The following is a 56,775-nucleotide window of genomic DNA, read 5'->3' as shown; positions in this document are numbered from 1 at the left end:
ACCGCGATGACGTCGGTGACGGCCAACCGCTGGACGAACGTGGACTGCCAATTCTCGCGTTGCGTACGGCGCATCGCCTGGACACCGTTGGCGACCTCTACGTCGCCGATACCGGTGAGCTCGTAGCTCATGAACCCACACCTCCCCTTCGGGAGACGAATCGTTTCCCGATCCCCGTCGACCGGGACGCGGCCACAGCGGCCGTGCCTGTTTCCCGTCGATTCGATCCCCGCTCGATGATTGTTACAGACCCTGGCGCGGCATTCATGCCGAAGTGTCACTGTCGCAATCGATTCCGATAGTTAGCCAGATCACACGGCAACCCGATGGCTATCACGAATATCGCTATCGCCTTTCGATATGAGTGCAGGACAGCCGCTTTCGGCAGTGAGTGGCGTCACAGAAACGTGAGAATCGGTCGGCCTCGCCGACAGTTAGCCGGTGCCGGATCGACCTGGTCGAACTCCGAAACATACCACGAATCTGTTTCTGCCCCGGCACCTTTCGGCGCCGGATGCCGCGCGCCGCTGTAACGTCTGACTCCGTCGGGCCGACGTCCGGCATGACCGGCATCAGCCGTGACATTTTTGGTGAACGGGTATGAAGGTGGGGGCTCCACGTGCAATGTCGACTCTGTGATTCCGAGAGGCTGCGCAGCGTTCTCGATTTGGGCGCGACGCCGCCGTGCGAGAGTTTCCTGGCCACGGCCGAACTCGATCTGCCGGAATCGACGTATCCGCTGCATCTGCGGCTGTGCGAGGACTGCCTGCTGTTGCAGATCCCGGCGCTGATCACTCCCGAGGACACCTTCACCGAGTACGCGTACTTCTCGTCGTTCTCCGACAGCTGGGTGCGCCACGCCGAACAGTTCGTCACCGACGCGGCGCAACGCCTGGACCTGGGTCCTGATTCGTTCGTCGTGGAGGTGGCCAGCAACGACGGCTACCTGTTGCGGCACGCGGTCGCGCGCGACATCCGGTGCCTTGGCATCGAGCCCTCGGTGAACGTGGGTCTGGCCGCGCGCCAAGCGGGCGTTCCGACGGAAACCGCGTTCCTGGACCAGGTTTCGGCCGCGCGGGTGCGCGCCGAGCACGGTCCGGCCGACCTGGTGGTGGCCAACAACGTCTACGCGCACGTGCCCGATCTGCGCGGGTTCACCCACGCGCTGCGCACCCTGCTCAGCGACGACGGCTGGCTCAGCATCGAAGTGCACCACGCGCTGAACCTGGTCGAACTTGGCCAGTTCGACACCATCTACCACGAGCACTTCCAGTACTACACCGTGCATTCCGCGCAGCGCGCGCTGGCGATCGCCGGTCTGACCGTCGTCGACGTCGAGCTGCTCGGTACCCACGGCGGTTCGATTCGACTGTGGGCCCGTCCCGACGCGGTCGCACAGCCGACGGCCCGGGTCGAGGAGGTCCTGGACCTCGAGCGGGCCGCGGGCCTGCACGAACCCGCCGGGTACGACACGCTGCGCGCCCGTGCGGAATCGGTGCGGCAGGAGCTGCTGCGATTCCTGCTGGACTGCCGCGCGGCGGGCAAGCGGGTGGTCGGCTACGGCGCACCGGGCAAGGGCAACACCCTGCTCAACTACTGCGGCATCCGCCCCGACCTGCTCGAGTACACCGTGGACCGCAACCCGTACAAGCACGGCCGCTTCACCCCCGGCACCCGCATCCCGATCCACGCGCCCGAACGCATCGACGCCGACCGGCCCGATGTGGTGCTGGTGCTGCCGTGGAATCTGGAAACCGAGATCACCGCCCAGCTGCGCCACGTCGCGCAGTGGGGTGGCGAACTGATCTATCCGCTGCCGGTGCTGCATCGCGGCACCATCGACGTCGGTACGCCGGTGACGGCCGGCGCACACTCCGAAGGAAAGTGAACCAACCGATGAAGGTCGTCCTGTTCTGCGGCGGATACGGCATGCGCATGCGCGGCGGTTCCGGCGATGTCGTGCCCAAGCCCATGCAGCTGGTGGGCCCGCGCCCGCTGCTGTGGCACGTGATGCGCTACTACGCGCACTACGGCCACAAGGAGTTCGTGCTGTGTCTTGGCTACGGCGCCGAGCACATCAAGAACTTCTTCCTGACCTATCAGGAGTCCGCGTCCAACGACTTCGTGATCCGCAACGGCCAGCTCGAGCTGCTGGGCACCGATATCAGCGACTGGTCGATCACCTTCGTGGACACCGGTGTGGAGTCCGCGATCGGGGAGCGGCTGCGCCGCGTGCGTGACCACCTCGACGGCGACGAGTACTTCCTGGCCAACTACGCCGACGTGCTCACCGACGCACCCCTGGACACCATGATCGAACGTTTCCACGCCTCGGGCGCTGCCGCGTCGATGATGGTGGTGCCCCCGCAGTCCTCGTTCCACTGTGTCGATATCGCGCCCTCGGGCGAGGTGAAGGACATCATCCCGGTGGCGCAGATGCCGCTGTGGGAGAACGGCGGCTACTTCGTGCTCAGCCAGGAGATCTTCGATCTGCTGCCGCCCGGCGGTGACCTGGTCGCCGACGCGTGCGGCACGCTGGCCGGGCAGGGCAGGCTGTTCGGGTATCAGCACATGGGCTTCTGGAAGCCCGCCGACACCTTCAAGGAACGCGCCGAACTCGACGACGCCTACCGCAACGGCACCCGCCCGTGGATGGTGTGGGACCAGCCGTGATCGGGTTGTTCACCCAACCACCTCGCCGCATCGCGGTGCTGGGCGCGCACTGCGACGACATCGCGATCGGTATGGGCGCAACGCTTCTCGCGCTCACCGCGGCAGATCCGCAGGTGCGGGTGCGGGCGCTGGTGCTGTCGGGTGGCGGCACCGCACGCGAGGACGAGGAGCGCGCGGCACTGACCGCGTTCTGCTCCGGCACCGAACCCGACCTGCGGGTCCTCGACGTCCCTGACGGTCGAGCACCCGCGCACTGGGACCGGATCAAGGACGCCCTCGCGGAGTTTCGTCGCGGCGGCGAACCCGAAGTGGTGTTCGCCCCGCATCGCGGCGACGCCCACCAGGACCACCGCCTGCTGGCCGAACTGGTGCCCACCGAGTTCCGCGACCACCTCACCCTGGGTTACGAAATCCTCAAGTGGGAGACCGACACCCCGACGCCGACGCTGTACCACCCGTTGAGTCATGCACTGGCCCAACAGAAGTCGGAACTGCTGCACAAGCACTACCCGTCGCAGACCGGCCGCGACTGGTTCGACGACCAGGCTTTCCTCGGGCTGGCCCGGCTGCGTGGCGTGCAGTGCCACGCACCGTATGCCGAGGCGTTCGTGCTCGACAAAGCGATCATCAGATGGGAACAGACGTGAACATGCGGGTACTTGTCACCGGACATCAGGGCTACCTCGGCACCGTGATGGTGCCGGTATTGCAGGCGGCGGGCCACCAGGTCACCGGCCTGGACATCGGCTACTTCGCCGACTGCGTGCTCGGTGAATTCGCCGGTGACCCAACGGGTTTGGCGGTGGACCTGCGCGAGGTCACCGTCGAACACCTGCGCGGTTTCGACGCGGTGATCCACCTGGCCGCGCTGTCCAACGATCCACTGGGTGCCCTGGCACCAGAGATCACCTACGACATCAACCATCACGCGTCGGTGCGCCTGGCCCGCCTGGCCAAGGAGGCCGGGGTCGCGCGGTTCCTGTACGCGTCCACCTGTTCGGTCTACGGTGCCGCCGGTGCCGACCTGGTCACCGAGGACGCTCCCCTGCGTCCGATCACGCCGTACGCCGAGAGCAAGGTGCGCGTCGAAGACGACGTGGCCGCCATGGCCGACGACAGCTTCGTGCCGGTATTCCTGCGCAACGCAACAGCTTTCGGGTTCTCACCGCGTCTGCGCGCCGACATCGTGCTCAACAACCTGGTCGGTTACGCCGTGCTCACCGGCGAGGTGAAGGTGCTGTCCGACGGCACTCCATGGCGTCCGCTGGTACACGCGCAAGACATCGCGACTGCGTTCGCGACCTGTCTGACCGCGCCCGCCGCGGACGTGTCGTGCAAGGCGTTCAATATCGGCACCGAGGTCAACAACCTCACCGTGGCCGAGATCGCCGCCTCGGTCGTGGAGGCCGTACCGGGTTCGCGACTGCTGATCACCGGCGAAAGCGGTGCCGACCCACGTTCCTACCGGGTCGACTTCTCTTACGCACGTGAGGTTCTCGGCTTCGAAGCGCAGTGGACGGTACCCGCGGGCGCGGCCGAGCTGTTCACCGAGTACACCGCGCGCGGACTCACTTCCGACGCGTTCTTCCGCCGCTTCACCCGGCTGCCGCACCTGCAGGGCCTGTGCGATTCCGGCGTGCTGGACGCGCAGCTGCGTCGGATCAGTGCGTCGGCGTCAGCCTAGCCAGCAACGCGGCCCAGCTGTCGGCCTGCGCGTCGCGCGCGGAGACCGGGCCGATGGGCAGCGGCCAGTCGATGGCCAACTCGGGGTCGTCATAGGCGACCCCGAGGTCCTCGGCGGGATCGTGCGGACGGTCGATGCGGTAGCAGACATCGGCGACTTCGGTCAGCGCCTGGAAACCGTGCAGGAAACCCGGCGGTACATACAGGTGGTGGAAGTGCTCATCGTCGAGCCGAAATGCTTGGCGCGCACCGAAAGTCGGCGATTCGGGACGAATGTCGACCAGCACGTCGTACACCGCACCGTGCGCGCACCGCACCAGCTTCGCCTCCCCACGCCCACCACGCCCGTGCATCCCGCGGATCGTGCCCAGCACCGACCTCGACTGCGAATCCTGCACGAAACTCGCCGCCGCCCCTGGTACGCCCAGGTGAGCGTCGAATTCGCCCGCGTCGAAGGTTCGGGTGAACAGTCCACGCTCGTCCCGGAACGGTTCGGGAACCAGCACCACCACGTCGGCCAATTCGGTCTGCTCGATACGCACGAGGACATCCTGCCATGACCCGCCGATGCCGCGGCTGCGGAAATTCCACGCTCACACCCGTTCTCGACCTGGGGGCTGTGCCCGCGGCCGATCACTTTCCGCCACGTGACACTGCGATCGCGACCTACGACGCGGGCCACCCGCTGCGCATGGACCAGTGTGCCGACTGCGGACTGGCCCAACTCGCCGACGACGACACCGTCACCGCCGAACCCCGCGGCATCGAACCGCAGGCACTGCGCGACCAGGCCGCCGCAGCAGTACGCCTGGTGCACGATGCCGGGCTGCTGCACGGCCACACAGTCACCGAGTTCGGCAGTCCGCACGGGGGCACCTGGCTGCCACTGTTGACCGAACACGGCTTCACCGAAACCGCTGGTGGCCCAGCCGATGTGGTTCTCGACTGTTTCGGCATCATGCACGAACCCGACCAGCGGGCCGCCTTCGCAGCCCGTGCCGCGGCCACGGCCGCTGATGGCGTGCTGCTCGTGCAGTACCACTCGCTGGCCACCATCGTCGCCCAAGGCCAGTGGAATGCGTTGCGGCACGGGCACTTCGCCTACTACAGCCTGCGAACACTGCGTAGCCTGCTGCAGGCCGCGGGCATGAGCGTGGTCACCGCGTGGGAGTTCGACCTCTACGGCGGCACCGTACTGCTCGCGGTCCGCCACGGCGACCACGCACCCGACGCCGCGGTCGAGAAGATCCTCGCGGCAGAGGCCGAAGCGCTGGCAGCCACCGCACAGCTTCAGGACACCGTCGACCGGCACGTCCACGCCCTGCGCGACTGGCTGGAAGCCGGTGCGGCACAAGGACACCGGGTGTACGCCTACGGCGCCGCCTCCCGCGCCGTAGCCCTGCTGGCCATGGCGGGTGCCCACCGCGGCCTGCTCGCCGCGGTCGCCGACGCCTCACCCGCCAAACAGGGCTGCCGCATGCCGGGCACCGATGTGCCGATCATCTCCCCCGCCGAGTTGGTCGCCGCGAACCCTGACGTCGTGCTGTTGACGCTGCCCGACCTGCTCGCCGAGGTCCGCACCGCCCTGCCCGAACTCGACGGTCGCTGGACTATCGACGATCCGGGTGGCCCACGCCGGTAATAGTGTCGTGCGAAGACTGTGGCATAGACGATCTTATGTTGATCAGCGCATGATCGAATCCCGTGGGATACTCGGAACGCCCAGCGCCGCACCATGATCGAACTTCGGTCACCGCTGGACCACCGCAGCGTCGCGGTGGCCGGCGCCCAGATCCTCCGGGGGCCAGCGGCGTCGAACGCAGCGTTCGACGGGCGAGTATCCAGGGGACATCTGATGAGGGGAAACACTGTGTTTCGTCCGCGCGCGCTGCGCATTGCCGCGATGACTTCGGCCATCGCCGTCGGTCTGGCGATGGGGGCCGGCTCCGCCGGTGCCGGAATCGACAGCAGCAGTACCGTTCTCGACGGCAAGAACCGCACCGTCGAGGCCATCCAATCCGACACCCGTATCGACTTCGTCGCCCCGCTGGACGGAAACCCGCTCACCCGTGAGTGGTTCCACAGTGGCGCGGCCTCCTACCTGGTCACCGGCCCCGACGCCGCGGACTGGTCGGGCCACATCACCATCGGCTACCAGGTCGGTTACCCGGCCACCCTGGACGGCAAGCTCAAGTTCGAGTGGTCCACGCCCAGCCTCGGCATCGAGATCGGCAGCGACCCCAGCGCCTCCATCGACGGCCTGATCCCGCAGGCGGGCATCGAACTGGCCGTGGGCTTCGGACCGGGCATCCAAGAGGTCGAGGTCGCGGGCGGCGACATCTCCGGAGCCGAAGGCGTGCTTCGCCTTTCGGGCTTCCACGGCACCGTCACCGGCGTGCTCGGACAGACCAACGTCCGCCCGTTCGTGAAGATCGTGGGCGCGGGCGGCGACACCGTGGTCACCTACGGCAAGACCTTCTCCATCTGATCCGAAACGCCCCGGCGGGAATCGACCCGCCGGGGCGTTGGAACATCGTGCGCTGAACTATTTTCCGCCGGGCGAACAGCTATCCGCCGGGACGAACCGCACCGACCGCACCCAGCGTGCGCACCCGCACGCGTTCCATGATCTGACCCACCAACCGCAGGTCCCCGGTGAAAACATCACCGCGCGTGACCAATTCGGGGTAATCGGTGGCGATCCGATGGTGGAAGCGGTACATATCGGTGAGCTTGGACCTGGTGGTGGTGCGGCTGCACAGGTTGAACGAGGAATTGCGCCAGGCCGCCACGATGCGGTCCATCCCGACGAAGTGCCCACCGGTGGCCACCCGCGCGAACAGGTCGACATCCATCGGGAACACCAGGTCGGGCCGCAACCCACCCACGCGCTGGTAGTCGGCCAGCCGGAACATCGCCGCGGCCGTGGGCCCGAACTCCGCCGGTCCCCGGCGCACAATGACTTTGGCCAGTTCCCGTGGCGTGCGACGCCCGAGCAGTCCCGGCAGTCCGAGGTCGCTTTCCAGCAGTTCGCCCTGCTCGTCGATCACATCGAAGCGTCCCGCGCAGATCGCCACCGACGGGTCCGCCATCAGCGCCCACTGTTCGGTCAACGCACCGGGGCGCAGAATGTCGTCCGCGCACACGACTTTCACCAGGTCACCCGACGCGGACCGGATCACTCGGTCCCAGTTGGCCCCGATCGGCAGCACCGATTCGTTGCGCAGCACCCGCACGCGCGGATCGCCGGTGGAGTGGGCGATCTCGCCGGTGCGGTCGACGCTGGCATTGTCGAGCACGAGCACTTCGAAGTCGGCGTCTTCGGCGAGCACCGACTCGAGTGTGACCGCGAGCGTGCGCTCGGCGTCGTAGGCAGGTATACACACCGTCAACGCGGAAACCATGTAGGCACTCCCTGTTATCGGGGCGCGCCTTGTTGCACCCCCTCATCCCCTGTGACGAATCTACACCGCGACCGCACTGGCCGCCGCCCGGTAGGCTCGCAGGTGATTACTCCCCTAGACTATGGGTATAGAGCGATTTCGCCGGTCGGGATGCACTTCGCGGGACACATGATGAAGGGTGCGGGGGTTGACGACTGCGACCGCAATGCTCGGTGTGCACATGACCGGTTCCGAATGGTTCGGTGCCACACCGGGCGGACTGAACCGGTATTTCACCGATCTGTACCGCGCTGTGGCGCGCCGCCCGGAGCTGGCGGTGACCGCGTCCGCGTTCGGCCCCGCCGACGACGCGAGCGCCCGATCATGGGGGCCGACGGGCGGTTCCACCCTGCACCGCGCCCGCACCGCGCTGCTCGCCCGCCACGAACTGTCCCCCGGCACCGTCGTGGACCGGCACTTCTGCCTGTACGGCCCGGTCGCGCGCACCGCGACGTCGAAGCTGCCGCTGGTGGTCCACTTCCACGGCCCGTGGGCGCAGGAGAGCGCGATGGCGGGCGAGTCCGCGCGGGCGGTGCGCGCCAAGTACCTGTTCGAACGACTGCGCTACCGCGGCGCCGACCGGTTCATCGTGCTGTCGCAGCACTTCGGTGACGTCCTCGAACGCGACTATCACGTTCCCGCCGAACGGATTTCGATCATCGCTCCCGGCGTAGACCTGCACCGGTTCCGCGCCGCACCCCTGGATACCACCGCCGCGACCCGGACCGTGCTGTGCGTGCGCAGGCTCGAGCGGCGCATGGGCATCGACATGCTGTTGCGCGCGTGGCCGCAGGTGCTGGCCGCGCACCCCGACGCCCGCCTGGTCGTGGTCGGCACCGGCACCGCCGAAGCGGAGTTGCGCGCCGCGGCGGCAACCCTGCGCGACACCGTCGATTTCATCGGCCGGGTCAGCGACGACCAGCTCACCCAGCTCTACGCCGAAGCCACGGTCTCGGTGGTTCCCACGCTCGCGCTGGAAGGGTTCGGCCTGATCGCCCTGGAGTCGCTGGCCGCGGGCCGACCGCCGATCGTCACCGACTGCGGCGGACTGCCCGACGCGGTGCGCGGTCTGGACCCCACGCTCGTGGTCCCCGCCGGCGAGCCCGATGCCCTGGCCGCCCGCTTGGTCACCGCGCTGAACGGCACCGTCCCGGATCCCGACGCCTGCCGAGCGCACGCGGAAACCTTCACCTGGGATGTCGCCGCGGCCCGGCACGCGGACCTGTATCGGACGCTGCGATGACCACGGCCGTGTTCCTCGCGCACACCGCCGCACCGTCGGGCGCCGAACTGGCCACGCTGCGCCTGCTGGACGCCCTGCGCGCGACCGGCCGCTACCGGGTCACCATGATCTACACCGAAGACGGCCCGATGGTGGCCCGCATGCGGGCACGCGACATCGAAACCCTGGTCGTGCGAGGGCAATTCGACTCACGCGCGATGCGCATCGGCACCGGCGTGCTCGGCCTGCTCACCGGCTTCCTCGCCCTGCTGCGACTGGGCTGGAATGTCGGCGCGGCGGTGAAATCCGCCGGTGCCGATGTCGTGGTCGCCGAGAGCACCAAGGCCCTGGTTCTGGGCGCGGTGGCCGCCCGCCGCGCCCGCGTCCCCCTGGTGTGGCAGGTCCACGACCGCGTCTCCCCCGACTACTTCGGTCGAATTCCCGCGATGGCCATCCGCGCGCTGGCCCGACTCGCGTGCCGCGGCCAGCTGGCCAACAGCCACGCCACCGCCACCACCCTGCCCGACCTACCCACCGCGATCGCCTACCCCGGCGTGGAACTGCCTGTCACACAAACAGATCCGCGCACCCGGCCGGCAGCCGAAGCGGTGGTTGTCGTCGTCGGCAGGCTCAGCCCGTGGAAAGGCCAGGACGTGTTCCTGCACGCCGTCGCGGCACTGACCGTGCGCCCCGCGCGGGTGATGCTGGTGGGCGGCACCTTCTTCGGCGAGGAACCGTACCGCGCACAGCTGGAGAAACTCGCGGCCGAACTGGGCGTACCGGTCGAGTTCACCGGCCACGTCGACGATCCCTCCGAATACCTCACTACCGCGGACATTCTCGTGCACTGCTCGGTGCTGCCCGAACCGTTCGGGCAGGTCGTGGTCGAAGGCATGGCGGCGGGTTGCGCGGTGATCGCCGCGACACCGGGTGGCCCGGCCGAGATCATCGACACCGGCGTCCACGGCCTGCTCGTGCCCGGCGGCGACGTCGGCGCCCTCACCGCCGCCTTGGAAACCCTGCTCGACGACCCGGCCGCCCGCGCACGCCTGGCCCGCGCGGGCCGGGACCGCGCTCGCGACTTCGACATCCACGCCAGCGCCCGCACCGTCGCCGACTTCCTCGACACCATGGTGACCCGCGGTGACTGAGCACGACCGCTACCTGGCCACTGTCACCACCGACGTCTTCCCGCACGTGCAAGCCGTGCCACGCCAGTCCGGCGCGCACCGTCGCCCCGACGACGAGCGCGGCTCCGGCGGCGGCGGCAAGCACGTCAAGTCCAGTCCGCTGGCGGTGTTGCGCGATATCGGCTTCGTCAGCTTCGGCAAGTACGGGCAGTACCTGGTCACGTTCATCACCGTGCCGCTGATCGCCCGCGTGCTCGGCGCGCACGGCCTCGGACTGCTCGCGATGGCGATGTCGGCCTACTTCATCGGCTCGCTGATCGTGGACCTGGGCATCACGTCGTTCATGGCGGCACGCGTGCCCGACGCCGAGGAAAGTCACGGTGCGGGTGCGCGTTTCGCCGCGATCAACCAGTTGCGCGGCGACTACCTCGCCGTGCGCGTCACGCTGCTGCTGGTACTCGGCCTGGCGCTGGGGGCAGGGCTGGCTTTCGGTGTCCCCGAGCCGGTGCAGATGATCCTGCTGGGCCTGTTCGCGGGCGGTTTCTGGTCGATGTCGGAGGACTGGCTGCTGATCGGCCAGGGCCGTTTCGGCGCGTCGACCGCCTACCAGGGCATCGGCCGACTCGGCTACCTCGCCCTGCTGGTCGGTGTGCTGCCACGGATGCCGAGCGCCCAGGTCGCGGTGCTGTGCCTGCTGGTCTCGTCGATCCCCACGGTCGTGGCGACCTGGATCGACACCTCCCGACGCTACGGCGCACCGTCGCGACCCAGCGATGTGCGCGAGCTGTTGCGCACGGGCGCACCGGTTTTCGCCTCCCGCCTGCTGATCACCACCTACGGCCAGGGCGCCGCCGCGATCTACTCGGTGGTCCTGAACGCGGCAGCGCTTGGCCTGTACTCCGCGGGCGACCGCCTCGTGCGCGCGCTGCAATCACTGCTGGACCCCATCGGTTTCGCGCTGCTGCCCCGCATGGCCCGGCGCAGCGGCGACGCCAACTTCTGGCGCGACAGCATGCGTGTGCTGGCGGCCTGTGTGGCGCTGGCGTCGCTGGTCAGCGCGCTGGTGTGGGTGACAGCGCCCTGGCTGATCGAAGTGATCTTCGGCACCGAATTTCTCAGTGCCACCGCACTGTTGCGGATCGAGATCCTGATCCTGCCCGCCACCACGGTCACCTCGTTCGTCACCACCGCCATCCTGCCGGTGCGCCAGGACACCTTCGGGGTACTGACCGGCGCGGTGATCGGCACCGTGATCGCGGCCTGCGCGCTGGGCCTCACGTTCCACACCCGCTCGGTACATACTCTGGTCTACGGCAGCGTGCTGGTCGAATACACCGTGGCTGCTTGGTATCTCGCGCGGGTCAGGATGCTGGTCCTGCGCGACCGGCGTAACAAGGATCCGCACGCATGAGAATTCTGTTCATCGGCGACGACTGGCTCGGCAGCAACGCCCGCTCGCTGGCCGACGGTTTCCGCCAGGCCGGCCACGAAGTGCTCGTGATCGACTCCACCGCGATCACCCTGCCGACCCGGTTGTCGCCACCGTGGATCTACGCCAAAGCGCGCGGCGACCGGGCCCCGTGGCAGGTGCGCGCATTACACGAGCGAATCGAACGTAGCGCCGCGGCCTTCGATCCCGATATGGTGTTCGTGTTCAAGGGAATCCATCTCGACCAGCGCAGACTGCTCGATCTGCCCGGCGCGCTGCACGTGCACTACAGCGCCGACGATGTGGCGAACCCGGAAAACCTCACCCCCGCCTACCTCGCGCACGAAGCCCAGTGGGATCTGGTGGTCACCACCAAACGCCACAATGTGCCCGAGCTGACCGCCCGTGGTGCGCGCGCCGTCGGTTTCGTGCGCAGTGCCTACGACCCCGCGTGGCACCACCCCACCGCGCGCCGCGAGGGCCGCGACTTTCTCGTCGGCTTCATCGGCGTGTGCCGACCCGACCGACGCACCGCCATGGTCGACCTGGCGAAACGGTACGGCGATCGGATGCTCGTGCGCGGCCCCGGCTGGCGCCGAGTTCCCGAGCTGCGGGCCACCGGCGCGCACGTGGGCGGTGCCGTCTACGGCGCCCAGTACTCGGCCGCGGTGGCCCAGGTCCGCGCGAACCTGGTGCTGTTGAACTCCGACAACCGCGACACCCACACCTGCCGCACCTTCGAAGTGCCCGCTGCCGGTGGCCTTTTCGTCGGCGAACGCACCGACGAGCACGCCGAACTGCTCGACGACACCACCGAATGCTTCCTGTTCTCCGACACCGACGAACTGCACGACATCCTCGATCGGTGTGCGGCCGAACCCGACAAGGTCGCCGCGGTGGCCGACGCCGGACACCGCCGCGTGCTGGCCGACGGGCACCGCTACGTGGATCGGGCGCGCGAGATCGTGGCGCTGGCACAGGAGGTGCGGCCCTGACCGGTTACGCCACCGTCTCCGCCGTCGCCGCCGCGCTGCTGGTCATCGCGGTGGCCGCGCTGTGGGTTCCCGGCGTGGCCCGGGTGTTCCTGGTCGCGCAGGCCCTGTTCTGGTCGCTGTCGTATGTCGCGCGACCGCTGGTGCTGATGACCGTGCAGCCCGTTCCGCACTTCGGCGACAACGTGCCCGACCCGCGCCTGGCCGACCTGGGCTACGACCGCGGGATCGCGTTGGCATTGCAGCATGTTGTGTTCGGGCTGTGGGTGTACGCGGGACTTGTTGTCGCCTATGCGATCTGGTCGCACCGCCGACCGCTGCGTCGGCCCGCGGCCCTGGACGACGCGGATTTCGTACCGGCTCTGCTGGCGCTGTACATCATCGGCATGCTCGGCCGGATCGCGAGCAAGGCCACGGGCACCGCGGGCACCGCCGGTGAAGTCGGCAGCGCCAACCCGCTGCTGGCGTTCCTCGCGGTCCCGGCCTCGATCGCCGCGATCGGCCTGATCATCTTCTTGCGCCCGCCCGACCCGCGCCGCACCGCGATCATGCTCGCGGCACTGCTGGTCGGCGAACTGTGGTGGTCCTCGGCGGTGCAGTCCAAGACCCCGATCCTGGGCGCCGCGCTGGCACTGGCCATCCGGTTCTCGATGATCGGCTGGAACCGGCGCACCGCGCTGGGCGTGGCGGGCATCGGTGTGCTCGGCGTGATCGGCTTCGGCTGGTTGCAGTCGTTCAAGTCCACCGGCACCGCCGCCCGCGACGCCGCGTCGGTGGATTCGATCTACCCCGACAACGTGCAACCGTTCCTGAGCATCCTGCGCCGATTCGACCTACTCGAAGCCGCGACCGACGCCCTGTTCTACGGTCCCGGCGGCTGGCTGGCCCCGTCGGAGGTGGTCCAGCACTCGACGCTGAGCCTGATCCCGGCACCGCTGCTGGGCCTCGAGAAATTCCAATCAGGCACGGCCTGGGCCAACCAGGTACGCGGCGCCTCGGTGGATATGAGCACGGTGACGGTCTCGCTGGCCGAGGGCAATTTCAACGAAGGCTACGTGCTGGGCGGCTACGCCGGGGTGGTGATCTGCGCGCTGTTCACCTTCGCGCTGTTGCTGGCCTGGTCGTATTCGCTGTATTCGCGGTGGTTTCCGGTGGTCGTGCTCGGTTTGGCGATCACCGGCGCCTCGACGCTGTTCGAGCGCGGAATTCTGGGCAGTATGGAAAATATCGGCAAATTCATGCAGACCGCCGTGCTGGCGTGGCTGGTGTATCTGGTCGTCGAAGAGTTCCGGCGCACCGAATCATGTGTAGTACCAGGGGAAATGGAGTCCCAGCGATGGGTTTGATCGATATCTGGCGCATTGTTCGACAGCGATGGCTGTTGATCGTGGCCGTGGTGCTGGTATGCACGGGGGCCGCGTGGGCCTATGCGACCACGGTGCCGAGCACGTACTCCGCGTCGAGTTCGATGTATGTGTCGATGGCGACCGGCACCTCGGTCAACGACTCGTATCAGGGCGGTCTGGCCGCTCAACAGCGCGTGCGGTCCTACCTCGACCTGGCGGCCTCGACCACGGTCGCGGCCAGGGTGGTCGACGAGAAGGGTTTGCAGATCACGCCGGAGCAGATGCGCGCGAAGATCACCGCCAGCTCACCGCCCGCGACCTCGGTGATCATGATCGCGGTGGAGGACTCCTCCCCCACCGGTGCCCGCGATCTCACCGATTCCGCGGTGTCGCAGTTCCGCAAACTCGTCGACGAGCTCGAGTCGATCCAGCGCGACGCCGCGCCCGCGGCCCGGGTCGCCGTGGTCGATCGCGCGCAGGTGCCCAGCACACCGCTGGGTCCGCAACCGGGCAGGTTCGTGCTGCTCGGGCTGATCGCGGGCCTGATGCTGGGTGCGGGTGCGGCGTTGCTGCGCGAACGCACCGACCGGTCGCTGCGCACACCCGACGCGGTCGCGCGCGCGCTGCCGGTTCCGGTGTTGGGCGTGATCGATGCGGGCAGGCCCGCGGCCGCGGGTGAGACGCGCCGGTTGCGCAGCCGCTTGCTGCAGCACGACCCGGCCAAGTCCGTGCAGTTGACGAGCCTGTCGCCGCGCTCGGAGCCCGATGTCGCGATGGCACTTGCCCGTTCGCTGGCCGACAGCGAACATCACGTGGTGCTCGTGGACGCCGATACCAGCGGCGGCGGCAGCTCCAAGTTCATCACCAGCGACAGCCCCGGGCTGGCCGCGGTATTGCGCGGCACCCTGCCGGTGGCCAAGGCGCTGACGCCGTGGTCGGAGACCGGGATCGCGTTCCTGCCGGTGGGTGCGTCGGATCAGCAGACCCCCGACCTGCTGGCCTCGGGTCGGTTCGCCGAACTGCTCACCGATCTGGCGTCGCGTTTCGACCATGTCATCGTGGAGACCGCGCCGGTCACCGTCGCCGCGGACGCGCTCGGCGTGGCACCCCTGTGCGACGCGACCGTGGGCGTGGTCGAACTGGGTGCGCTGTCGGGGCCCGGATTGCGTGGTGCGCTGGCGACGTTGGGCACCGCGAAACTCACCGGTGTGGTCGTGTACAGCAAGCCGTCGGCGGGGCTGACCCGATTCCTGGAGCGGCTGCCGGTATGAGCGAGGAGTCGGTAGGTCGTCGGCGGCTGCTGGCCGCCACTTTCGGTGCCGCGGCGGTGCTGCCGCTGGCCGCGGCGTGCGCCGCCGAGCCCGAACCCGGGGCGGAATTCCGCTCACCGCACGTCAGCGATACCCCCGCGGCCCGCAATGTGCGGGATTTCGGTGCCGTGGGCGACGGCAAGGCCGACGACACCGCGGCCATCGCCGCGGCCGCGGGCGCCAGAGATCGACCGGTGGTCCTGTACTTCCCCGCGGGCACCTATCGGGTCCGCTCCTGGCCCGAGATGCCCGACTACGCCACCGTTCTCGGCGACGGCGGCGATGCCAGCGTGATCTTCTGCGAAGACGACATCACGCTGATCCACCTGGACAAGCGCAGCCGGGTTCGGTTCTCCCGCATAGGTTTCTACCTCACCGGACCGCGCGCCACCTGTTTCGTGCTGTCGGAGTGCTTCCGCTGCTCGTTCGACGGGGTGGTGATCCGCGGTAATCACCTCAGCGACAACCACCCTCGGTACCTGGCCCAGCGCGGCGTGGTGCTGGACCGCAATACCGGCGGCACCGCGTTCATCAACTGCGATATCAACAATTTCGGCGTCGGCCTGGAAACGCAGTGCATCCAGAACTACGTCACCTCGTCGAAATTCACCAGCAATTACGTGGGCGTGCTCGGCACCGGCAACGACCACAATGCCGGTCTGGCACTGACCAATACCGAATTCGTGTCCGATCGTGATCCGCGCACCACCGACCGGCACATCCTGATCGACGGCGCGGCCAACGACTGGTGGCTGACCAATATCTGGTTCGAGGGCGCCGACATCGCGGTCTCGGTGGGCACCAAGGGCAAGGGCGGACCCGCCCAGTTCGGCATGGTCAACTGCAAGGTGGCGGCCCGCTCGGTCGGCATCGACCTGGTGTACTGCAGGCAGCCGTACCTGGCCAATGTGGTCTTCGACCAGGAATCCGACCGTCCCGCAACGGAATTGCGCATCGACCCCGCCGACTGCGCCGAGGGCACCGCGATCAACCTCATCTCCGGCACCGCCGACGATCTGCGGGCCGGCGTGTTCCCCGACGGGTGGCAGGTGATCGGGCGCAGCGGAATGCGCACCTCACGATTCACCGGCACGGTGATCACCAGGGCAGGCCAGGGCGACGCCGACCTGTTCCAGGCCCAGGGCAACGACGGCGCGGTGCGCTCGGCCGTATTGTCCAGTGGCGCTTGGTTATCCGATCACGCCGAAGCGGGTGTGGTGCTCAAGGATCCCGCGGGCGGGTTCTGGCGCCTGGTGGTCGGCACCGACGGGGCGTTGCGCACCGTGTCCATGGGCAAGCAACGGCCGCGACGATGAGCACGTCCTACGCTTCGGCGCGGATCGGACCGGTCCGCTTACACGGCGCGACCGTGCTGCTTCGCCCACCGAGGTTCGACGATTACGCGCAGTGGCGGCGGATTCGGCTGCGTGATCGCGCGATGCTGGAACCGTACTGGTTCAGCTCGCCGCTGTCGTGGGAGCAACGGCATACGCCCGCGAGCTGGGTGCACGAATGCCTCAGTGCGGCAGCCGAATCCGCGGCGGGTCGCCGGGTGGGCATGGTGCTCGAGATCGACGGACGGTTCGCCGGGCAGATCGAACTGGTCGGCATCGACCAGCACGCGCGGTCCGCGGAAATGAGCGTGTGGGTCGATACCGAGATCGGCCGCCGCGGGGTCACCGGCTACGCGGGGTCGATGCTGCTGGACTACGGGTTCGACACGGTCGGCCTGGAACGGATCACGGCTCCGATCGCGGTGACCAATGCCGATGCGCGCCGCGCGGTGCGCAAGCACTGGCAGTGCGAGGCGGTGATGACGCGGTACTTCGACGCGGGTGGTGCCAGGGTCGACCACGAATTGTGGGCGGTGACGCGGGATCGGATACCGCCGGGTGGGTTCGCGGCCGATTGGTTGGCGGGGTATCTGGCCGCGCATCCGGCATCGACGGCGACGGCGACGGCGACGGCGCACGATCTCGCGGCAGCGAGCGACCCGGGCAACTCGGGCAACTCGGGCAACTCGGTCGACAGGCACGACGCGACGTCCTCCGACGGGCACAACGCGCTGTCCTCCAACATGCGGGGCGCGCCGTCCTCCGACGCGAACGGCCCAGCGACCGACGACGGCAGCCGCACGATCGCCCGGTCGGTGATCCTGCGCGCCTTGGCCAGGCGTCTGATCGGCAGGTTGCGCCATGTCGCCGACCCGATCCACCGCTCGCAAACGGTCGCCTTACATGACGAAGAACGCGCGGTGACCGTACGCACCTGGCGCCGAACGGATTTCGCCGGCGACGTGGGCGCACCGCTACCACCCTCGACCCGCCGCCCCGCGATGCGATTGCGCACGATCCGGACGTGGTGGCAGTCCTTCACCGCATCCCGCGCGGGAATCCGCAGCGCGCACGGCCTGCTGTTCGCCGTCGAACACCGCGGCCGCTACGTCGGCTACTGCCGCCTGTTCGACCAGGACATGTTCGACCACAATGTCCGTGCGGCGGTAGAGGTTTCGCCGTCCAGCGACCCCGGCGTCGCGACCACCGCACTGCGCATGCTGATCACGTACGCCATCGAGCAACGCGGTATCTGGCGGGTCGCGTGCGCGATCCCCGCCACCGACGCGACCGCGGCGGCGGTAGCGCTGGCGGCCGGGTTGCGCCACGAGGGCACCCTGCACCGATTCCGTGGCAGCGACGGCACTTTCACCGATCACGACCTGTGGGCGTTGTGCACCGCACCAGATTCTGTCGACGCCGGAGGGGCACCCGCATGACCGAGCATCACGGTTTCGGCCGCAGCAACGACCTGCAGGACCGCCTGCACGACCTGGTCCCCGGCGGCGCCCACACCTACGCCCGCGGCGCCGACCAGTACCCCGAGGGCATGGCCCCGATCCTGGTGCGCGGCAACGGCGCTCACGTCTGGGACGCCGACGGCAATCGCTATGTCGAGTACGGGATGGGCTTGCGTGCGGTCACCCTCGGGCACGGGTACGCCCCGGTGCTGGCCGCGGTGACCGCCGCGATCGCCGACGGTGTCAGCTTCAGCAGGCCTACCGAGCTGGAATTGCTCGCCGCACAGGACTTCCTGGCGCTGGTGCCCGGCGCCGATATGGTGAAATTCGCCAAGAACGGCTCCGATGCCACCACCGCCGCGGTGCGCCTGGCCAGGGCGGTCACCGGCCGGACCACCGTCGCGATCTGCGATCAGCCGTTCTTCTCCGTGGACGACTGGTTCATCGGCACCACCGAGATGGCGGCGGGCATCCCGGCCGTGGACACGGTGAAATTCCCGTACAACGACCTCGACGCGCTGGCGGCTGCGCTGGCGCACGGCACCGTGGCCGCGGTGTTCATGGAAGCCGCGACCGCCATGGCCGAGCCACTGCCCGGATACCTGGAAGGTGTTCGCGCACTGTGTGATCGATATGGCACGCTGCTGGTGTTCGACGAGATGATCACCGGCTTCCGCTGGGCCGCGGGCGGTGCTCAGTCCGTCTACGGGGTGACACCGGACCTGTCGTGCTGGGGCAAGGCGATGGGCAACGGGTTTCCTTTGTCCGCGCTCGCGGGCAAGCGCGAGTACATGGAACGCGGCGGCCTGCGCACCGATGAGGATCGCGTGTTCCTGCTCTCGACCACCCACGGCCCCGAAACCTCCGCCCTGGCCGCGTTCCGCGCGGTGGTGCACGCCTATCGCACGCAGGACCCGGTGGCGCGCATGGAACAGGCCGGTCGCACCCTCGCCGACGGCGTCAACAAGATCGCCGCCGACCTCGGCATCGCCGATTTCCTCCAGGTGCGCGGCCGACCCTCCTGCCTGATCTACCGCACCCTCGACGCCGAAGGTGCACCGTCGCAAGCCTTTCGGACGCTGTTCATCCAGGAACTGCTGGTTCGCGGCGTACTGGGCCAGTCGTTCGTCACCTCCGCCGCCCACGACGACGACGCGATCGCGACCACGATCGCCGCCTGCGCCGAGGCGGCACAGGTCTACGCCCGCGCGATCGAGCGCGGCACCGTGCACGGGCTGCTACGCGGCCGCCCCGTCGCCCCCGCGCTGCGTCGCACCGCCGCACCCCGACAGATCGAAACGAGCACCCGCGCATGACCCGTGTCGCCATCGTCCACGAACGTTTCACCGAGTTCGGCGGCTCCGAGGCCGTGGTCGGCCAGTTCGTCGAAACCTGGCCGCAGGCACAGGTTTTCGCGCCGATCGTCGCCCCCGGCGGCGTGCGTGAACCCGTGCGCGATGTTCACGACACCTGGCTCAGCAAGGCCCACGACCTCACCGGCGGCAGGCACGCACCCCTGCTCCCCCTCGTGCCACGCGCACTACGCCGAATGCCGTTGCGCGACTTCGACGTTGTGGTGATCAGCCATCACGCGTTCGCCACCCAGGCCGCCCTGGCCACCGACGCACCCGTGGTCGCCTACGTGCACTCCCCCGCTCGCTGGGCGTGGGACCGCGAGTTCCGTGCCCAGGAAGCCGGCGGACGCGCGGGCCAACTCGCCCTGGGCGCCCTGGGCACGCTGGCTCGCCGGGGCGAACTGCGCGCCGCGCCGCGCCTGACGCACGTCATCGCCAACTCCCACGCCGTGGCGCAGCGCGTCACCGACTGGTGGGGACTGCCCGCGTCGGTGGTCAACCCGCCCGTGCAGGTCAGCCGCTTCACCCCCGACTCATCCGTGCCGCGTGAGGACTTCTTCCTGTACGCGGGCAGGCTTGTGCCGTACAAGCGCGCCGACCTGGCCATTCGCGCCGCCCAGCTGGCCGGGGTCCGCCTGGTCGTGCTGGGCGAGGGCCGCTTCCGCGCCCAACTCGACCAGATCGCGGGCCCGGAAACCACGTTCCTCGGCGCCACCTCCGGCGATCTGCTGCAGGACATGTACCGGCGCTGCCAGGCCCTGCTCATGCCCGGCATCGAGGATTTCGGCATCGTCCCGGTGGAAGCCATGGCCTGCGGCACCCCGGTGCTGGCTGTGGGCGCGGGTGGCGCCCTGGACACCGTGCGCCCCGGCGTCACCGGCGAATACGTGCCGGCCGGTTCCGATGACGAGGTCGTGGCGGCACTGGCGCAGGTGATGCGCGACTTCCGTTCGCAGACCTACGATCCCGCCAAGGTCCGCGATCACGCCATGACCTTCGCGCCGGAGGTGTTCCGCGCGAAGATGGCGGGAACCGTCAGCGACGTCCTGTCCGCACGGTAGCGACAAGTTGTCTGCAACTCGCGGTTACTGAAAGTATCTGTCACACATACCCTTTGACCTGCGACAACAGGTGACAAACCCCACACGGTCACAGACACCTGTGAGCTTGCCCGCTCAGGTTACTCACGAGTACGGTTGGTCACAGCCGAGACGACGATGTGCCCGGTTTCTTTCCAGCCATTGCGTGCTGGACCCGCGCCCTTGATACCGCATCCACCGCCGCATGCCGGATCACTGTTGCGCGACAACGTGTTACATGAGTTTCAGGAGGGGCGATGGTTTCCTACATCGTGACAGGCGGTACCGGATTTCTGGGTCGGCGTGTGGTGCGGGGGTTGCTCGCAGCCGATCCGACCGCGATCGTGCACGTGCTGGTTCGTGCGGAATCGCTGTCCAAGTTCACCGCGCACAACGCGGAAAATCCCGACGGCGACCGCGTCTTCGCACTGGTCGGCGACCTGACCGCCGACAACCTCGGCCTCGGTGACGGTGCCCCGCGCGCCGATCACGTGCTGCATCTGGGCGCGGTCTACGACATGACCGCCGACGAGGACACCGCCCACGCGGCCAATGTCGCGGGCACCCGTTCGGTGATCGAGCTGGCCCGCAGCCTCGACGCCACCCTGCACCACGTGTCCTCGGTGGCGGTGGCCGGTGATCATCGCGGCAAGTTCTTCGAGGAGGATTTCGACCTCGGCCAGAACCTGACCTCGCCGTATCACCGCACCAAGTTCGCGGCGGAGAAGCTGGTGCGCGAGGCCACCGATGTGCGCTGGCGGGTGTATCGCCCGGCGATCATCGTCGGCGATTCGCGTACCGGCGACATGGACAAGATCGACGGCCCCTACTACTTCTTCTCGGCGATCTCGGCGCTGGCCTCGCTGCCGTCGGAACTGCCACTGCCGCTTCCCGACCTGGGTAGCACCAATGTGGTGCCCGTCGACTACGTGGCCGACGCGATGGTCCGACTGGTGGGTCGAAAGGGCCTGGACGGGCGCACGTTCCACCTGGTCAACCCGCGTCCGCAGCCGTTCGGGGAGATCTACCACGCCCTGGCCGCCGCCGCCGGTGGACCCGTGGGCATCGGTACCGTGCCCGGCAGCGCCCGCGCACTGAACAGCCTCGGACATCTTCCCGGCGCACATGCGGTGCGCGACTTCCTGTTCGAGCAGGCGGGCATTCCCGCCGAGGTCGCCCCGCATGTCGGTTTCACCGCCGAGTTCGTCTCCGATTCCACGCAGGCGCAGCTGCCCGGCTTGTCCGTGCCCGCGTTCGGCACCTACGCGGATCGCCTGTGGGAGTACTGGCGCGCCAACCTCGACCCGAACCGTGGCCGACTGGCGCCGAACACGCCCCAGCTCGAGGGGCGCACCGTGCTCATCACCGGGGCTTCCTCTGGCATCGGCCTGGCCACCGCCCACGCCGTGGCCCGCCGCGGTGCCATCGTGCTGATGATCGCGCGTGGCATCGAAGACCTCACTGCCGCAGCGCAATCCGTGCGCGCCGAGGGCGGCACCGCGGTGGCCTACCAGTGCGACATCACCGACGCCGACGCGGTCGACCTGCTGGTGAAGACGGTGCTGACCGAACACGGTCACGTCGACTACCTGATCAACAACGCGGGCCGCTCCATCCGCCGCTCGGTGGCCAACTCCGTGGACCGCATGCACGACTTCGAACGCACCATGGCCGTGAACTACTTCGGTGCCGTCCGCCTGATCCTGGGTCTGCTGCCCTCGATGCGCGAACGCCACTTCGGCCACATCGTCAACATCTCCTCCATCGCCGTACAGACCAAGGTCCCCCGCTTCGCCGCCTACGCCGCGAGCAAGTCCGCCCTGGACAACTTCAGCGATATCGCCGCGGTCGAAAACCGTGGCGACGGAGTAACTTTCACCTCCATCCGCATGCCCCTGGTCCGCACCCCCATGATCGCCCCCACCGACATCTACCGCTCCCTACCCCTGCCCGACCCCGACCGAGCAGCCGAAGTAGTCGTCCGCGCCCTCCTGGAACGCCCCGACCGCATCGACACCCCCATGGGCACCTTCTCCCAGGCGATCGAAATGTTCCTCCCCGCACTCAAACGCGCCATCATGCACACCGGCTTCCGCCTGGTCGGCGAATCCACTGCCGCACAACGCAAACCGACCGACACACCAGTGCCCGTGGAACCGGTGGAACCCGCCGAACCCACCCGCAACGCCCTCACCGTCCTCGGCCCGGTCCTGGCACCCCTGATGGTGATGCCCGGCCCCGCCGCCCGAATGAGCCGAATGCTGCCCGGCGTCCACTGGTAACCACCCACGAACCGGCCGACCACAACATTCGTGGTCGGCCGGTTCGCGTGGCATCGACTCACAGTCGAGCGCTCACCTGGCCCGCAGCGGCGGCGAAGGCCCATTCGTAGGTGCCGTGGGCGGCGGGGAAGACTCCGCCCGCGCAGACCGGATCGCCTGCGGCGCAATAGTTTGCGGTGCGGTCGGCGTACAGGGGTGTGACCGTGCCGCCGACCAGTCGCATCGGGTCGCCGAACAACAGGACCGCGACCACCCGGTCGGACAGTTCCGGGGGCAAGGTCCATGCTCCGGGGACGGCCGCGGAGCCCAGAACCGCGTGGGTGACCACGGCGCCCTGGGAGTAGCCGACCAGCACGAAGCGTTGGTCGGGGCAGGCCGCCGCCTGGTGGAGCAGGTGGGTGGTCATTGCTCGGGTGCCATCGGCCATCGAGGACGGGACCAACAGATCCGCGGGGTATTCCACGCGGTGGGCGACGGTGTCCACCGGTAGTTGGGCGCTCAGCACAGCGTAGAGCGGGTCGCCGATCGCGGCTCCCAGGTAGCCGGGTTCTACTGTGCCGCGGGCGATTACGACATCGACGGTGGCGCAGTTCTGCGCCCATGCTGTCGATCCGTGGGACATCGCTGTCCCGATTCCCGCGGCCAGTAGCAACACCGACAGCGCTTGCGCTGTACGCCTTGCGACGATCCGAACTGCCTTCCGATAGGTCATGACGACCACCTGCTCACGCCGTTGTGAGGAATAGATAATGAGCCTTAGCTCACTGGTGGAATACCCGCTGACCTGCAACTACATGACACGTACTCGGCATCGACTGCGGCACGTTTGCGTCTCGGATCGCCTGCGGCACAACGCCGCCCATCAGATCAGTGCTTCTTGGACTTCTTCTTGTACTTGGGCTTGTCGTGGTCGGGCTCCCACTCGTACCCCGGGGTGCCGCGTTCGCAGTAGGAGTCGGCGACGTGCACGTCGCCCAGGTCGCGCTCACACCAGCGGGACTTCGAGCAGGAGGTGGCGCCCAGGCCCGCCACCACGGCGAGTGTGAGGACGGCGGCGGCGGTGCGGGTACGGACGTTCATGATCTCGGCTGAGCCTTTCATGTATGAAACATCGCTGGTCAGAGCGTTTTCCAGGACTTACCCCCGGCCCCCGACGAACCAATGCTACGTTCCAGGGCATGTCGAGCACTGTGCCAGAGCCCATCGAAGATTTCATCCCCGACGCCATTGTCGTCGGCGCGGGACTGGCGGGCCTGGTCGCCACGCACGAGTTGGTGCTGGCCGGGCGCAAGGTCCTGATGCTGGATCAGGAGAATCGCGCCAACCTCGGCGGGCAGGCGTTCTGGTCGCTGGGTGGTTTGTTCGTGGTCGACAGCCCCGAGCAGCGGCGCTTGGGCGTCAAGGACTCTTATGAACTGGCACTGCAGGATTGGCTGGGTTCGGCCGGTTTCGACCGCGAGGACGAGGACCGAATGGGTCGCGAGTGGGCCAAGGCCTACGTGCGGTTCGCCACCGATGAGAAGCGGGATTACCTGCACGCCTTGGGTTTGCGCTTCACTCCGTTAGTCGGCTGGGCCGAACGCGGCGGCGCATTGGCCGGCGGACACGGCAATTCGGTGCCGCGGTTCCATCTCACCTGGGGCACCGGCCCCGAAGTGCTGCGCGTGTTCCTCGAACCGGTCCTGCGCGGTGAGGCAAAAGGCCTGGTGCGCTTCGCCTTCCGGCACCGCGTCGACGAGCTGGTCGTCGAAGACGGCGCCGTCACCGGTGTCACCGGCAGCGTGCTGGCCGACTCCGACACCGACCGCGGCCAAGCATCGAACCGGGATGTGGTGGGCGAGTTCGCCTTCCGCGCTCCGGCGGTGATCGTGAGCTCGGGCGGTATCGGTCACGCGCACGACCTCATCCGCCGCAACTGGCCCACCGAACGTCTGGGCCCGTGCCCGGAAACGATGATCTCCGGCGTGCCCGCCTATGTCGACGGCCGCATGCTCGGCATCTCCGAGCAGGCCGGCGCCTCACTGGTCAACCGGGACCGCATGTGGCACTACACCGAGGGCATCAACAACTGGGATCCGATCTGGCCCGATCACGCCATCCGCATCATCCCCGGCCCGTCCTCGCTGTGGTTCGATGCGAACGGAAAGCGTTTGCCCGCACCGTGTTTCCCCGGTTTCGACACCAACGAGACCATGCGCCAGATCCTGTCCACCGGCTACGACTATTCGTGGTTCGTGCTCAACCAGTCGATCATCGAGAAGGAATTCGCCCTGTCGGGTTCGGAGCAGAACCCTGATATCACCGGCAAGGATTTGAAGTTCACGGTGCGCAGCAGGCTCGCCAAGGGCGCACCGGGGCCCGTGGAGGCGTTCAAGCAGCACGGTGTGGACTTCGTGGTCGCCGATTCGCTGGCCGAACTCGTGGACGGCATGAACGAGATCGCGCGCGGACCGAAACTGGACGTGGCCACCCTGGAACAGCAGATCGTGGCCCGCGACCGCGAGACCACCAATTCCTACTCCAAGGACGCGCAGGTCACCGCGATCAACAACGCGCGCAAGTTCGTCGGCGACAAGATCCGTGTGGTGAAACCGCACCGCGTTCTCGACCCCGCGCACGGCCCGCTCATCGCGGTGCGCCTGAACGTGCTGACCCGCAAGACCCTGGGCGGCCTGCAGACCGACCTGGACTCGCAGGTGCTGCGCCCCGACGGTTCGGTGTTCCCCGGGCTGTATGCCGCCGGTGAGGTCGCCGGGTTCGGCGGCGGCGGCGTGCACGGCTACAACGCCCTGGAGGGCACGTTCCTGGGCGGGTGCATCTTCTCGGGTCGCGCGGCCGGTCGGGCGATCGCGCGGCGCACGTCCTAGTGCGAGTGCCGAGGGGTCAGGGAACGCGCGGCTTCCTTGGCCACCTCGGCCAGCGCGCGGGCCAGGCGTGCGGTGTCCAGTGCGGTGCGTTCGCCGTGGACCGTACCCGACAGCGAGATCGCCGCCACCGCGACGCCACGTCCCCGGATCGGCACCGCCACGCACCCCACGCCCGGTAGCGCCTCCTCGGTGTCCACGGCCACGCCCTGCCGGTTGCGGATGCGGGCGAGCTCGCGATGCAGTTCGCCCCGGTCCACGATCGTGCGCGCGGTGCGTGCCACGGCGTTGCCGCGCAGACAGGCTTCCGCGATCCCGGGTTCCAGCGTGGCCAGCAGCGCCTTGCCCACCGCGGTGGAATGCGCCGGTAGTCGCCCGCCGACCCGTGTGGGAATGACGACCCGCCCGCGCCCGCCCGAACGATCCAGGAACAGCACCTCGCGCCCGTCCAGCACGGCAAGATGCCCGACCAGCCCGGTCCGCTGGCTCAGCTCGTACAGCATCGGCCCCACCACTTCGCGCAGCTCGTTCTGCTCCGCGGCCAGCCCGCCCAGTTCCAGCACCCGCAGACCGAGCCGATAACCGCCGGGAGTGTGGGCCAGCCAGCGCAGCCGGATCATCTGGTCGAGAATGCGGTGCACGGTCGAACGCGGCAGCCCGGTGCGTTCGGCCAGGCCCAGCAGCGTCAGCGAGGGGGTGGTGGCGTCGAACGCGTCGAGAATCAGCGTCATCCGCTCGATCATCGACGTCGGCGGCGCCCCGGCCGCCCGATCCGATCCGGTCCACAGATCTTCCGGCGCCGGTTCGGTCACGATCTCGACCGTCATTGATCCAACCTCCACAGTGCGTAGCGGTAACAGACTAGAGCCGTCAGCTCCGCTTACGCACTATTTCGCCTCGATCAGGCCATGACCCTGTTGGGAGGTGTCACCAGCAGCGGTCGGCGCACGATCGGCGCGAGGGCCGCCGCGATCTCCCCCACGGCCTTCGCGGGCGCGCAGTCGGGGTCGGTGTGGACGAACGGCGCGCCGTCGTCGCCTGCCGCGCACACGGCCGGGTCGAACGGGATGCGGCCGAGCACGGGGCAGTGGGTGTCGAGCAGGCCGCTGAGCGCGCGACTCACCGCTGTGGCCCCGCCGGCGCCGAACGGTGTGTGCCGGGTGCCGTCGGGGGTGTCGTACCAGGACATGTTCTCGATGATGCCCGCCACCCGCTGGCCCGTCTGCGCGGCGACGGCGCCCGCGCGTTCGGCGATGCGGGCGGCGGTGCGCTGCGGGGTGGTGACCACGAGAAGTTGTGCGGCGGGCAGTAATTGGGCCAGTGAGATCGCGATGTCGCCGGTGCCGGGCGGCATGTCGATGAGCAGGATGTCGAGCTCACCCCAGTAGACGTCGTTGACGAATTGTTGCAGTGCGCGGTGCAGCATCGGCCCGCGCCACACGACGGGGGCATTGCCCTCCACGAACATGCCGATCGAGATGACCCGGATGCCGAAAGCGATGGGCGGCATCATCATCGACTCCACCAGCGTCGGTGTTTCGGTGATGCCGAGCATCGCGGGCACCGAGTGACCGTGGACGTCGGCGTCCATGATGCCCACGCGCAACCCACGCCGGGCCAGGGCAACGGCCAGATTCACCGTGACACTGGACTTTCCGACGCCACCTTTGCCCGACACCACGCAGTAGACCTTCGTCGGCGAATCAGGTTGCGCCAGTGCGGAAACGGCTTCGGGCCCGCAGAGTTGGACGCGCAGGTCACGGCGCTGTTCGTCGGTCATCACGCCGAAGTCGATATCGACCCCGGTGACGCCGGGCACTGCGGTGACCGCTTCTCGGATGTCGTTGCCGATCTTGGTCCGCAGCGGACAGCCCGCGATCGTGAGCAGAATCCGTACCGCGACCTGACCTTGCGTGCCGATGGTGATGGTCTCGACCATGTTCAATTCGGTGATGGGACGGCCGATTTCGGGGTCGTCGACGCCGGCCAGGGCGGTCGTGATCTGGGTTTCGGTGGGCATGTTCTGTTCCTTACTGAGCCATGCTGGCGTGCAGCATGTCCGCGCGTTCGACGACCTTGACTCGTTCGCGTCCCTGGGGTGTGCCGAGCGCGCGTTCGTGGGCGTCGAGTCGATGCCAGCCCTCCCAGGTGGTGAAGGGAATGCCTGCGCCGGTGAGGAATTCGATCACCGCGTCGGGGTCCGGTCGGGGTGCCGGGGTCAGGCGGTCGCGGTCGGCGAGCAGGCAGGCGACGGTTTCGTTGGCGTCGCCTTTGGTGTGGCCGATGAGGCCGACGGGGCCGCGTTTGATCCAACCGGTGACGTACACGCCTGCTAGGTACCTGGCGGACTCACGCGCTTTCGGGTCGATGAGCGCCCGTCCGGCTTCGTTGGGGATGGTGCCTGTGCGGTCGTCGAACGGGATGTCGGCGATGTCTTCGGAGCGGTAGCCGACGGCGCGGTAGACGGCCTGCACCGGCCAGTCCCGGTATGCGCCGGTGCCGTGCACGTTTCCGGTGCCGTCGAGCTGCGTGCGCTCGGTGCGCAATCCGACGACCGTGCCGTTGTCGCCCAGTACCTCGCACGGCGATTCGAAGAAGTGCAGGAACAGCTTGTGCGGGCGATCGCCGTGATCGCGAATGGCCCACTGCTCCAGGGTGTTCGCGACCATGTCGACCTGCTTGGAGTTACGGCGCGCGGCCTCGGAGCCCTCGTCGTAATCGATGTCTTCGGGGTTGACGATGACCTCGATGGTGGGCGAGTGGTCCAGTTCGCGCAGCTCGAGCGGGGTGAACTTGGCCTGTGCGGGACCGCGACGACCGAACACGTGGACCTCGAGGGCTTTGTTGCCCTTGAGGCCTTCGTAAACGTTCGGCGGGATCTCGGTGGCCAGCAGCTCGTCGCCGGTCTTGGCCAGCACCCGCGCCACGTCCAGCGCGACGTTGCCCACGCCCAGAACTGCGACCTTCTCGGCATCCAAGGGCCAGGTGCGCGGCACGTCGGGGTGGCCGTCGTACCAGGACACGAAGTCCGCGGCACCGAAGGAACCGTCGAGTTCGATGCCGGGGATGTCCAGCGCACGGTCGGCGTTGGCGCCGGTGGAGAAGATCACCGCGTCGTAGAACTGGCGCAGGTCATCGAGGGTGATATCGGTGCCGTAGTCGATATTGCCCAGCAGCCGCACCTGGTCCTTGTCCAAGACCTTGTGCAGGGCGGTGATGATGCCCTTGATGCGCGGGTGGTCCGGTGCCACGCCGTAGCGGATGAGACCGAAGGGAGCGGGCATGCGCTCGTAGAGGTCGATGCTCACGCCTTCCGGTAGCGAGGACTTCATCAGGGCGTCGGCGGCGTAGATACCGGCGGGCCCGGCACCGATAATCGCCACCCGCAGTGGGCCTTTCACTTCTCGTACCCTGCGACGAACGGCGTGTCTACGCCGAGATCACCGACCGCGTCCGCGCTGCCCGGCGAACCGAGCGCACTGGCGCGGCCGGGCAGCGGGATGTGGAAGAACTCGGCGTTGGTGGCGACGAACCCTTCCTGGCCGGCCGGGATGTCGGTATCGAGGTAGATCGCCTCCACCGGGCACACCGGTTCGCACGCACCACAATCCACGCATTCGGTGGGGTGGATGTAGGCCATCCGATCACCGGTGTAGATGCAGTCGACCGGACATTCCTCCACGCAGGCGCGGTCCATGATGTCCACGCACGCGGCGCCGATGACGAAGGTCATGGCTGTAACTCCTTCTCGTTCGGCTCGCCGAGGGCGGCGAGGATTTCGTAACGCAGACGGGCGAATTCGGGTTCGAACCTGGCACCGGGCGCACGCGGCGAGTCGATCTCGATGACCCGTTGGATGCGGGCGGGTCGCGGGGTCAGCAGCACGATCCGGTCGGCCAGCAGCAGCGCCTCGTCGACATCGTGGGTCACGAACAGCACCGTGGTCTGTCGTTGCTGCCACACCGAGATCAGCAGTCGTTGCATGTCGGCGCGGGTCTGCGCGTCCAGCGCGCCGAACGGTTCGTCCATCAGCAGCACTCGTGGTTGTGCGGCCAAGGTCCGCGCCAACTGCACCCGCTGACGCATTCCGCCCGACAGTGCGCCGGGCAGGTGATCACCGAAGTCGGTGAGCCCCACCAGGTTCAGCAGTTCCTGGGCTTCGGTGCGACGGTTGCGACGTGACACCCCACGCAGTTTCAGCGCGAACTCGACATTGCGTCGGGCCGTGCGCCACGGCAGCAGCGCGTCTTCTTGGAACACCATCGAGCAGTGTTGTTCCGAGGGCCCGCCGTCGACGGTGACCGTCCCACCGATGGGTGGCAGCAACCCCGCCATCGCGCGCAGCACCGTGGATTTGCCGCAGCCCGAGGGGCCCAGCAGCACCACGATCTGGCCCGCGTCGATGTCGAGATCCACTTCCGCGGCGAGACTTTCGCCGTAGGCGATGCGTAGTCCGTGCAGCCGCACCGCGGCGCCGGCGCTCATCGCTGCGCCCTGGGCAGCCACCGGTTGACCCGGCGCCCGGCCAGTTCCACCAGCCAGGCGGTGAACCACCCGAGCAACCCGATGGTGAGCATCCCGACGATCACCCCCGGATAATCCAGGAGCCCGTAGGACTGCCAGGTGAAGTACCCGATCCCGAACTGTCCCGAGATCATCTCCGCGCTGATCACGCAGATCCAGGCCACACCCATGGCCACCGACAGGCCGGAGAAGATGCCGGGCAGCGCACCCGGTAGCGCGATGTGGAACAGGATGTCGCGTCGACGCGCACCGAGGGTGTGCGCCGCCTCTTCCCAGACTTTGGGTAGTGCGTGCATGGCGTGGATGGTGCTCACCGCGACCGGGAAGAACGCGGCGAAGAAGGTGATGAACACGATGCCCTGTTCACCGGTCGGGAACAACAGAATGGCCAGTGGCACCAGCGCGATCGCGGGAATCGGCCGGAACACTTCGAGCACGGGACGCACCAGCGCACTGACCACCGCGGAGCGGCCGACGGCCATGCCGATGAGCACACCCGATACCGTGGCCAGGCCGAAGCCGATCAGGATGCGCCGGGTGCTGGAGAAGATGTCGCGGTAGTAGGTCGACGCACCGATCTGGGTGCTGAAGGAATCGAATACCTGTGCCGGCGTGGGGATCTTGTCGAACCGTAGCCAGAACACGACCTGGTTCGTGGTGAGCAGGTACCAGGCCAGCAGCAGTGCCGCCAACGGCACCGCGGTCAGCGCGGCTTTGCGCACCTTGCGCGGCACGGTGAACCGGGTAGCCGTTTTCGGTAGTGGCACAGTGCTTTCGGGCGCCGCGACGGGTGCGGCGAGGGGTTTGACGGAAAGGGTCATGGTGAGCCTCCTGGTCTCACGTGACGGATCTAGCGGGCCTTCAGTGCTGCGGAATAGTCGATGACCGTGGCGCCCGGATGGGCGGTGGCGTACTGCTGTGCGGCGGCGCCGGTGGCGAAGGGCAGCAACCGATCGTCGGATCCGGCGGCGGGATCGCTGACCCAGGTCGCGGTGGCGGCGAACAGCCTTGTGCCGGTGGCGAAGTCGGGCACGTACGCGGCGCGCACGGTGGTGCCGGTGGCCGCGATCTGCCGCAGCAGGCAGGTCGGGGTCTTGGCGACGGCGGTCTTCGGACTGTCGGCGAACCACACTTCCGAGGCGGAGGCCAAGCCGTCGACCCCTCCCCCGCAGGTGGCATCGGTGCCGGTCAGCGGGGCGGGTGCGGCCACCGAGGCGCTGACGGCGTCGTAGTCGACGCCGTACACGGTGCGGATGTAGCGGTCGTCGACGAATTCGCCTAGATCCAGATCCGACAGTGCGCCAAGGCTTTTCAGGAACGGCAGCAGCTTTCCCAGTGCGTCGACCTGTTGGGTTTTGATCGTCGGATCGAAACTCACCAGCCCGTTCGGCCCGTTGTAGAGGTACACGACCTCGGCGGGCAACCCGGTGATCTCGGCGACCCGCAGGGCGGCTTCGAGGGGGTTCTGGTTGAGATAGTCGGTGGTCTTGCGCACCGCGGTGAGGAACGCGGTGACCACATCGGGGTTCTCGGTGCCGAACCGTTCGCCGGCGACCACCGCGTGGAAGGTCGGAATGCCCGCGCTCCCACCGTCATACAGCAGTTTGGCCTTGCCGTCGTAGACCAGTTTCTGCGGCCACGGCACGAACTGCGCCAGCGCGGCCACCTGGTCACCCTGCAGGGCCGAAGCACCGACGGCGGGATCCTGACCGAGCAGTTTCACGTCCTCGAGGGTCATCCCGGCGGCCGACAGCCCGGTGGCGAGCATGCCGTGCGCGGCCGACCCGACGCTGGTGGACACGATCTCGCCGCGCAGGTCCGCGATGGTGGACGCCGTCGAATTCGTCGGCACCACAATCTGATTCAGCGAACCGCGCAGGTTGTAGCCGGTGACGGCGATCAGTTCGGACTTCACATCGGCGTGATCGCGGGTCTTGGAACCGTTGACCAGGATCGGGGCGTCGCCCATGGAACCGATGTCGACCTGGCCGGCCAGCATCTGCGCGGTCAGCGGCGGGCCCGCGGCGAAGTCCTTCCACTCCACCTTGTAGGTCAGGCCCTTGGCCTTGCCGAGCTCGGCCAGTTCGGCCTCGAAAGTGCCGCGATCGCGCAGCAGGGTGCCCGCGGTGACGGTATTGATGGTCTTGGACTGGTAGCCGATATTGACAGTGACGGTCTTGCCGTCGTCGCCGGCGCCGCAGCCGGTGGCCAGCGCGGCGACCGTGGCGGCACCCAGCAGCAGTGCGGGAATTCGGATGCTCATGACGGCTCTCTCAACGCAACAGGAACGGAATGTTCACGGTGACGGCGCCGACCGGGCACCGCGCGGCACACGGCCCGCAGTACCAGCACTCGTCCACGTGCATGTAGGCCTTGCCCGAATCCGGGTGGATGGCAAGCGAATCCAGCGGACACATGTCCACACACAGCGTGCAGCCGTCGATACACTTGGCCTCGTCGACCGTGACGGGGACATCGAGACGAGCATTGACCAGGGCCATCAGAGTTCCTTTCCAGAGTTGGCGATGCCGATGCGGGCGAAGGCACGGACGTCGGCGTCCGGGTCTTCGAGCGCGGCCTGCAGCGCCGAGGTGATGTCGCGTCGCTGCGCGATCCGTTCGGCCAGGCCGCGCACCGCGGCCTTGCGAACGTCGAGGTTGGGATCGGAGACCGCCGACAGCAGCGGTGCCGCGGCGAGTTCGGGGTCGGCGGCGGCCAGGGCGATCGCGGCCGCCTGCCTGACCTGCCAGGCGGGGTCGGTGATGGCCGCGGTCGCGGTGGTGGCGGCCTGTTCGTCGCAGCCGGTGCCCGCCAAGCTCGACAGGGCGGCGGCGCGGACCAGGGGTTGCGGGTCGGTGGCCAGCACGAGCAGGGTCACCGCGCCGCGTGGATCACCGATAGCCGCAATGCCTTTCGCGACGCCGATGCGCACGTTCTGGTCTTCGTCGGCGGCAGCTACGGCGAGTTCGTCGAGTGCGTCGACCGAGGTCAGACCACCGACCACCGTGCGCCGCACCGCGACATTCGGGTCGGCCAGCCATGTCGTGAGTTCGTCGGCACCCACTCGACGGTGTCGCCACAGCGCCTCGATCGCTGCCGAGCGCACTGCCGGTTCGGATGCGGTAACGCCATGACGCAGTGCCGCATCGAATTCCGGGCCTGGGACCAGCACTTCGAGCAGCTCGGTGAGGAACCCGATCGCGGTGTGGCGAACGTCGACATCCGGGTCGGCCAGAGCTGTGGCGAAGATCGGTGCCGCCTGCGCCCACGCGTCGGTGGTCTCGCTGAGCACCGACAGCGCGGTGCGGCGAACCTCCGGGTCCGGGTCGGTCAGGAATTCGGTGAGTTCGTCCAGTTCCGGGCATTCGTCGGCCAGGTCGAGCAGGGCAAGCAGGCGCGCGCTCATCGTGCACCCCACGCACCGACGAGTTCGGGAGCGGCCACATCGGCGACACCGTCGGGCCGCACGAAGCCGGGCACCGGCACGATGTAGGGCGCCACGGGCCTGGTCTTGAACTCCATGGCGCCGCCGGCGCCGCGATAGAGGTTGAGGTGACAGAACCACTCGGCATCGTTGGTGGCGGGCCAGTCCGCGCGCTGATGGTAAAGGCCCCAACGACTTTCGGTTCGTCGCAAAGATGCCCTGGCTGCCATTTCCGCGCAATCCCTGATGAAGGTGACTTCCGCGCAGCGCATGAGTTCGTGCGGCGTGTGTCCACCCATCGCGGCGATGTCGGCGTTCATCCGTTCGAACGCTTCCACGCCCAGCGTCAGGTACGACTGCGCCTTGGGCGGTTGCAGGTAGTCGTTGACGAAGCGGCGCAGCTTGTATTCGACCTGGGTTTGCGGCGGGCCGTCGGGGTTGCGCAGCGGGCGGTAGATCAGCTCGTGCGCGGCTTCGATCTGGTCGGCCGGCAGCTCCGGATGTGCTGCGCCACGGGCGAATTCGCTGGCGTGCTCACCGGCGATATCGCCGTACACGAACGCGCCGATCATGTAGTTGTGCGGCACCAACGCCATGTCGCCCGCGGCGTAGAGGCCGGGCACGGTGGTCGCGGCGTGTTCGTCGACCCACACTCCCGACGCGGAATGTCCACTGCACAAACCGATTTCGGAGATGTGCATTTCGATGTCGCTGGTACGGTAGTCGGTGCCGCGCCCTTCGTGGAAGGTGCCACGGGTGGGGCGTTCGGTGGTGTGCAGGATGCCTTCGATCTCGCGGATCGTGGCGTCGGGCAGGTGGCTCAGTTTCAGGTAGATCGGCCCGCGCGCACTGTCGAGTTCGGACTTGACCTCCGCCATCATCTGACCGGACCAGTAGTCGCAGTCCACGAACCGGTTGCCTTCGGAGTTGACGGTGTAACCGCCGAACGGATTGGCCACATAGGCGCACGCGGGACCGTTGTAGTCCTTGATCAGCGGATTGATCTGGAAACACTCGATGCCCGACAGTTCCGCGCCCGCGTGGTACGCCATGGCATAGCCGTCGCCGGCGTTGGTGGGGTTCTCGTAGGTGCCGTAGAGATAACCCGAGGCGGGCAGGCCCAGTCGTCCACACGCGCCCGCCGCCAGGATCACCGCACCGGCCGAGATGGTGACGAATTCGCCGGTGCGCGTGTCGAATCCGACCGCGCCGACCGCGCGGCCGTCGACGGTGAGCACCCGCACCGGCATCACCCGGTTGTTGATGGTCACCTTGGATCGGACATCACGAGCGCGCAGGGTGCGGTAGAGCACCTTCTTCACATCGCGACCCTCCGGCATCGGCAGGACATACGAGCCGGAGCGGTGCACCTTCCGCACCGCGTATTCGCCGTGCTCGTCCTTCTCGAACTTCACGCCGTAGTTCTCGAGACGCTGCACCATCTCGAAACCCCGTGTGGCGGTTTCGTAGACGGTGCGCTGGTTCACGATGCCGTCGTTGGCCACGGTGATGTCGGCGACGTAGTCCTCGGGACTTGCCTTGCCCGGCACGACCGCGTTGTTCACGCCGTCCATGCCCATGGCCAGCGCGCCGGAGTGCCGCACGTGGGCCTTTTCCAGCAGCAGCACGTTCGCGCCGTGGCGGGCGGCGGTCAGCGCGGCCATGGTGCCCGCGGTGCCGCCGCCGACGATCAGGACGTCGCAGACCAGTTCTCGCCGGTCGGTCAGCGGTGGAATCTGCATGGGGATCAACCCCTTTCGTTGTTGTCGCGGGTGCGCCGCGAAGTCACCGGGACGCGATCCAGTCGCCCGGACAGGGAGAACCGGTCGCCGCGATAGCGGATGTATTCCAGATCCACGGGTCGACCGGAATCGGTGTAGGTGAGCCGTTCCAGGAACAGCAGCGGGGAGCCGGCGCGCACCTGCAGCAGGCCCGCGACCGTGGGGTCGGCGGCGACCGCCTCGATCGCGACCGCGGCGGAGCCCAGCGGCAGACCGAGTTCGGCTTCCAACAGGCCGAACACGTCGCAGCCGGTGAGGTCTTTGTCCAGCAGCGGAATGCCGATGTCGGCGGTGAGGTAGCTGGCATCCAGCGACAGCGGGGTGCCGTCGAGGTAGCGCACGCGTTCCAGCGCGACCACGGGGTCGCCGGGGGCGAGCTCGAGCCGTTCGGCGACCAACGGCGTGGCGGGCACGACCTCGGCGAGCAGGACCTGGTTCACCACCCGGTCGCTGCTGGTTTCGAAGGTTTCGGCCAGGCCACGCAGGCGGTCCAGACCCTGCACTGCTTTGTCGGCGACCACGAACGTGCCGGCACCGGGGACCCGGTCGATCAGGCCTTCGTCGCGCAGCAGGGTCAGTGCGTCGCGGACGATATTGCGGCTGGTGGCGAAGTCGGCGGCGAGCAGGGCTTCGGCGGGCAGTGCGCGGTTGCCGTAGACGCCGCTGCGGATGCGGGCGCGCAGGATGTCGCGGATGCGCCGGGCCGGTGCGCTGCGTCGGCCCGAACCCGGATCGGGAGGCCGGGGCCTGGCCGAGGAGGAAGTGGCTGTCATGCGGCAAATGCTGCGAACGTCGCGTTACAAGGGACGTTTCGGGCAATTACCGGATGGTTACGCCAGTTCCGGGCTTTCCGGCAAGCCCTCTACCTGCGGTGATACCGACGGTCCCGGTAGTCCCACCACTGCGCCTCTGGCGTTTTCCAGGCGCGCGGCCCGTTCGACGAGTAGTTCGCCCGGTCCCGACGGTGGGGTGTTGCGGCGCCAGATCGCGCGGAATTTGCGGGTCAGGCGGGCGGCGTCGGCGCAGGGGACCTGGACCAGGGTGCCGGTTGCCAGGTCTGGTGCCGCGATCAGACGGCTCAGGACGGCGGGGGCCATTCCTGTTCTCGCGGCGGCCACGATCGCGCCGGTCGAGCCCAGTTCGGCGGCGGGGTCCGCGGGTGGGGCCGCAGTGGCCAGTAGGTCCCAGACGGTGTCGCGGGTGCCCGAGCCGGGTTCGCGCCACAGCAGGGCCGTGTCGGCCAGTTCTCGGAGTGTGATCGGCGTTTTCCGTTGTGCCCAGGGATGATTCGGTGCCACGACCACGACCAGGTCGTCGGCGCCGAGTACTCGGCTGCCGAGGCCGGCCGGTGGATGTGGGCCTTCTACGAAGCCCAAGTCGGCGGTCCCGTCTCTGACCAGCCCGGCCACCTGCGTGGAGTTCTCGACTTCCAGCGAGATCACCACTTCGGGATGGTCGGTGCGCAGGGCGGCGAGCCAGTGCGGAATCCGGTGGTCGGCAATGGTTTTCGAGGCAGCGATGCGTAGGCGTGGGGCCTGCGCGGTGCGGAGTCTGGCGACATCGTCCACGAGATCTTTGACCGCCGACAGGACCGTGCGCGCGTGCGCGACCACCGCGCGGCCCGCATCGGTGAGTTCGGAGCCGGTCGGGCCACGATCGAGCAGCTTCACGTGCATCCGGCGTTCCAGGGCGCTGATCCGCATACTCGCGGCGGGCTGACTGACCCCGTGCCTGCGGGCAGCGGCGCCCAGGCTGCCCAGTTCGGCCACCGACACGAGCAGGTCGAGGACCTCCAAGTCGGGCGTTCCGGGTGGCAGGGTCATGCGCTGATTATGGGTCAAGCATCGTGAATGCGATCGTGGTGGAGCTTCTTGGCGATGCTGTAGACGGCGAAGACCGGCTTCAGCGGCATCCATTCACCGAAGCGGTAGTCGCGGCCGCGCACCAGGCGGGACGCCAGTTCCGGGCTCTGGTCGGCGAGGAATTGCCGGGCGATCTCGGCGTGCGTGGGCAGCGAGACAATCTTGATCCGGTCGACGTCTTTCAGGAACGGGATCGCGAAAGCGATGTTCTCCCAAGTGGATCGGCTCGACTCCTCCAGCACGAGTTCACCGTCGTACCCACACTCTTGCGTGGCATAGGCAGCCATCAACGACGCCTCGGACCGCGTTCCGGCGCACGCCCCACCGCACACCACCAGCCGAGTCTGCGACGCCATCGGATCCATGGATCGCAACCCAGCACGCACCCGCCACCTGTTCATGGCATTGGCCCGCGGCCCCGCATCGCGGTAACCCAGCACCACGACAGCCTCGGAGCCAGTGTTCCCGGTCCCGAGACTGCGACGCGAGGCCCGCCAATTCGCCCACTCACCCCACAGCAGGACACCGAGACCGGCGGCGATGGCGAGACGAGTCCGTTTCCGCACCTGTCCAGCAAACCACGGACCCACCCGGCTTTCCCACCCGTTCCTGATCATGATCCGCCGGATTTCCAGCATCAGACCGGCGTAATCACCCAAAACGTCGCCAAAAAGTCAGAAAACTGACTTTCGAGCCGCCGATTGTACGATTACGCCGGTTCCCCTCCGCCGTGGCGGCCTGCACATAAGCCACACTTATGGGTACCCGGTGAATCGGCCTCTACCTGGACATCCGCCGCCCGGCGAAGGTGGAGAGGTGAACCGCGCTCGAACTCTCGCCCCCGGCCTGACCCTCGCCCTGCTCATCGCCGCCGCCGCAACACCGGCAGGCAAGGCGTTGCCGATGGTCGGCGCTCCGGTGCTGGCACTGGGTGCGGGAGCGGCGGCCGGCATGGTGTTGCGGCGCAGTCCGAGCACGGTTTTCGAACCCGGCCTCGATGTCGCACGGCAACGGCTACTCGGCCTCGCCATCGTGCTGCTCGGCCTCGGCCTGCCGCTGGGGTCGGTCGTGGCCGTGGGACGCGAGACGGCTGTGGTGCTGATCGGGACGCTGGTCGTCGGCGGTGTCGCGGCGTTCTTCGTCGGACGGATGCTGGCGGTGGACAAGGAATCGGCGACGCTGATCGCCGTGGGCACGACCATCTGCGGGGCCTCCGCGATCGCCGCCGCCACCGCGGTACTGCGCCCCGACAAGCAACGCGTGGCCTACGCGCTGGGCACCATCTTCATCTTCAATGTGACTGCGGTACTGGTCTATCCGCCGCTGGGCCGCGCGCTGGGCCTGTCGCAGGAGGCTTTCGGACTGTGGGCGGGCACCGCGATCAACGACACATCGTCGGTCCTGGCCGCGGGCGTCATCTTCGGAGCCGGCGCGGCACATTTCGCGGTAATCGTGAAGATGGTCCGCAGCCTCGCCATCATCCCCCTCTGCATCGGCCTGCACGCCGGCCGCCGTCACCTCGCCGAGCGGGCCGACACACCCACGGCATCGCTGCGCCAGGCGGTCCCCCTCTTCGTCATCCTGTTCCTCGCCGCCTCGCTCATCGCGAGCCTGAACATCCTGCCCACCTGGCTCACCGAATCCCTCACCACCACCAGCAGCTGGCTGATCGCCACCGTCCTCGCCGCCATCGGCACCTCCCTCACCCTCGCCCGCCTCCGCACCGCAGGCCCGCGCCCCCTCATCCTGGGCGGCACACTCGGCCTGATCCTGGGACTCACCAGCCTCGCGCTGATGTCCCTCACCGGGTGGTTATGACGGATCGCCGTCCGCCTTCGCGGTCAGCTCACCGAATTCCTTCTCGACCTCATGCGGCTTGCCGTTCCCGTACACCACCGCCGAAGACAGCGGCGTTCGAACCACACGCACCCCGAATCGCGCGGCACCGTCTGTGCGGCCACCGCCCGCAGCCTGCTAAACCAATTCGACCTCGTCGAAACCAACGGTCAGCTTGTGCCGCCGCTCGCGCAGCACATTCCCTTCGCGATGAACGGTCCCCTCCCCGAACTCGATGCGCAACTGTGCACGGCGAGTGTCGACCTCACGGACAACCCCGCAGATGCCGCTGAACGGACCTGCCGGGAAGTACACGACGTCGCCCGGTCCATATTCGGTAAGCCCCACGGCGACACTGTAATCCACGTCATCGTGGATCGTCGGTGTGTATCGAGCCGGGCGTAGGGCGCACTGGTTCGTAGAGGTTCTGCGCGATCTCCAGGTCGATGTTGTCGAGATCGAGGAAGTGGGCACACTGCCACCTCTGCGACCTTCGTGCCTGCTTGTTCGCCGTCACCGACCAGGGCGGATAAACCCGGAATCCGCGCTTTCCACCACCGCCGGCGACGGACACGATCCCGTGCTCGGCGAGTGCGGTTTTCGGGAACACGAACTGGCCGAAACGCGCTTCCTCACGGACGGTGATCACCAACAGATCGGCACCGCTTTCGGCCGCGAGCGGCACCGTCGAACCGTCCACGGCCCGCCGCCACACCGAGACGAACAAGCCCACCTTCGTGGGCGTCAGCTTCCCCACCCGGAATCGAACCGATCCGCGTCCGACCTCGGCCACGCACGCGCCGTACTCGGCGTTCTCCGATTCGGGGATCGCAGCCGAAATATCCAGTCCCAGAACGCCGATGAGATTTCGCGCCGCGACTACATCAGGGTGCACCGCAAAACTATTCACCGAAGTCCAGGTCGAAGTCGGACAGGAGTTCGTCGGCGCGGGATAGGGCTTGGTCTAGTTCGTCGGTGGCGGAGTCCATCAGGGAGATGCCGGCGAGCATGTCGGAGAGTTCGGTGTGGAGGGCGTGGAGTTCGACTATGGCGGGGTCGATGGTGGTCCAGGCGACGGTGTCGGACCACCAGGTGTCGCGTTGGATCCAGGACCAGAGGATGTCGCGGACGAGGCGGGCGTCGGTGGTGAACAACTGGCGGTGGTCGGTGTCGGTGGTGTGTTCGAGTTCGTAGGTGCCGTCGTCGAGGTAGCGGGCCTGGATTCGGTCGGTGGGGGTGCGGGTGAGTACGAGGAAGGGGTGGTCGGCGGATGGGTCGGCGGCGACCGTGCCGGGGCGCGCGGGGTCGATGGGTGACGGGGTGTGGGAGCCGTCGCCTAGATGGACTACGACCTCGGGCTGGGCATCCATCGGGCCAGTGTGCCGGATGGGTGTGGGAACCGACCAGCGGGACCGATGGCGGATATGCGGTTCATCGCCGGCGGCTGAAATCGAGCTGCGTGGCGACAGACCGCCGGTAACGTGCCTGCGATGACGTGGACCGCACCTGAACTCGAGCCGACCAAGACTCTCGCGGACGGTGCGGAACGTCCGATGTTGCAGTCCTGGTTGGACTTTCATCGCCAGACGCTGCTGGGCAAATGCGGTGGACTCGATGGCGAACAGCTGGCTGTGCGTTCGGTGGAACCGTCGAAGTTGACGCTGCTCGGACTGGTTCGCCACCTCACCGATGTCGAGCGCAGCTGGTTCCGGGCGTGGGCGGCGGGTGAGCCGCTGGAACCGATCTACTACTCCGAGGCCGCGCCCGACAACGACTTCGATGCCCTCGACTCGCTCTCCGCCGAGGACGTTTTCGCCGCCTATCACGCCGAAGTCGCCGCCTGTGACGCCGCCATCGCCGACCTACCGCTTGACCATGTCTTCCGCGCGCCGTGGCGCGACACCGGCTACACCCTGCGCTGGGCCTACCTACACATGATCGAGGAGTACGCCCGCCACAACGGCCACGCGGACCTGTTGCGCGAGCGGATCGACGGCGTCACCGGCAGTTTCTGACTCAGCCGGTGATGACCTCGGGTGTGAGTTGGTCGAGGTTGTCGATGACCACGTCGGCCAGGGCCAGCGCGTCGGGCAGCGGCGGGAACTGCGGGCGCGGCGCCGCGATCAGACGCATGCCCGCATTGTGCGCCGAGATCAGCCCGTTGGTCGAATCCTCCACGGCGGTACAGCTTTTGGGGTCCAGTTCGAGCCGTTGCGCGACGGCGAGGTAGACGTCGGGCGAGGGCTTGCCGTGGCCGACCTCCTCGGTGGACATCACCGCCGAGAACAGATCGAGCAGCCCTGACTTCGCCAGCACCAGGTCGATCAGGGTGGCAGGCGAGGAACTGGCGAGACCGAGCTTGAACGACCCCGCGCACCGCCGCACGGTATCGACCGCACCGGGCAGCAGCGGAATGTGCTGGGAGTACTTGTAGGCCATCAGATTGATGATGTTGTCGGCGACCACCCCCGGCTGTTCCGCCACACCGAGATCGTCGGCCATATAGGTCGACCACTCGACGGTGTTCATCCCCATCATCTTGGTCTGCGCATCCGGTTGCCACCGGCCATCTTTGAGGTTGACGTAATCGTGCCGGACCTGTTCCCAGATCGGTTCGGAGTCGATCAGCACGCCGTCCATGTCGAACACAACCGCCGCGATACCCATGCGCCCAGCCTTTCGCCGTCTTTCGCCAACGTCTCGACCTGCTCGGTGATCACCGTTGAGCCTAATAGACCCAGCAACCTCACCGCACCCATCCACGCGGCAGCGATCCCCAGCGAGAACATCCAGCTCGGGCCCTATAACGTGTTGCATATGGATAATGCACAGGCCGGAAACGCGCTGCCGAACGCAGAGCACCAGCTGCCAGACGCTGAGCATCACGAGGGCGGCTTCCGACCGATCGCCGAGCTGATCCAGGCGAGCAAAGACGCGGACCAGGGTCAGTTGCCCGGCGGTCCGCAGTACGGTGAGCTGGTCGAACAGGTCCGCGAGCTGATGGACCGGGTGCGGCTGATCAACCCCTCCGACGAGCTGGCCAAGGAAACGATCGCCACGCTCGAGCAGCTCAACGCCCGCCTGGACGCGGCCGTGGTCGACGAGTGGTCCTCGCCCAGCTGGACCCGCACCGACCTGCCCGCGCGCGGCAACATCACCCTGCCGCCGTACACGGTGCGCACAGTCAGCCGCGACGGCGTGACCGCGGACCTGACCTTCCGCACCTTCCACCTGGGTGGCAACAGTGCCGCGCACGGCGGCCACATCGCGCTGGCCTTCGACGACCTGTGCGGCATGGCCGCCGCGGTCAACACCAAGGAGATCACCCGCACCGCCTCGCTGACGGTGGACTACCGGTCGATCACCCCGCTCAACACCGCGCTGACCCTGCGTTCGTGGGTCGAGAACCGTGAGGGGCGCAAGGTGTATCTGCGCGCGACACTGCACGACGGTGAGCGGCTGTGTGCCGAGGCGCACGGGTTGTTCATCGTGCTCAATCCCGGCCAGCCCTGATCGAACGTCGCGCGGCGACATTGCGATCGGCGTGATCGCAATGTCGCCCGCGTGCGTCCAGGTGGCGCAATAGCGGCCTGTTCCCGAATTGTCGCAGGTCGCGCGAATCGTCACCCGGCGTAGAAACATCCCCTGAATTCGCGGCCGGATCGCGGCGCAGCGGTGGTCGCGAAATCGCCGCTATCGTCGCTGTTCATGCAGGTCAGCGAGAGAACCGAACCCACTCCGATCCGCGGCCAGCGTGCCGATCGGGCCCGCCGGGTCGCCGATATCCTGCGCCACCAGATCCTGGCGGGCGCGGTGGTCGGCGCGTTGCCCGGCGAGCAGGAACTGGCCGCCGAGCACGACACCTCCCGCAACACCGTGCGCGAGGCACTGGCGTTGTTACGCGACGAGGGCCTCATCGATCGTGCGCCCAAGGTCGGCACCCGCGTGGCCGCCCGCAAATTCGACCACGGTCTCGACGCGCTGCTCGGCTTGCAGGAAACGCTGAAGGGCCACGGCACCGTCCGCAACGAGGTCCGGGCCGCGACCACGATCACCGCTCCCCCGGCGGTCGCGCGCCGGCTCGAGCTGGCGCCGGGCGACAAGGTCGTCTATATCGAACGGCTGCGTTTCCTCGCCGATCTGCCGCTGAGCCTGGACCTGACCTATCTCGCCCCCGACGTTGGCACCGAACTGCTGGCCCACGATCTCGAGTCCACCGATGTGTTCGTCCTGCTCGAGCAGATCACCGGACAGTCGTTGGGCGCGGCCGATCTCGCGCTGGAAGCCGTTGCGGCAGACCCACATACGGCCACCACGCTCGACACTCCGGCGGGCGCACCGCTGTTGATGCTGGAACGTCTCACACACCTCGACGACGGCCGTCCCGTCGACCTCGAATACATCCGTATGCGCGGTGACCGCATCACCATGCGCGGTCACCTCACCCGCAGCACCCCCGAATGGAAGGTCCTGTAATGGCACTGGTCCCCCAGCGCGCCGACGTCCCGGTGACGATCGACGAATCGCTGTGCATCACCGGCTGCACCCTCTGCGTGGACATGTGCCCACTGGATTCCCTTGCCATTCACCAGGATTCGGGCAAGGCCTACATGCACGTGGACGAGTGCTGGTACTGCGGCCCGTGCGCGGCGCGCTGTCCCACCGGTGCTGTGTCCGTCAACATGCCCTATCTGCTCCGCTGAAACCCGGGAACCTCACGCATGAAGATCACCGCATTCGCCCCTGTCGCACTGGCTTTCGCGCTCACCGTGGCCGGCTGCTCGCTCGAAAGTTCCGATGCCGCACCGGCGGGCACCGTCAAGGTCGTCATCGGCTACCAGTCCAAGACCATCAACACCGTCACCGCGGGCACGCTGCTGAAGGCACAGGGTTACCTGGAGCAGCGGCTGCAGAAGATCACCGACGGTGGTGGTGCGAAGTACCAGGTGGAGTGGCAGGACTACGACACCGGCGCGCCGATCACCGCGCAGATGGTAGCCGAGAAGATCGATATCGGGTCGATGGGCGATTATCCGTTGCTGATCAACGGATCTCGCACGCAGGCCAATGAGCGCGCCCGCACCGAACTGGTGTCGATCACCGGGTACAACCCCAAGGGTGCGCTGAATATGGTTGTGGTGCCCAAGGATTCACCGGCGCGTTCGTTGACGGATCTGGCCGGGCAGAAGATCTCGGCCAGTGTGGGTTCGGCCGGGCACGGCACGTTGGTGCAGGCGCTGTCGCGGGCGGGGATCGACCCGGCCAAGGGTGTGGAGGTGCTCAACCAGCAGCCGCAGGTCGGGGCGACCGCGCTGGAATCGCATCAGGTGAGCGCACTGTCGCAGTTCGTGGCGTGGCCGGGGCTGCTGGTGCACCAGAACAAGGCCACGCTGCTCTACGACGGCGCCGAGCTGAACGTGCCGACTTTTCACGGTGTGGTGGCGCGGCGCGCGTACGCGGCTGATCACCCCGAGGTACTGCAGGCGTTCCTGGCCGCTCAGTTGGATGCGACCGCGTTCCTCAACGAGAAGCCTTTCGAGGCAGCCGATCTCGTCGCGAAGGGGTCGGGTCTGCCGCAGGAGGTCGTGTACCTCTACAACGGTCCCGGCGGTACCAGTTTCGACACCACGCTCAAGGCGAACCTGATCGCGGCGTTCAAAGATGATGTGAACTACTTGAAGTCGATCGGAGATTTCGCCGATCTCGACATCGACGCGTTCGTCCAGGACGGACCGCTGCGCATGGCCTTCGCCGAGACCGGCCGCAACGACTACGACACCGCACTGGCGTCGAGGGTCAACCCGAGCAAGGTGACCGGCACCGATCCAATTTGCGCTGTACCCGTGAGCGATCCGGCGCTGGCCGGGGAGATCTGGGTCGACGGCGCCGACAAGCCGCAACCCGCCGCCGATCCCGGCTGCTTGTTGCGGGCCGTGCAGGCGGCGAAGGCGCAGGGCAAAACTGTTCGCGCGGTGTACATTCCGGATGCAGAGCTCGGCACCCGCTGGTTCGCCGACAAGGCGATCTGGTTGCGCGAGGATGCCCGGTACCTGCCGTTCACCACGCAGGCGGCGGCCGACCGTTACCGCGCCACCCATCCCACCGCCGCGCCGGTCGCCTATGAGCAGGCTGTGACGGAAGTCCGCGGATGAGCACGATTTCCGAGCAGGCCGCCCCGATCACGACCCTTCACGTGGACAACAGATCGGTGTGGGTGTCGAGGGTCGTTCGTGTCGCCTCGGTCGCGGGGGCGATCGGCCTGTGGCAGTTGCTCACCGCGGGCGATGTGCGCGCCGGCCTACGCTTCGACACCCTGCCGACGGTGACCGAGATCGTCGCCGAGTTCGGTGAACACCTGGGCACCGGCCAGTACTACCTCGACATCGCACAATCGCTGATCCGCATCATCACCGGATTCGGACTGGCCGCGATCATCGGCGTGCTCGCCGGCATCGGCTTGGGCCGTTCACGCCTGCTGGCCGACGTGTTCGGTCCGCTGGCCGAACTGATCCGCCCGATCCCCGCGATCGCGCTGGTGCCGGTGGCGATCCTGCTGTTCCCCAGCGACGAATCCGGCATCGTGTTCATCACTTTCACCGCGTCACTGTTCCCCGTGCTGGTGAGTACGAGGCACGCGACGCGGGCGCTGCCGACCATCTGGGAGGACGCGATCCGCACGCTGGGCGCGTCGCGGCGGGAGGTGCTGACCCGCGTGGTCGTGCCCGGAATCCTGCCCGGTGTGTTCAGCGGCCTGTCGGTAGGCATGGGCGTGGCGTGGATCTGCCTGATCTCCGCGGAGATGATCTCCGGGCGCCTGGGCATCGGCTACCGCACCTGGCAGTCCTACACCATCGTCGACTACCCGGCCGTGTTCGTCGGCATGATCACCATCGGGGTGCTCGGCTTCCTCACCTCCGGAATCGTCGAACTGGCAGGCCGTCGGGTGACCCGCTGGCTGCCGCGAGAGGTTGCGTCATGACCACGACCACCGCCGCGCCCGCCGTCTCGGTCGGCATGCGATTGGACCTGGAGTCCGTGCGCATCGACTACGGACCCAAAACCGTTGTGCACGACCTGGATCTGACGATCGCCGCCGGTGAGATCCTGGTACTGGTCGGCAAATCCGGCTGCGGCAAGTCGACCCTGTTGCGCGCGATCGCCGGTCTGCGCAAGCCGAGCGCTGGGCGTATTCGCGCCGACGAGGACCAGGTCACCGGCCCCTCGGCTGATCGCGCGCTGGTGTTCCAGGACGACGCGCTGCTGCCGTGGCGAACGGCGCGCGCCAATATCGATCTGGCGCTGCGTCTTCGGGGCGTGTCCCGTAGCGAGCGGTCGGCGCGTGCGCAACGTTGGCTCGATGAGGTCGGGCTCAGCGGCTACGCCGACTATCTGCCGCGTGACCTGTCCGGCGGTATGCGCCAACGGGTTCAGCTCGCACGCAGCTTGGCGGGTTCGCCGCGCGCGGTCCTCATGGACGAGCCGTTCGGCGCACTGGACAGTCAGACCCGTGCGGAGATGCAACGTCTGCTCGTGCACACCTGGCGCGCGCACCCCACCACCATTGTTTTCGTCACCCACGACCTCGACGAGGCCTTGCTGCTCGGCGACCGGATCGCCGTGCTCGGCGCCGGCTCGCTGCGCACGGTCGTCGACGTTCCCGACCCGCGCGAACCGGTGGACCGGCAGGCTTTGCGGGCCCGAATCCTGGAGTCACTGTGAACATTCCCGACCTGTCCGACCGCATTCGCCTGGACTGCGATGTGCTGGTCATCGGCGGCGGCACGGCGGGCACCATGGCCGCGCTCACCGCCGCCGAGTCCGGCGCGAACGTGCTGCTGCTCGAGAAGGCGCATGTGCGCCATTCCGGGGCACTCGCGATGGGTATGGACGGTGTGAACAACGCGGTGATCCCCGGCAAGGCCGAACCCGAGGACTACGTCGCCGAGATCACCCGCGCCAACGACGGCATCGTCGACCAGCGCACCGTGTATCAAACGGCCACACGGGGTTTCGCGATGGTGCAGCGCCTCGAGCGGTACGGGGTGAAGTTCGAGAAGGACGAATACGGCGAGTACGCGGTGCGCCGAGTGCATCGGTCGGGGTCGTATGTGCTGCCGATGCCCGAGGGCAAGGATGTGAAGAAGGCGCTGTATCGCGTTCTGCGGCAACGGAAGATGCGCGAGAAGATCCGCATCGAGAACCGGTTGATGCCGGTGCGAGTTCTCACACACGAGGGCCGAGCCGTGGGTGCGGCCGCATTGAATACGCGCACAGGCGAATTCGTCGAAGTGGCCGCGAAAGCGGTGATTCTGGCGACCGGCCCGTGTGGTCGACTCGGGCTGCCCGCCTCGGGCTACCTGTATGGCACCTACGAGAATCCGACCAACGCGGGCGACGGCTATTCGATGGCTTATCACGCGGGCGCGGAACTCTCCGGGATCGAATGCTTCCAGATCAACCCGCTCATCAAGGATTACAACGGCCCCGCGTGCGCGTATGTCGCCAACCCGTTCGGTGGCTACCAGGTAAACGCCGAGGGTGAACGTTTCGTCGACTCCGATTACTGGTCGGGGCAGATGATGGCGGAGGTGAAGCAGGAGATCGAATCCGCGCGCGGGCCGATCTATCTCAAGGTCTCCCACCTGCCGGACGAAACACTGTCGACCCTCGAGTCGATCCTGCACACCACCGAACGCCCGACTCGCGGGACCTTCCACGCCAACCGGGGCCACGACTATCGCACGCACGATATCGAGATGCACATCTCCGAAATCGGTTTGTGCGGCGGGCATTCCGCGTCCGGTGTGTGGGTGGACGAGAACGCGCGCACCACCGTGCCCGGCCTGTACGCGGCGGGTGACCTGGCGTGCGTGCCGCACAACTACATGATCGGCGCGTTCGTCTACGGCGACCTGGCCGGCGCGCACGCAGCCTCGACTCTGACCGAACTCGATGCGCCTGGCGAACTGCCCGAGGATCAACTCGCGGAAGCCCACGAACTGATCTACCGGCCGTTGCGTCAGCCGGAAGGCCCACCACAGCCACAGGTCGAATACAAACTGCGCCGATTCGTGAATGATTATGTGGCGCCGCCGAAAACGGCTGCCAAGCTGTCGATCGCCGTCGAGACTTTCGAGCGGATGCGCGCCGAAGTCGACGGCATCGGCGCGCAAACCCCGCACGAACTAATGCGTGCCGTGGAGGTGCAGTTCATTCGCGATTGCGCCGAAATGGCTTCGCGCAGTTCGCTCACGCGTACCGAGTCCCGCTGGGGCCTCTATCACGACCGTGCGGACATCCCCGAGCGTGACGACGAGTCGTGGAATTTCCATTTGAACTTGCGTAAGACCGCCGACGGTGAGATGGAGTTCGTCAAGCGGTCGGTGGCGCCGTACCTGGTGCCGGTGCCGGGCCTCGATGATGTGCCCTCTGCCGAACCGATCGTCGAGGTGATCGCCCAGCCCGAACTGGTGGGAACTCGGGCCCCGCAGCGGGAAGCTCCCGTTCGCACCGCCGCCGCACCGGTGTCGCCGTCCTCGCCACGGCTGGTCACGCTGCTAGCCCTGGATTCCCCTGTGGTCGAGGACCTTTCGACCTATCTCACCGATCCCGATCCGGTCGTTCGCGTGGCGGCCCTGTCGGTGCTCACCGAGAACACCCCCGAGGGATTCGCCGATGAACTGGTGCGGGCGTTGGGTGACGAGGCGGCCTCGGTGCGTCGCGCGGCCACCGAGAGTCTGCGGGAACTGGTGGAGGTGCTCGCGGGAGCCGGTGCGCTGAGCGAGCACCTCGACTCCCCCGACCCCCTCGTCCGCGCGACCGTCGTCGACCTGCTGCGCGCACTTCGGGCGGGTTCGGCATCGGATTACCGTGTGGCACTGGGTGATACCGATCATCGAGTCAGGATCGAAGCGGTGCGCGCCCTGGTCTCGCTCGACGATGCCGAGGCGGTGTCGTCGATCGCGGGCGATGTCAACCGTGAGGTGCGCATCGCCGTCGCCCACGGGCTCGCGTCGATCGGCGACGGCGGCGTCGCGGTGATCCGCACTCTCGCAAGCGATTCCGATCCGTTGGTCCGTGCCGCGGCGTTCACCGCTTTCGCCGCGCTGGGAACCTCCGCCGTCGATGTCTCCGAACTCACTGCGGCACTGCAGCATTCAGCCTGGCAGGTGCGCGTAGGCGCCGCGCGCGGGCTGGCGGGTTCGAGCCCGGAGACGGGCGTGGTGCCGTTGAGCGAAGCGCTCACCGACCGCCACCTCGACGTCCGCAAGGCGGCAGTGCTATCCCTGTCCACCTGGCCACACAGTGCCGCCGCGCTCGACGCGCTGGAGTCGGCGATCACCGATCCCGACGCCGACGTCCGCGCCTACGCCCGCCGCGCGGTGACTGCAGCGGGTCGCACACGCGTCGACGCGTCGCTGACGGAGGTCACCGCGTGATCAGCGCCGCACCATCGCCACGGTGCCGCGGTGCGGAGGCGGCGCGATCGCCGATTCGACGGGTGCCGACAACGGCGGATTCAGGTGCCGGTACCCCGAAGTTCGGCGGCGGGTCTGCGACCTGGTGTCACCGTTCTACGGGCAGCGCGCTCAGGATTATCACAGGTCAGCATCGGTAGGCTGGCCAGATGAGCGCACTTCCTGCCACGCTGATCACGGTCACCGATGACCTGGACGCGGTGACCACGATCGGTCACGAGGACGATCCGGCCGCGGTCGGCTCGTCGCGTGCCGACGTCGAGGCGATCTGGGCGTCGGTGCGCGCGTGGTACGCGCTGGGCACCACCCCCGCCATTCAGGTGTGCCTGCGGCGCAACGGCGGGATCGTGCTGAACCGGACGATCGGTCACGGCTGGGGCAACGCGCCGGGCGACGGTCCGGACGCCGAGAAGATCTTGGCGACCCCGCAGACACCGTTCTGCGGGTTCTCCACCGCCAAGGGTGTCGCCGCCACGCTGATGTTCATGCTCATCGAACAGGGCGTGTTCAGGCTGAAAGACCGTGTGTCCGACCACATTCCGGAGTTCGCCGCCAACCGTAAAGGCGCGATCACTATCGGCGACGTGCTCTCGCATTCGGCCGGTATCCCGTTCATCACCGCACCACACAACGGAACCGCCGCTGTCCTGGACGAGGAACTGGCCGTGGCCACTCTCATCGACCTCGTGCCGAGTTGGGCCCCCGGCCGTGTCCGCGTCTACCACGCACTCACCAGCGGCCTGATCCAACGACTGCTCGTACAACGAGCGACCGGCAAGCGGATGCGCGACCACCTCGACGAGCAGGTGCTCACCCCACTGGGCTTCCGCTGGAACAACTTCGGCGTCGGTCCCGCAGAGGTGAACCAGGTGGTGCCGAGCGTGAAAACCGGTCCGCCGCAACCCCGCCTGGCCCGATTCCTGGCGAACAAGGCGCTGGGCGGCCACATGGACAAGGCGTCCAAGTCGACCAACGACGCCTTCCTCGCCGCCGAACTTCCCTCCGGCAACCTGGTCACCACCGCCTTCGAACTGTCGCGCTTCTACGAAATCCTCGCGCGCGGTGGAGAATTGGACGGCATCAGGATCATCGAACCCGACACGCTGCGCGACGCGATCGCTCCCGCCGACCGGATCCCCAGTTTGGCGGGCCGGGTCAGTCGTGCGGGGTTCGAGTTGGGCGCGCGCCGATCGAAATTCGGTCGCGACACCGAGTCCCACTTCGGTCGCAGCGGCCTGACCACCCAGTACGGCTGGGCCGACCCGACCCGCGGCCTGTCAGGGGCGATCCTGACCAACGGCAAGGCAGCTACCGACCTCGAACGCCCGACACGACTGGTCGCGCAGATCTCCGACACCCTGCGCCCACTGCCGTTGGCGGACAGACTCTTTCGCCCCTGATCCGGCATCCGCGCTCAGCGTTCCCTACTCGCCTTCGGGACCGTTCGGGCGAATAGTGTGCGCTGAGCGCGGGTTTTCCACCGGGTCAGAAGAACGTCCCACTGAAAGGCAGTGCGGGAGTAGCGAACAGGTCGTCCGCGGCGTCGGCAGCACCGGGGCGGTGCTCGACGACTCGTCCAGAGAGCGCGAGCTGACGCCACGTCGACCCGCCGAGGTACACCGCACCCAGCGTCGCGACATCGACGGTGATGTCGGCGGCCTCGTCGACCCTGGTCACACCGTCCGCGGCAATCCGGTACGCGCCGGTGTTGGCGGTGAGGATCGCATCGTCGACCCGCACGACCACCGGCGGCGCGTCACGGTAGGTGCGGCGGGCCAGCGCGGCGGGAACGTCCACCAGCCGCAGCCAGGTTTCGTCGTGCACCGACGTGATCTGGACCGCGCGTTCGTCGACGAACAGGTGCCGCAGCGGCGCGTCCACCGGCGCGAACGCGAAAGTCACCTTGTCGACCAGGTCGACCGACAGCAGATGCCGGATCAGACCGAGGTAGGCCTGCGGGGTGGTCGCCACGAAATCGTCCACGACGATCGTGCGGTCACGGCTGTTGAACCAGTTCGCGGTATCGACCGGGTGGTAGCGGGCGAACCCGTCCTCCGCGCCGACAGGTCCGTGCGCCACGGTGTACACCGGCTCGACCGCGATGCGCTGTTTCAGCTTCCACCAGTATTCGGGACGATCGATCGCGCCGGTCCAGGAGAGCGCGGCGGTCGCGTAGATCTGCGGGAACAGCTTCCACGACTCGGCCGGTTCGACGAATCGCACCGGCCCCGAGCTCGGCACCGTGTCACGCAGACGAGCCCGGCCACGCCACAAGTCAAGGCGCGCAAACGAACTCGCCACGCCGTACCCGAACCGCTCGTAGATCGACCCCTCCGACGCACGCAGGCTCGCGACGACTTCCCCGCGCGCGGCGATGTCGTCGAGCTGCCTGCGCAGCAAGCCGGTGAGCACCCCGCGCCGGGTGTGCGTGGGCAGCACACCGACGTGAGTGACCGCCGCGTGCGACACGCGCGCACCACCGGGCACGACCAGCCAGCTCGTGTACGCCTCCGCGGTGCCCACCAACTGGCCGTCGATCCGCGCACCCACCGTGCGACCCGGCTCGGACAGGTGATCGGGATGCGCAGGCAGCGGTGGTAACCCCACCATCGCCGCACGGAACAGCGCGCTCGCCGCGTGCAGGTCGTCGTCGGTGTGCAGGGTGTCGATGTCAACAGTCACCCGACCACTGTCCCCGATCCTCGGGCGAGAGCTCGCACCCGGTGTCAGGCGCCGATGACGGCGTTCATGATCGTGCCCGCGCTGGTGGCGATCGCACCGCCCGCCATGGCGCTGGCGATCATCTTCGGTGACTGTAGGCCGCCGCCGTTCCACTTCTCCCAGGCGAACCGGCCGCCGCCGTAGGTGATGGCGGTGACGCCCGACAGCAAGATCATCCAGGTGAAGTACCGGCCCAGCTGCATCACCTTGTCGGCCATCGGCGGAGCCTCCGGCGTCGGATTGCCCACCTGGGCGAAGACGATGCCATAGGTGTCGTGCACTGCGGCCAGGATCATGCTCACGTTCGGTGCTCCTTCGTCGATTGCTCGTGGTTGAAGCCGAGGACGAGAACTCGAATCTGGCCGCTTCGGTGATGTGGGCCACACTGTGGGTAAACCATGAGCGCAGTCACGCATGTATAGCCGTGCCTCGGTCGCGCCGTGGCCCTACTATCGAAGTGCGGGCTTGGTCCATAATCGGCGCGACGAGGCGCTGACCACCACCTTCATCGCTCACCTACCGTACCGCGAGGAGGGCACATGGCTTTCTTCATTCCCTTGTTCGTCGCGTTTCTTCTGGTGATCGCCGCAGTGGTAGCCGCGTCCTACGCCACCGTTTCGGTGACCTATTGGTTTGAGTCACGCCGGATTCGTCTGGCGCAGTCCGACCCACACCCTGCACGCTGAACCCTGATCCGACCCGTTGTCCCGGTACCTGCCCGCGGTACCGGGACAACGTCGGTTTTCGGCCGGGTGCGGGTCAGGGCAAGTCGAGGCCGGACTGTGACGCGATCACCGCGGCCTGCACGCGCGACGGCACACCCAGCTTGCTCAGCACCCGGGAGACGTGCGTTTTCACGGTGGCCTCGCCGATGCGCAGCCGCGTGCCGATCTGACTGTTGGACAGGCCGGCGCCCAGGCCCGCGAGCACCTGCCGTTCACGGTCGGTGAGCGCGGACAGGTCGGGCGGCGGCGTAGCCTGCGCGACCCGAGGCAGTGCGGTGATCACCGTGCGCGTCACCTTCGGGTCCAGGACCGCGTCACCCTGCGCCACGGCCAACACGGCGCGGACCAGGTCGTCACCGCCGACGGACTTGAGCAGGAACCCGCTGGCGCCCGCCGCCAGTGCGCCCAGGACATACTCGTCGATGGCAAACGTGGTCAGTACCAACACTTTTGCGTGCGTTTCCGCCACGACGGCCGCGGTGGCTTCCAGGCCGTCCACGCGCGGCATCCGCACATCCATCAGCACCACATCGGGGCTCAGCGCACGGGCTTGCCGCACTGCCGCGGCACCGTCGGCCGCTTCGCCGATCACCTGCACTTCGCCGGAGACTTCGAGCAGCATCTTCAGTCCGGCACGGATGGCGGCATGGTCGTCGACCACCACGACGGTGACAGTCACTTGTCCCCCAACGGGATTCGCGCGCACACGCGCCAGATGCCGTCGTGCGCGCCCGCAGTGATGGTGCCGTCGACGGATTCCGCGCGAAACATCATGTTGCGCAGTCCGTTTCCCTTGCCCGGGACTCCTATCCGCGTGACAGGATTCGTCGCTGAGACCACCAATCGCTCTGCCTCGCGGGTCAATTCGATGTCCAGAGGTGCACCGGGGGCGTGTTTGGTGGCGTTCGCGAGGGTTTCACTCAGGATCCGGGTCACCACGGCTTCGACCGCGGTGGGTAGCTCGAGATCGTCGGGACGACGCACTGTCACCGAACCGCCCGCCGCCTCGGCCGCGTCGATCAGCCCGTCCAGGGAGGACAGTCGCGTGGTCACGGCGGTGTCATCGGGTCCGGTCAGCACGTCGATGGTCGTGCGCATCTCCTCGAGCGCGGCGAGGCTGCTCGACCGAATCGTCTGCAGCACAGCGGTATTACCGGGATCGCGCTGCGCCACTTCCGCCAGGATCGCGACCGCGGAGACATGTCCAGCGACCGCGTCGTGCAGGTCGCGGGCCAGCTTCCTGCGTTCCTCGCCGATCGCGGCGGACCGTTCGGCATCGCGGGCGGCGAGTTCGGCGCGCGCGGCATCGCGTTCGGCATCGACCATCCGGCGAGACGCGCGGATCGCGCGCGCATAACCCAGCGGCGACCAGGTCAGGGCGACACCGACCAGCGTGGCATACAGCCCCGCGCGGATCCCGGCCACGCTCAGCGCCAGCAGCGCCCCGCCCATGGTCACGATCAGCGCGAACCAGCCCACCACCGCGCCCAACCGGTTCGATCCGGTGCTCACGGCCAGGAAGATCACGTCGGTCAGCGCGATCCACAGCGGCAGCGACGGCCCGAACGAGAAGTCCGCGGCCAACAGCGCGACCATCATCCCGAACGCCAGGGCCGGTCGATGTTGCGCGGTGACCTGGATCGCCAGCGCCGCGAACAGCAACCCCACCTTGACCGCGGCCGGGTACGGATCGCGATCGGCGACCAGCGACCACCCGCCCGCGGCCCACAGCAACAGCCCGACTCCGAAAACGCCGACGGCCGCGAAGGTCGCGCTGTCGAACGCGTCCCCGAGCCGATCCATGAGCGCACGCGGTGGGGGCATTCCCCCATTTCAGCACATCGAGGTCAGGGTTGAAGTCCCCCGAAAGACGGACGAACCCGCGACCGGAAGCGGGACGCCGTCGGCGTGCTACCCCCGGCACAGTGAGGGGATGAACGAGTTGAACAATCCCGTACTGCTGACGATCGCGGGATGCGAAATCGGTTTCTGGGTGCTGGTGCTGGGCGGGTTGCTGCTGCGCTACGTGGTCCGACTGCCCCGCGCCAGCACGATCACGCTGGCCCTGGTGCCGGTATTGGACGTAGTGCTGGTGGTCGCGGTGGCCATCGACCTGCACCGCGGCGGCGAGGTGACGTTCGCGCACCGCGTCGCCGGGATCTACCTGGGCTGCACCGTGATGTTCGGCGGCCGCATGATCCGCTGGGCCGACGAACGATTCGCCCACCGCTTCGCCGATGGTCCAGCGCCGGTGAAGGTCCCGAAGTACGGCCCGCAACGCACCCGCAAGGAATGGGCGGATTTCTCCCGCTGGCTCGGCGCGGCAGCCATCGCCGGCGCACTGACAGTGGTGTTGAGCTACACGGTCGCCGACGCCGCACAACGCGAACAGTTGATGGGAGTCTTCGGCAGCCTGGGCGTGATCACGGTGATCTGGTTGCTGACCGGGCCGATCTGGGTTTCAACGTCACGGGGTAACTGAGCCCGCGCGGAGACCGATCACGTCACACCCTGGGAAAACGGCGTGCGGGAGCACCCGTGCGCCGGATACCTTATGCGCAGTGGTTAGGCGAAGCAACGAGAGGATCCCGGTGGCAACCGATACCGCAAGCCCGGCTGTCGGTCTGCGTTCCGAACGAGGTGCGATCCTGGCATCGCTGATGCTGTCGACCTCGCTGGTCGCCCTGGACTCGACCATCATCGCCACCGCGGTGCTCACCATCACCGACTCGCTCGGCGGGTTCGCGATGTTCCCGTGGTTGTTCTCGATCTACCTGCTCGCGCAAGCGGTGACGGTGCCGATCTACGGCAAACTCGCCGACATGGTGGGGCGTAAGCCGGTGATCCTGTTCGGGATCGCGGCGTTCGCGGTGGGGTCGCTGCTGTGCGGGTTGGCCACGAACATGGTGGCGCTCATCGCCTTTCGGGCGATTCAGGGGATCGGCGCGGGTGCGATCCAGCCCACCACGATCGTGATCGCCGGTGATCTGTACACGCTGGCCGAGCGGGCCAAGGTGCAGGGATACATGGCGGGGGTGTGGGCCGCTTCAGCGGTGCTCGGGCCGCTGCTGGGCGGGTTGTTGACCGACCAGGTGAGTTGGCGGTGGATCTTTCTGATCAACCTGCCGTTGTGCGCGGTGGCGGCGTGGATGTTGATGCGGCACTACACGGAAACGACGACGCGCAGCGTGCAGCGGATCGACTATCTCGGCGCTGTGCTGCTGACCTTCGGGGCGGGCGGGTTGATTCTGGCTCTGCTCGAGGGTGGGCACGCGTGGGCGTGGACGTCGCCGGTGTCGCTGTCGTTGTTCGCCGGGAGTGCGGCGGTGCTGACACTGTTCGCGGTGGTGGAGTTGCGCACCGCGAATCCCATTCTGCCGCTGTGGATCTTCACCCGACGAATCGTGGTGGCCAGCAGCATGGTTTCGTTGCTGGTCGGTGCCGTCGTGCTCGGATTGACTTCGTACGTCCCGACTTTCGCTCAGGGCGTGCTGGGGACCACAGCACTGGTCGCCGGGCTCACCGTCGGCGGGCTCACGTTGGGTTGGCCTCTGGCCGCGACGCTGTCGGGCAGGCTGTACCTGCGCTGGGGATTCCGCATCAGCGGGCTGATCGGCAGCGCGTTGGCCGTACTCGGTTGTGCGACAACACTACTGGTCACCGCACAGTCCAGCCCCTGGCAGATCGCGGCGTCGTGCTTCCTGATCGGTGGTGGCATGGGACTGGTCGCCTCCCCCACACTCATCGCGGCCCAGGCCAGCGCGCACTGGCACGAACGCGGCGTGGTCACCTCCGCCAACATGTTCGCCCGTTCCCTGGGCA

At 67.7% G+C, this 56,775-nt stretch carries 55 protein-coding genes and 1 pseudogene (2 of these 56 cut by a window edge); 31 read left to right on the top strand and 25 right to left on the bottom strand.

What is annotated here, in order from left to right; genetic code table 11:
* On the bottom strand, positions 1–131 hold the 5' portion of the coding sequence (locus ACFWU5_RS10360) for a sugar transferase (protein ID WP_379266882.1). Its footprint begins 1,369 nt before the window's first position; the window shows 131 of its 1,500 coding nt (coding positions 1–131); the start codon lies at positions 129–131; its stop codon lies beyond the left edge, outside the window.
* A 488-nt stretch (positions 132–619) separates the two neighbouring features.
* On the opposite strand from ACFWU5_RS10360, the gene ACFWU5_RS10355 reads away from it, so the two are divergent.
* From ACFWU5_RS10355 to ACFWU5_RS10340, 4 genes are read left to right on the top strand one after another with little or no spacing between them, the layout of a single operon-like run.
* Positions 620–1,888: a methyltransferase domain-containing protein gene (locus ACFWU5_RS10355; RefSeq protein WP_379266881.1), complete on the top strand. Its 1,269-nt coding sequence runs from the start codon at positions 620–622 to the stop codon at positions 1,886–1,888.
* A gap of 8 nt (positions 1,889–1,896) precedes the next feature.
* Positions 1,897–2,673, top strand: a complete 777-nt coding sequence (locus ACFWU5_RS10350; RefSeq protein ID WP_379266880.1) for a glucose-1-phosphate cytidylyltransferase — start codon at positions 1,897–1,899, stop codon at positions 2,671–2,673.
* Positions 2,670–3,320, top strand: a complete 651-nt coding sequence (locus ACFWU5_RS10345) for a PIG-L deacetylase family protein (protein WP_379266878.1) — start codon at positions 2,670–2,672, stop codon at positions 3,318–3,320. Before ACFWU5_RS10350 ends, ACFWU5_RS10345 begins: the two co-directional genes overlap by 4 nt.
* Positions 3,321–3,322: 2 nt before the next feature.
* Positions 3,323–4,357 carry an NAD-dependent epimerase/dehydratase family protein gene (locus ACFWU5_RS10340; protein WP_379241985.1) on the top strand — a complete coding sequence of 345 codons (1,035 nt, stop codon included), beginning with the start codon at positions 3,323–3,325 and terminating at the stop codon, positions 4,355–4,357.
* On the opposite strand, the gene ACFWU5_RS10335 is transcribed toward ACFWU5_RS10340, so the two are convergent.
* Positions 4,335–4,898 carry a dTDP-4-dehydrorhamnose 3,5-epimerase family protein gene (locus ACFWU5_RS10335; protein ID WP_379241760.1) on the bottom strand — a complete coding sequence of 188 codons (564 nt, stop codon included), beginning with the start codon at positions 4,896–4,898 and terminating at the stop codon, positions 4,335–4,337. The two genes, ACFWU5_RS10340 and ACFWU5_RS10335, sit on opposite strands and share 23 nt — an antisense overlap.
* 14 nt (positions 4,899–4,912) lie before the next feature.
* On the opposite strand from ACFWU5_RS10335, the gene ACFWU5_RS10330 reads away from it, so the two are divergent.
* Together ACFWU5_RS10330 and ACFWU5_RS10325 are read left to right on the top strand one after the other, a co-directional pair.
* Positions 4,913–5,998: a class I SAM-dependent methyltransferase gene (locus ACFWU5_RS10330; RefSeq protein WP_379266877.1), complete on the top strand. Its 1,086-nt coding sequence runs from the start codon at positions 4,913–4,915 to the stop codon at positions 5,996–5,998.
* A 213-nt stretch (positions 5,999–6,211) separates the two neighbouring features.
* Positions 6,212–6,844: an MspA family porin gene (locus tag ACFWU5_RS10325; protein ID WP_379266876.1), complete on the top strand. Its 633-nt coding sequence runs from the start codon at positions 6,212–6,214 to the stop codon at positions 6,842–6,844.
* A gap of 79 nt (positions 6,845–6,923) precedes the next feature.
* Here the strand turns inward: ACFWU5_RS10325 and ACFWU5_RS10320 are convergent, their stop codons facing one another.
* Positions 6,924–7,760 (bottom strand): glycosyltransferase family 2 protein, encoded by an 837-nt coding sequence (locus tag ACFWU5_RS10320; protein WP_379266875.1) that lies wholly within the window; start codon positions 7,758–7,760, stop codon positions 6,924–6,926.
* 220 nt (positions 7,761–7,980) lie between these two features.
* Between ACFWU5_RS10320 and ACFWU5_RS10315 the strand changes: the two genes are divergently transcribed.
* The 11 genes from ACFWU5_RS10315 (at position 7,981) to ACFWU5_RS10265 (ending at position 22,738) form a co-directional block, all read left to right on the top strand.
* Positions 7,981–9,042, top strand: a complete 1,062-nt coding sequence (locus ACFWU5_RS10315; RefSeq protein ID WP_379266874.1) for a glycosyltransferase family 4 protein — start codon at positions 7,981–7,983, stop codon at positions 9,040–9,042.
* Complete coding sequence (locus ACFWU5_RS10310) at positions 9,039–10,172, top strand: glycosyltransferase family 4 protein (protein WP_379266873.1); 1,134 nt, start codon at positions 9,039–9,041, stop codon at positions 10,170–10,172. The genes ACFWU5_RS10315 and ACFWU5_RS10310 overlap by 4 nt, the downstream gene beginning before the upstream one ends.
* A 139-nt stretch (positions 10,173–10,311) precedes the next feature.
* Complete coding sequence (locus ACFWU5_RS10305; RefSeq protein ID WP_379266917.1) at positions 10,312–11,562, top strand: oligosaccharide flippase family protein; 1,251 nt, start codon at positions 10,312–10,314, stop codon at positions 11,560–11,562.
* Positions 11,559–12,575, top strand: coding sequence for a glycosyltransferase (locus ACFWU5_RS10300; RefSeq protein WP_379266872.1), 1,017 nt, complete (start codon positions 11,559–11,561; stop codon positions 12,573–12,575). The genes ACFWU5_RS10305 and ACFWU5_RS10300 overlap by 4 nt, the downstream gene beginning before the upstream one ends.
* A gap of 50 nt (positions 12,576–12,625) precedes the next feature.
* Positions 12,626–13,918, top strand: coding sequence for a hypothetical protein (locus tag ACFWU5_RS10295; RefSeq protein ID WP_379266871.1), 1,293 nt, complete (start codon positions 12,626–12,628; stop codon positions 13,916–13,918).
* Positions 13,909–15,189 carry a Wzz/FepE/Etk N-terminal domain-containing protein gene (locus tag ACFWU5_RS10290; RefSeq protein ID WP_379241752.1) on the top strand — a complete coding sequence of 427 codons (1,281 nt, stop codon included), beginning with the start codon at positions 13,909–13,911 and terminating at the stop codon, positions 15,187–15,189. Before ACFWU5_RS10295 ends, ACFWU5_RS10290 begins: the two co-directional genes overlap by 10 nt.
* Positions 15,186–16,544 (top strand): glycosyl hydrolase family 28-related protein, encoded by a 1,359-nt coding sequence (locus ACFWU5_RS10285; protein WP_379241751.1) that lies wholly within the window; start codon positions 15,186–15,188, stop codon positions 16,542–16,544. The genes ACFWU5_RS10290 and ACFWU5_RS10285 overlap by 4 nt, the downstream gene beginning before the upstream one ends.
* Positions 16,541–18,001 carry a GNAT family N-acetyltransferase gene (locus ACFWU5_RS10280; protein WP_379266870.1) on the top strand — a complete coding sequence of 487 codons (1,461 nt, stop codon included), beginning with the start codon at positions 16,541–16,543 and terminating at the stop codon, positions 17,999–18,001. The genes ACFWU5_RS10285 and ACFWU5_RS10280 overlap by 4 nt, the downstream gene beginning before the upstream one ends.
* Entirely contained in the window at positions 17,998–19,338 is a 1,341-nt protein-coding gene (locus tag ACFWU5_RS10275) for a glutamate-1-semialdehyde 2,1-aminomutase (RefSeq protein ID WP_379266869.1), read from the top strand. Before ACFWU5_RS10280 ends, ACFWU5_RS10275 begins: the two co-directional genes overlap by 4 nt.
* A complete protein-coding gene (locus ACFWU5_RS10270) occupies positions 19,335–20,438 on the top strand; it encodes a glycosyltransferase (protein ID WP_379266868.1) in 1,104 nt (367 codons plus the stop codon). The genes ACFWU5_RS10275 and ACFWU5_RS10270 overlap by 4 nt, the downstream gene beginning before the upstream one ends.
* Positions 20,439–20,713: 275 nt before the next feature.
* On the top strand, positions 20,714–22,738 hold the full coding sequence (locus ACFWU5_RS10265) for an SDR family oxidoreductase (protein WP_379266867.1): 2,025 nt from the start codon (positions 20,714–20,716) through the stop codon (positions 22,736–22,738).
* A gap of 58 nt (positions 22,739–22,796) precedes the next feature.
* On the opposite strand, the gene ACFWU5_RS10260 is transcribed toward ACFWU5_RS10265, so the two are convergent.
* Complete coding sequence (locus ACFWU5_RS10260) at positions 22,797–23,450, bottom strand: cutinase family protein (RefSeq protein ID WP_379266866.1); 654 nt, start codon at positions 23,448–23,450, stop codon at positions 22,797–22,799.
* Positions 23,451–23,605: 155 nt separating this feature from the next.
* The gene (locus ACFWU5_RS10255) at positions 23,606–23,839 is read right to left on the bottom strand and encodes a hypothetical protein (RefSeq protein WP_379266865.1); all 234 of its coding nucleotides are present in this window, start codon (positions 23,837–23,839) and stop codon (positions 23,606–23,608) included.
* Between the two features lie 77 nt (positions 23,840–23,916).
* On the opposite strand from ACFWU5_RS10255, the gene ACFWU5_RS10250 reads away from it, so the two are divergent.
* Positions 23,917–25,605: an FAD-binding dehydrogenase gene (locus tag ACFWU5_RS10250; RefSeq protein WP_379266864.1), complete on the top strand. Its 1,689-nt coding sequence runs from the start codon at positions 23,917–23,919 to the stop codon at positions 25,603–25,605.
* Here the strand turns inward: ACFWU5_RS10250 and ACFWU5_RS10245 are convergent.
* The 12 genes and pseudogenes from ACFWU5_RS10245 to ACFWU5_RS10190 form a co-directional block, all read right to left on the bottom strand.
* Positions 25,602–26,429: an IclR family transcriptional regulator gene (locus ACFWU5_RS10245; protein ID WP_379241743.1), complete on the bottom strand. Its 828-nt coding sequence runs from the start codon at positions 26,427–26,429 to the stop codon at positions 25,602–25,604. The two genes, ACFWU5_RS10250 and ACFWU5_RS10245, sit on opposite strands and share 4 nt — an antisense overlap.
* 74 nt (positions 26,430–26,503) lie before the next feature.
* Positions 26,504–27,622: an Mrp/NBP35 family ATP-binding protein gene (locus ACFWU5_RS10240; RefSeq protein WP_379266863.1), complete on the bottom strand. Its 1,119-nt coding sequence runs from the start codon at positions 27,620–27,622 to the stop codon at positions 26,504–26,506.
* Between the two features lie 10 nt (positions 27,623–27,632).
* A complete protein-coding gene (locus tag ACFWU5_RS10235) occupies positions 27,633–29,003 on the bottom strand; it encodes an FAD-dependent oxidoreductase (protein ID WP_379266862.1) in 1,371 nt (456 codons plus the stop codon).
* Positions 29,000–29,335 (bottom strand): ferredoxin, encoded by a 336-nt coding sequence (gene fdxA, locus ACFWU5_RS10230; RefSeq protein WP_379266861.1) that lies wholly within the window; start codon positions 29,333–29,335, stop codon positions 29,000–29,002. The genes ACFWU5_RS10235 and fdxA overlap by 4 nt, the downstream gene beginning before the upstream one ends.
* Positions 29,332–30,087, bottom strand: a complete 756-nt coding sequence (locus tag ACFWU5_RS10225) for an ABC transporter ATP-binding protein (protein ID WP_379241739.1) — start codon at positions 30,085–30,087, stop codon at positions 29,332–29,334. The genes fdxA and ACFWU5_RS10225 overlap by 4 nt, the downstream gene beginning before the upstream one ends.
* The gene (locus ACFWU5_RS10220; RefSeq protein WP_379266859.1) at positions 30,084–30,947 is read right to left on the bottom strand and encodes an ABC transporter permease; all 864 of its coding nucleotides are present in this window, start codon (positions 30,945–30,947) and stop codon (positions 30,084–30,086) included. Before ACFWU5_RS10220 ends, ACFWU5_RS10225 begins: the two co-directional genes overlap by 4 nt.
* A 29-nt stretch (positions 30,948–30,976) precedes the next feature.
* The gene (locus ACFWU5_RS10215) at positions 30,977–32,389 is read right to left on the bottom strand and encodes an ABC transporter substrate-binding protein (RefSeq protein WP_379266858.1); all 1,413 of its coding nucleotides are present in this window, start codon (positions 32,387–32,389) and stop codon (positions 30,977–30,979) included.
* 10 nt (positions 32,390–32,399) lie between these two features.
* The gene (locus tag ACFWU5_RS10210) at positions 32,400–32,627 is read right to left on the bottom strand and encodes a ferredoxin family protein (protein ID WP_358188605.1); all 228 of its coding nucleotides are present in this window, start codon (positions 32,625–32,627) and stop codon (positions 32,400–32,402) included.
* A pseudogene (locus ACFWU5_RS10205) lies at positions 32,627–35,292 on the bottom strand (fumarate reductase/succinate dehydrogenase flavoprotein subunit). Before ACFWU5_RS10205 ends, ACFWU5_RS10210 begins: the two are co-directional and overlap by 1 nt.
* Positions 35,293–35,297: 5 nt before the next feature.
* Positions 35,298–36,104: a GntR family transcriptional regulator gene (locus tag ACFWU5_RS10200; RefSeq protein WP_379266857.1), complete on the bottom strand. Its 807-nt coding sequence runs from the start codon at positions 36,102–36,104 to the stop codon at positions 35,298–35,300.
* Between the two features lie 57 nt (positions 36,105–36,161).
* Entirely contained in the window at positions 36,162–37,154 is a 993-nt protein-coding gene (locus ACFWU5_RS10195; RefSeq protein WP_379241735.1) for a LysR substrate-binding domain-containing protein, read from the bottom strand.
* A gap of 14 nt (positions 37,155–37,168) precedes the next feature.
* A complete protein-coding gene (locus tag ACFWU5_RS10190) occupies positions 37,169–37,759 on the bottom strand; it encodes a YdcF family protein (RefSeq protein WP_379241734.1) in 591 nt (196 codons plus the stop codon).
* A gap of 250 nt (positions 37,760–38,009) precedes the next feature.
* On the opposite strand from ACFWU5_RS10190, the gene ACFWU5_RS10185 reads away from it, so the two are divergent.
* Positions 38,010–39,011: a YeiH family protein gene (locus ACFWU5_RS10185; protein WP_379266856.1), complete on the top strand. Its 1,002-nt coding sequence runs from the start codon at positions 38,010–38,012 to the stop codon at positions 39,009–39,011.
* A gap of 156 nt (positions 39,012–39,167) precedes the next feature.
* On the opposite strand, the gene ACFWU5_RS10180 is transcribed toward ACFWU5_RS10185, so the two are convergent.
* From ACFWU5_RS10180 to ACFWU5_RS10170, 3 genes are read right to left on the bottom strand one after another with little or no spacing between them, the layout of a single operon-like run.
* Entirely contained in the window at positions 39,168–39,377 is a 210-nt protein-coding gene (locus ACFWU5_RS10180; RefSeq protein ID WP_379266855.1) for a hypothetical protein, read from the bottom strand.
* A gap of 19 nt (positions 39,378–39,396) precedes the next feature.
* On the bottom strand, positions 39,397–39,924 hold the full coding sequence (locus ACFWU5_RS10175) for a MepB family protein (RefSeq protein ID WP_379266854.1): 528 nt from the start codon (positions 39,922–39,924) through the stop codon (positions 39,397–39,399).
* 7 nt (positions 39,925–39,931) lie between these two features.
* Positions 39,932–40,399, bottom strand: coding sequence for a hypothetical protein (locus ACFWU5_RS10170; protein WP_379266853.1), 468 nt, complete (start codon positions 40,397–40,399; stop codon positions 39,932–39,934).
* A gap of 120 nt (positions 40,400–40,519) precedes the next feature.
* Here ACFWU5_RS10170 and ACFWU5_RS10165 point away from each other — a divergent pair, with 120 nt between their 5' ends.
* Entirely contained in the window at positions 40,520–41,044 is a 525-nt protein-coding gene (locus ACFWU5_RS10165; protein WP_379266852.1) for a DinB family protein, read from the top strand.
* 1 nt (position 41,045) lies between these two features.
* Here the strand turns inward: ACFWU5_RS10165 and ACFWU5_RS10160 are convergent, their stop codons facing one another.
* A complete protein-coding gene (locus ACFWU5_RS10160) occupies positions 41,046–41,696 on the bottom strand; it encodes an HAD family hydrolase (RefSeq protein WP_379266851.1) in 651 nt (216 codons plus the stop codon).
* A gap of 150 nt (positions 41,697–41,846) precedes the next feature.
* Here ACFWU5_RS10160 and ACFWU5_RS10155 point away from each other — a divergent pair, with 150 nt between their 5' ends.
* The 8 genes from ACFWU5_RS10155 (at position 41,847) to ACFWU5_RS10120 (ending at position 50,907) form a co-directional block, all read left to right on the top strand.
* On the top strand, positions 41,847–42,542 hold the full coding sequence (locus ACFWU5_RS10155; protein WP_379241726.1) for a PaaI family thioesterase: 696 nt from the start codon (positions 41,847–41,849) through the stop codon (positions 42,540–42,542).
* A 195-nt stretch (positions 42,543–42,737) separates the two neighbouring features.
* Positions 42,738–43,505, top strand: coding sequence for a GntR family transcriptional regulator (locus ACFWU5_RS10150; RefSeq protein WP_379241725.1), 768 nt, complete (start codon positions 42,738–42,740; stop codon positions 43,503–43,505).
* Entirely contained in the window at positions 43,505–43,732 is a 228-nt protein-coding gene (locus ACFWU5_RS10145; RefSeq protein WP_379241724.1) for a ferredoxin family protein, read from the top strand. Before ACFWU5_RS10150 ends, ACFWU5_RS10145 begins: the two co-directional genes overlap by 1 nt.
* Before the next feature lie 18 nt (positions 43,733–43,750).
* Positions 43,751–45,181, top strand: coding sequence for an ABC transporter substrate-binding protein (locus tag ACFWU5_RS10140; RefSeq protein ID WP_379266850.1), 1,431 nt, complete (start codon positions 43,751–43,753; stop codon positions 45,179–45,181).
* Entirely contained in the window at positions 45,178–46,008 is an 831-nt protein-coding gene (locus ACFWU5_RS10135) for an ABC transporter permease (protein WP_379266849.1), read from the top strand. Before ACFWU5_RS10140 ends, ACFWU5_RS10135 begins: the two co-directional genes overlap by 4 nt.
* Entirely contained in the window at positions 46,005–46,748 is a 744-nt protein-coding gene (locus tag ACFWU5_RS10130; RefSeq protein ID WP_379266848.1) for an ABC transporter ATP-binding protein, read from the top strand. Before ACFWU5_RS10135 ends, ACFWU5_RS10130 begins: the two co-directional genes overlap by 4 nt.
* Positions 46,745–49,468 carry a fumarate reductase/succinate dehydrogenase flavoprotein subunit gene (locus tag ACFWU5_RS10125; protein ID WP_379266847.1) on the top strand — a complete coding sequence of 908 codons (2,724 nt, stop codon included), beginning with the start codon at positions 46,745–46,747 and terminating at the stop codon, positions 49,466–49,468. Before ACFWU5_RS10130 ends, ACFWU5_RS10125 begins: the two co-directional genes overlap by 4 nt.
* A gap of 188 nt (positions 49,469–49,656) precedes the next feature.
* A complete protein-coding gene (locus tag ACFWU5_RS10120; protein ID WP_379266846.1) occupies positions 49,657–50,907 on the top strand; it encodes a serine hydrolase in 1,251 nt (416 codons plus the stop codon).
* An 85-nt stretch (positions 50,908–50,992) separates the two neighbouring features.
* Here the strand turns inward: ACFWU5_RS10120 and ACFWU5_RS10115 are convergent, their stop codons facing one another.
* Together ACFWU5_RS10115 and ACFWU5_RS10110 are read right to left on the bottom strand one after the other, a co-directional pair.
* Positions 50,993–52,189 carry a GNAT family N-acetyltransferase gene (locus ACFWU5_RS10115; protein WP_379241718.1) on the bottom strand — a complete coding sequence of 399 codons (1,197 nt, stop codon included), beginning with the start codon at positions 52,187–52,189 and terminating at the stop codon, positions 50,993–50,995.
* 44 nt (positions 52,190–52,233) lie between these two features.
* A complete protein-coding gene (locus ACFWU5_RS10110; RefSeq protein WP_379241983.1) occupies positions 52,234–52,524 on the bottom strand; it encodes a hypothetical protein in 291 nt (96 codons plus the stop codon).
* Between the two features lie 243 nt (positions 52,525–52,767).
* On the opposite strand from ACFWU5_RS10110, the gene ACFWU5_RS10105 reads away from it, so the two are divergent.
* Positions 52,768–52,914 (top strand): hypothetical protein, encoded by a 147-nt coding sequence (locus tag ACFWU5_RS10105; protein WP_379241717.1) that lies wholly within the window; start codon positions 52,768–52,770, stop codon positions 52,912–52,914.
* Positions 52,915–52,987: 73 nt separating this feature from the next.
* Here ACFWU5_RS10105 and ACFWU5_RS10100 read toward each other — a convergent pair whose 3' ends face one another.
* Complete coding sequence (locus ACFWU5_RS10100) at positions 52,988–53,632, bottom strand: response regulator (RefSeq protein ID WP_379266845.1); 645 nt, start codon at positions 53,630–53,632, stop codon at positions 52,988–52,990.
* Entirely contained in the window at positions 53,629–54,777 is a 1,149-nt protein-coding gene (locus ACFWU5_RS10095) for a sensor histidine kinase (RefSeq protein ID WP_379266844.1), read from the bottom strand. The genes ACFWU5_RS10100 and ACFWU5_RS10095 overlap by 4 nt, the downstream gene beginning before the upstream one ends.
* Positions 54,778–54,886: 109 nt before the next feature.
* Between ACFWU5_RS10095 and ACFWU5_RS10090 the strand changes: the two genes are divergently transcribed.
* A complete protein-coding gene (locus tag ACFWU5_RS10090) occupies positions 54,887–55,435 on the top strand; it encodes a hypothetical protein (RefSeq protein ID WP_379266843.1) in 549 nt (182 codons plus the stop codon).
* 109 nt (positions 55,436–55,544) lie between these two features.
* Positions 55,545–56,775: the 5' portion of an MFS transporter gene (locus ACFWU5_RS10085; protein WP_379266842.1), read on the top strand. Its footprint extends 263 nt past the window's final position; only the first 1,231 of its 1,494 coding nucleotides appear in the window; its start codon is at positions 55,545–55,547; the stop codon falls past the right edge of the window.

Source organism: Nocardia sp. NPDC058640 (genome assembly GCF_042716995.1).
In the GTDB taxonomy this organism is placed as follows: Bacteria; Actinomycetota; Actinomycetes; order Mycobacteriales; family Mycobacteriaceae; genus Nocardia.
The sequence above is the reverse complement of the archived record's forward strand: the minus strand, read 5'-3'. Positions and strand labels throughout refer to the sequence as shown.

Coding starts and splice junctions, on each gene's coding strand:
- ACFWU5_RS10300 (WP_379266872.1), top strand. CDS start 11,559: ATGAGAATTCTGTTCATCGGCGACGACTGGCTCGGCAGCAACGCCCGC.
- ACFWU5_RS10130 (WP_379266848.1), top strand. CDS start 46,005: ATGACCACGACCACCGCCGCGCCCGCCGTCTCGGTCGGCATGCGATTG.
- ACFWU5_RS10285 (WP_379241751.1), top strand. CDS start 15,186: ATGAGCGAGGAGTCGGTAGGTCGTCGGCGGCTGCTGGCCGCCACTTTC.
- ACFWU5_RS10245 (WP_379241743.1), bottom strand. CDS start 26,429: ATGACGGTCGAGATCGTGACCGAACCGGCGCCGGAAGATCTGTGGACC.
- ACFWU5_RS10215 (WP_379266858.1), bottom strand. CDS start 32,389: ATGAGCATCCGAATTCCCGCACTGCTGCTGGGTGCCGCCACGGTCGCC.
- fdxA (WP_379266861.1), bottom strand. CDS start 29,335: ATGACCTTCGTCATCGGCGCCGCGTGCGTGGACATCATGGACCGCGCC.
- ACFWU5_RS10160 (WP_379266851.1), bottom strand. CDS start 41,696: ATGGGTATCGCGGCGGTTGTGTTCGACATGGACGGCGTGCTGATCGAC.
- ACFWU5_RS10270 (WP_379266868.1), top strand. CDS start 19,335: ATGACCCGTGTCGCCATCGTCCACGAACGTTTCACCGAGTTCGGCGGC.
- ACFWU5_RS10135 (WP_379266849.1), top strand. CDS start 45,178: ATGAGCACGATTTCCGAGCAGGCCGCCCCGATCACGACCCTTCACGTG.
- ACFWU5_RS10195 (WP_379241735.1), bottom strand. CDS start 37,154: ATGACCCTGCCACCCGGAACGCCCGACTTGGAGGTCCTCGACCTGCTC.
- ACFWU5_RS10225 (WP_379241739.1), bottom strand. CDS start 30,087: ATGAGCGCCGGCGCCGCGGTGCGGCTGCACGGACTACGCATCGCCTAC.
- ACFWU5_RS10320 (WP_379266875.1), bottom strand. CDS start 7,760: ATGGTTTCCGCGTTGACGGTGTGTATACCTGCCTACGACGCCGAGCGC.
- ACFWU5_RS10240 (WP_379266863.1), bottom strand. CDS start 27,622: ATGCCCACCGAAACCCAGATCACGACCGCCCTGGCCGGCGTCGACGAC.
- ACFWU5_RS10315 (WP_379266874.1), top strand. CDS start 7,981: ATGACCGGTTCCGAATGGTTCGGTGCCACACCGGGCGGACTGAACCGG.
- ACFWU5_RS10250 (WP_379266864.1), top strand. CDS start 23,917: ATGTCGAGCACTGTGCCAGAGCCCATCGAAGATTTCATCCCCGACGCC.
- ACFWU5_RS10310 (WP_379266873.1), top strand. CDS start 9,039: ATGACCACGGCCGTGTTCCTCGCGCACACCGCCGCACCGTCGGGCGCC.
- ACFWU5_RS10095 (WP_379266844.1), bottom strand. CDS start 54,777: ATGCCCCCACCGCGTGCGCTCATGGATCGGCTCGGGGACGCGTTCGAC.
- ACFWU5_RS10210 (WP_358188605.1), bottom strand. CDS start 32,627: ATGGCCCTGGTCAATGCTCGTCTCGATGTCCCCGTCACGGTCGACGAG.
- ACFWU5_RS10165 (WP_379266852.1), top strand. CDS start 40,520: ATGACGTGGACCGCACCTGAACTCGAGCCGACCAAGACTCTCGCGGAC.
- ACFWU5_RS10105 (WP_379241717.1), top strand. CDS start 52,768: ATGGCTTTCTTCATTCCCTTGTTCGTCGCGTTTCTTCTGGTGATCGCC.
- ACFWU5_RS10330 (WP_379266877.1), top strand. CDS start 4,913: ATGACCCGCCGATGCCGCGGCTGCGGAAATTCCACGCTCACACCCGTT.
- ACFWU5_RS10350 (WP_379266880.1), top strand. CDS start 1,897: ATGAAGGTCGTCCTGTTCTGCGGCGGATACGGCATGCGCATGCGCGGC.
- ACFWU5_RS10200 (WP_379266857.1), bottom strand. CDS start 36,104: ATGACAGCCACTTCCTCCTCGGCCAGGCCCCGGCCTCCCGATCCGGGT.
- ACFWU5_RS10110 (WP_379241983.1), bottom strand. CDS start 52,524: ATGATCCTGGCCGCAGTGCACGACACCTATGGCATCGTCTTCGCCCAG.
- ACFWU5_RS10145 (WP_379241724.1), top strand. CDS start 43,505: ATGGCACTGGTCCCCCAGCGCGCCGACGTCCCGGTGACGATCGACGAA.
- ACFWU5_RS10260 (WP_379266866.1), bottom strand. CDS start 23,450: ATGACCTATCGGAAGGCAGTTCGGATCGTCGCAAGGCGTACAGCGCAA.
- ACFWU5_RS10275 (WP_379266869.1), top strand. CDS start 17,998: ATGACCGAGCATCACGGTTTCGGCCGCAGCAACGACCTGCAGGACCGC.
- ACFWU5_RS10325 (WP_379266876.1), top strand. CDS start 6,212: ATGAGGGGAAACACTGTGTTTCGTCCGCGCGCGCTGCGCATTGCCGCG.
- ACFWU5_RS10170 (WP_379266853.1), bottom strand. CDS start 40,399: ATGGATGCCCAGCCCGAGGTCGTAGTCCATCTAGGCGACGGCTCCCAC.
- ACFWU5_RS10090 (WP_379266843.1), top strand. CDS start 54,887: ATGAACGAGTTGAACAATCCCGTACTGCTGACGATCGCGGGATGCGAA.
- ACFWU5_RS10340 (WP_379241985.1), top strand. CDS start 3,323: ATGCGGGTACTTGTCACCGGACATCAGGGCTACCTCGGCACCGTGATG.
- ACFWU5_RS10280 (WP_379266870.1), top strand. CDS start 16,541: ATGAGCACGTCCTACGCTTCGGCGCGGATCGGACCGGTCCGCTTACAC.
- ACFWU5_RS10255 (WP_379266865.1), bottom strand. CDS start 23,839: ATGAAAGGCTCAGCCGAGATCATGAACGTCCGTACCCGCACCGCCGCC.
- ACFWU5_RS10155 (WP_379241726.1), top strand. CDS start 41,847: ATGGATAATGCACAGGCCGGAAACGCGCTGCCGAACGCAGAGCACCAG.
- ACFWU5_RS10290 (WP_379241752.1), top strand. CDS start 13,909: ATGGGTTTGATCGATATCTGGCGCATTGTTCGACAGCGATGGCTGTTG.
- ACFWU5_RS10220 (WP_379266859.1), bottom strand. CDS start 30,947: ATGACCCTTTCCGTCAAACCCCTCGCCGCACCCGTCGCGGCGCCCGAA.
- ACFWU5_RS10150 (WP_379241725.1), top strand. CDS start 42,738: ATGCAGGTCAGCGAGAGAACCGAACCCACTCCGATCCGCGGCCAGCGT.
- ACFWU5_RS10140 (WP_379266850.1), top strand. CDS start 43,751: ATGAAGATCACCGCATTCGCCCCTGTCGCACTGGCTTTCGCGCTCACC.
- ACFWU5_RS10120 (WP_379266846.1), top strand. CDS start 49,657: ATGAGCGCACTTCCTGCCACGCTGATCACGGTCACCGATGACCTGGAC.
- ACFWU5_RS10265 (WP_379266867.1), top strand. CDS start 20,714: ATGGTTTCCTACATCGTGACAGGCGGTACCGGATTTCTGGGTCGGCGT.